Here is a 47147-nt window from a genome sequence, read left to right as displayed (position 1 = left end):
ATACATCAACGGCTTCTACAATCCGCGACGGCGGCATTCAGCATTGGGCTGGAAAAGCCCGGTCGCCTTCGAAAGGAAAGTGGCTTAAACGAGCACTTGGAGCGGCACGAAAACGGGACAGGTCCAAATGGCCTTCAAGCAAAGTTCAACTTTGTTCAGCAAAACAAGGGGGTTCCCACTCTCGTGTCACCATCAACAAAGTTGAACATGCGCCAACTCTACACCTACTCAGTTGCCCACTATTGCCTACTTTTTGACTCGGCAGTGAATGTACTGAGGTCCTTAGGGGGTGTTAAGGTAATCAGGATCAGAGTTAGCATTTAGGCTATGGATGTGATCAAAGAAGAGTTCGTGAACTACAACAGACTGTCTGGTCGTACCCGTGACTATGCTGAGAGCATCGGTGTACTTTGGTTCATGAACTATAAGATACGGATCATGAAGATCGTAGTACGGATGCTTCGTGAACGTCCTTTCTCTGCGTTGATTTATGCTGGGGGGATTGGACCGATGGCCGATATTGACTCCGTGGTCAGCGGTTCAGGTCTGGGAGCTTGGATTGATGGTCGCTTAGGATATGCGATCGGGCCTGAGATGGGTGTAAATGGGTTGTTTATGAATCCTTGGATGAGCCTCAATCCATGAGGCTCATCTGAGTTTATGCTGCTACCATCTTGGGTCGGTAGATTTCGTTGAGCTTATTCAGATCGGGACCCCATCTTAATCTACATCAGCAATCAGAGCTTTCCAGGTACGGTGGATCACAGCTTCGTCTACCCGACAGACAGATCGTCTACTACACCCACCAGCGGCATCAGGAAATCTCCACCAACAGGGCTGAGTGCATCCTCATAATGGCTTTCGATCGCAGCGAGAGCCTCGTCGATACTACTTTGACTTCCATCGAAAAGCACCATTACCTGGGCTGCATCGTTCAGATCGGACATGCCTTTTGTGATGGCGAAATAGGCCCCGATGTCAGTCTTGTCAGTCAGGTATTGCTTGTCTCTGGCGAGATTGGCGATGTAGCTATCCGTGGCATCAGGTCTTGGATCAACTTTGGCACCGCCCAACACATCGAGGATGAGCGTATCACGACCCAGCCTCCCGGTATTTAGATGATCCCACCAAAACGCGAAGCCTTCTGCGTCAGGACCCCGGCCCAACACATTGTTGTAGATCGTTATGACGAACTCTGCATTGCTCATCGTATCGGGATAAGTCGCACGGGTCTCATTCTGATCGTAGAACATGGCGGCCATTTGCTGCATGCTCACCCCTTCGGCAAAGGCATTGCCCCAAAAGGCCAGGCCCACCGCGTCCGGTGCGCGGTTAAAGTAGGCGATGTAGAGTTCAATGATAGGGGCGAAGTCCTCTGCAGAAAGTTCAACGGCCTCAGAGAGAATGTCGAGGTCAAAGGTGCCATCAACAAACTGCAGCACCTCGATATCCACCAGCGTATCAGTTCCATCTGTCCCGCGCCGATCCGTTAACATGGGACTCTGCGCGCTCAGCATCAGCGTGTAGCTGCTCTGGTTGCCAGAATAAATCCCGGTGTCCTGACCAGCCCCTCCATTGATCGTGTCATTGCCGACAGCGCCGGTAACCATGTCATTCCCCGCACCACCGGTGAGCGTATTGGCCAACGTATTACCCGTTAGCGTATCGTTACCCATTCCGCCTAGCCCGTTTTCGATTTCGACGCCGAATGCAATGGTATATCCACCATTAGCCACCGTGCCGCCCTCGCGCTCGATAAAGGACAGATAACCGCCACCACCCGGGTCCAACGCCAATGTCGCGGGGCGTAGATCGATCACCGCATTGGTCGTTGCAGCAGAAAAATCAATCGTATCGTTGCCGCCGTTATCCCAGATCGTGATCAGTGCTGTTTGATCGCCATAAACCGTATCCCCTAGGCCTGTCTCCGTATTCGCCCCGTAAAGAAGCTGCAGCGCAGCTATGTCGAGTGCTCCATAGGCCGAGGCCTCTCCGGTGATATGAAGTCTGGGATAATCCAGAGATGCACCTGGCGTATAAGACATCCGCGTCGCCAGCTCGGTGTTGAGTTTGAACATTCCTTGATCTTGAGAACTTGTAACACCAGGCAGGGTTGCGGGCCCGTCGAAGGGATGGCTTAGGGCGAGCGAATGCCCGATCTCGTGGATCAGGGTCACATCATCCAGGTCGGCGTACTCGGTCGGAACCACAATCCGAGAAATACCCGGTGCGGATGGAATGGAGAGGCCAACGGTATTGTCCGAAAACGTCTCAATCTGGGCGAACTCGATGTTAGGCGTGCCCGCGGCGGTCACCTCCTCAAAAGTAAGGTTCACTAGCGTCGAGATATAGGTGAAAAGATCGCGGACGATATTCTGCTGCGCAGTGGTCCAGCCGACGGAAGTGCGTGGAACACCGTCAACATCGCCCGCATCAAAGGTGACCCCGGCCTCCATGAAACTGAAGGTAACATTGGGTGTTGTCAGTACATCCGACTGCTCATAGGGACCAATAGCGGCAAGAAGTGGTGAATCGGTAGGGATCATGGATGCTACCTTGAAATCGCTTTCCGGCAACCGTGCTCCAATCAGATGTTACCTTAAACCTTAATTCTATCGTGCTGTGTGATGTGGGCTCAAGAAATTTCAAGTTCCCGAGAACCAATGAAATCTTGGGCAACATGCCAAGCCGAAAGGGCGTAAGGCACAACGCCTTACCCCATCAGTTTACAGCACACATCCCAAAACTCATACCGCAAAGGGGTCGTCCATCACACCAACAATCGGCATCAGGAAGTCACCGGAGCTTGCATCCAGGGCGTCTGTGTAATGACCTTCAATCGCCTCAACAGCGTCCTGAACACTGCCTTGACTGCCATCGAAAAGCGCCATGGCCTGGGCCGCATCGGCGGCATTGGACATACCTTTATGCACCGCAAAATAGGCACCAATATCGATCTTGGTCTCCAGGTAGGCTCTGTCAGCTTGCTGCTGGTCGACGAAGTCCTGAGACGCCCCAGCAGGTGGGTTGGCCGTCGCACCTTCCAAGACCGCGAGGATAAATTGGTCACGGGTAACAGTGCCCGCATCCAGTGTGCCGACCCAGAAGTCAAATCCTTCCTGATCGGCAGCCCGTCCTAGCACATTGTTGTAAACGGCTGTGGCGAAGTCAGTATTGCTCAGCGTTTCTGGATAGGCCGCTGCAGTTTCATCTTGTACCGCAAAAAGGGACGCTATCTCTTCAAGGGAGGCTCCATTGGCGAATTCTGTGCCCCAGAATGACAAACCAATCGCGTCAGGCGCGCGATTGAAATAGGCGATATACACCCCGATGAGGTCTTCGAATGCCTCGGCATCGAGGCCTGTGTGGCCACCGAATTGTTCGAGATCCATCGGGCCGCCGAAGATTGGAAGGTTGAAATCGAAATCGATCAGTTCCACGTGATCCAGCGCGATCGTGCCGAGCCCACCCTCAGTACGATCGGTCACAGTCACACCATCTACGCTGAAACTGACGGTGTAGTGCGTTTGATCTCCGGCGAAGACGGCCGTATCTGCGCCATCACCACCATCAATCTGCTGGAGACCTGCAACTGCTGTCAGAATGTCCGCAGCGGGTGTTCCTTCCAGAATGCCGTCTTCGACAGCCGGGTTAGGCACTTCTGGTTTGGGGTTACTTGTCAGTGACTTCGCGGTGCCGAGCAGATCGAGATAGGAATACTCAACGCTGATTTCTGCGCCAATGTCTGCTTCGGTAACGTCGTATCTTTGAGAGGTGGCTCCAGGAATGGGGTCACCATCGCGCAGCCATTGAAACGTAGCTGAACTATAATCGATCCCATTCTCGTCCGTAACGGCGTTTGGCCGTGCAAGGATGTAATCGCCTACAGTTGCATCGCCAAGTATGACCAACGGGCTATAAGCGCTCGCAGCTCTAATGATCTGCGTGTCTTCAGCAGGCACCGGTGGTTCGGGGTCACTGGTCACAACTTCTCGGGTACCGCCCAGATCGGTGTAGCTGTACCGAACACTGATCTGAGTATCGAAGTCGTCTGAAGTGACGGTATATTTTTGATCTGTTGCGCCAGCGATAGGCTCGCCATCGCGCAACCATTGCAGGCTGACCGTATCGTAGTCGATCCCATCAGCATCGCCGACGCCGTTTGGCCGCGCTATCAGGGTTTCGCCGATATACGCATCTCCGAGGATCGTAACTGGGCCTTTGGGGGCGTTATTATCGCTACTTACTGTGGTCACGTCCATGTCTTCCGCCATAATTTTTTGCTTCGAGAGACTGTTCAGGTTTCTTCGCGAGGGTTTATGACCGCTTCCATTTCGGTTGACGCCGGACTAGCGAACTTCGGGAAACTGAAGATGCATTTCATAATGCAAATCAATAACTTAATCCATTTTTAATGGATGCTTGCCCGCGCTAGAAGCCGCAGCTTTGTCCCCCTGAAAGGGTATCGTTTCTGCACTTACCTGATATCTGCTCGTTGATCTCTAAAGGATTGTCATCACCATCGATAACATTGTTGGCTCCACTAACACTATAGATATCATCTGCAAGTAGTCGGAAGTTGCCATCAGCAATAAATTGCCGAATGTTGTTTTGAGATCAAAGCTCAGGAGCCATGGCATGGCGTCTGCACATACACTTGCAGCGGCTTTCTTCCCTAGCTTTGAACAAGTAGGGCGGCATGCACACTTTGGAGTGTTCCGGGGGGATGTCGCGCTTATCCGATCAATGGGTTATCCAGCACGCCAATGAGTGGCATCAGGAAATCCCCGCCATCAGGGCTGACAGCGTCTTCATAGTCACCTTCAATCGCTGCGAGGGCATTGCTGATGCTGCTCTCACTGCCATCGAAAAGCGCCATCACCTGGGCCGCATCCGCTACATCGGACATGCCCTTATGCACTGCAAAATAAGCACCGATATCGATTTTGGTCTCCAGGTAGGCTCTGTCAGCTTGCTGCTGGTCGATGAAATCCTGAGACGCCCCAGCAGGTGGGTTGGCCTTCGCGCCCTCCAAGACTGCCAGAATGAACTGATCGCGGGTAATAGCTCCGGCATCCAGCGTGTTAACCCAGAAATCAAAGCCTTCCTGATCGGGGATACGGCCAAGTACGTTATTGTAGACTATGGTGGCGAAGTAAGCGTTGCTTGAGGTTTCTGGATATGCAGCCTCAGTTTCATCTTGGTCTGCAAAGAGAGACGATATCTGTTCAAGAGACATCCCATTGGCAAATTCGGTTGCCCAGAAGGACAAGCCGATCGCGTCCGGTGCACGGTTGAAATAGGCGATATACACCCCGATGAGCTCTTCGAAGGCTTCTGCATCGAGGCCTGTATGACCACCGAATTGTCCGAGACCCATTGGGCCGCCAAAGACTTCAAGGTCGGTGTCGAAGTCAATCAGTTCCACATGATCCAGCGCGATCGTGCCGAGCCCACCCTCCGTACGATCGGTCACAGTTACACCGTCTGCACTGAAACTGACAGTGTAATGGGTCTGAGCTCCGGCAAAGACGACCGTATCTACACCATCACCACCATTAATCTGCTGGAGACCTGCAACTGCCGTTAGTATTTCCGCAGCAGGTGTTCCTTCGAGAACGACCTCTCCAACTGTCTCAGACGCATCCCCCGGGCCACCCAGCGCAAAACGTGCAGGGGCTTCACCATCCGGGTCAGGTACTTCTGGTTTCGGGTCACTGCTCAACGACTTACTTATGCCGAGGAGATCTCGGTACACATACAGAACACTGATCTCGGCACCAATGTCCGCTTCGGTAATTTCGTATAACTGCGACGTTGCCCCAGGAATGAGAGCACCATCCCGCAACCATTGGAATGAGGCCGAACCCTTGTCGATACCATTCTTGTCCGTGATATCAGTTGACCTCGCAAAGAGATATTCGCCAACAAGCGCGTCGCCAAAAATGGTCAGCTGGCTAGAATTTTCCTCTGTATCAGATACGTCCCCAGTGCCGCCCTCGTCTGTTGTGACATTGGGGACGCGCATAACACCATCGGGCGCAGGAACTTCTGATGTCGGGTTGCTTGTCAGGGACTTAGTCGTTCCACGCAGATCACGGTAGGAATACTGAACACTGATCTCGGCACCAATGTCAGTTTCAGTCACTGTGTACTTTTGAGACGTTGCCCCGGAAATAGCTTTACCGTCGCGCAGCCATTGGTACGAGACATAAGCAGAATTGATACCGTTCGGATCAGTAACACCGCTTACTCCGGCGATGAGATATTTCCCAACAATCGCATCGCCAATAATAACCAGCGCGTTACTATCGTTATCTGCCACAGGCACGTCCCCGGTGCTGCCATCATCCGTCGGGACATCAGAGACAGGCACGTCCCCAGTTCCGCCATCATCCGTCGGGACAGTAGGGGCAGGCGCGAGCCCATCCGGGTTAGGCACCTCTGGCTTGGGATTGCTTGTCACTGATTTGCTCTTCCCGAGCAGATCACGATAGAAATATTGCACGCTGATTTCGGCGCCAATATCTGCATCGGTGACATCGTATCTCTCAGACGTTGCCCCAGGAATGGCCTTACCGTCGCGCAACCATTGGAACGAGGTAGAAGCGTAGTCGATGCCGTTTTCGTCGGTAATCGCATTTGGCCGCGCAAGGAGATACTCACCAACAACGGCATCCCCAAGGATGATCAGAGGACTATAGGAAGCCTCACTGTCGGGTATCGGCGTGCCTGCGGGAGGCACCGCCGGCTCCGGATCGCTGGTCACAACTTCTCGGGTGCCACCGTAATCGGTATAGCTGTAGCGAACACTGATCTGTGTCCCCTCGTCAGCCAAAGTAACGGTGTATTCTTGTGATGTGGCCCCGAGGATCTCTTTTCCATCCCGTAACCACTGAAGACGGACAGTATCGTAGTTGATCCCATCAGCGTCTGCGACACCGTTTGGCCGTGCTAACACCGTTTCACCGACGTACGCATACCCCAGGATGGTTACCGGGCCTTTGGGTGCATTGTTAGTCACGTTCTTAACCTCTATCCAAAAAATGGGTTATCCAGCACGCCCAACAGCGGCATGAGGAAATCCCCGCTATCAGCGCTGAGCGCGGCATCGTAGTGTCCCTCGATCGCGTTTAAGGCGTTCTCGATGCTGCTTTCACTACCGTCAAAAAGTGTCATTATTTGGACTGCTTCCGTGACATCTGACATGCCCTTGTGCACCGCGAAATATGCGCCGATGTCGGCCTTGTCCGACAAGTACTGCCGGTCCTCCAGCATCTGCGCGATGAACGCGGCCGAGGCGCCGGGCGGAAACGCGGCCTTGGCCCCATCGAGCACGGACAGGATGAAGGTATCGCGCCCGACCGCCCCGTCGTCCAGTACGCCCACCCAGAAGTCAAAGCCCTCCGCGTCCGGGATACGTCCCAGCACGTTGTTGTAGACGGCGGTCGCGAAGGCCGCGTTGCTCATTGCGCTTGGATAGGCGTCACGGGTTTCATCCTGATCGATGAAAAGTGCTGCCATTTCCTCCATGCTGAGGCCATCGGCAAAGGCATTTCCCCAGAAGGCCAGGCCAACCGCATCCGGTGCGCGGTTGAAATAGGCGATGTAAAGCTCAACGATCTGGGCAAAGTCATCCGGGTCCAGCGTGGCGATGCCATCGAAAGTGTCGATCTCAAAAAGGGTATTCCCCAAGGTCGACGCCCCAGATTGGAAATCCAGCCGTTCGATGCTGATCAGGGTATCGGTGCCATCGCGGCCCGTGCGGTCGGTCAGGATGATGTTGCCCGCAGACAAGGTCAGCGTGTATTGCGACTGCTCTCCGGTCAGGCTGAGCGTGTCGATGCCACCCATGCCGTCGATCACATCATTGCCTGCCCGCGCCATGAACGTATCCGCCCCGCGCGTGGGCGCATAGGTGATCACGGGCGGCGTGGGGTCCGGTGTCGGCTGAGACGACGGGCTGCTGTCGGCCGGGCCGTAAAAGGCCTGCGCCCCTTCGATGTCCCCGGCGGTTAATCCTTGTAAATCACTGATATCGCTCACATACATGATCGTATCAGGGTCATTGGTATGATCCAGGCCGATGGCATGACCGATCTCGTGCAGAGCAACCTGGTACAGGCCCACCTCGTTACGGGCCACATCGCGGTCGGTGGCCCAGTTCTCGGCGATATCGAAACGGATCTCGGCCTCTGTAAAGCTGAACAGGGTCGAGGTGGTCTTCGATCCGCGGCTGGCGGCCTCGCCCACGACGCTGAAAGGACCGTCGATCACGTCCCAGCCAAGACGAATATCGGTCAGGCTGCCATCTGAAGTTTCGACAAAATCAATATCCGCCACGTCTTCCCACGCCTGGAAGGCATCGCGAATGACATTGCGATAGACGGGGTCGGTAATATAGTCCGAAAACCCGAAGCCTGTGCCCGGTGTGGTCGCAAAGCTCCAGTAAACGGTTCCACCGGGGGTGCCGAACTCACCTTCCCCCCATTTTGCCTCACTGAGGTGATAGTCGCCCATATTCATTCGCCCGCTTTATCTGCTCGGACTTGTTTTATTCTGCTGTTATAAGGATATTTTGCGGCAGGACTATGGTGGAAACAGTTTGTGTCCAAATCGGAAAAATTCCGCCAAATTCGTGAAGACCCGGTGGCGAAACCAAGTCGATGGCGCAGGCTTCACCCCGCCTGCACTGATTTCTTTTTCACCACCATGGGGTCATGCTGCTGCAAACTACGATTGCGCAGAGCTGCGGCCGCATCGGCCTCGAAACGCCGGGCTACATTTGCCACACCTCTAGCATAACGCGCGGGCGTATGGGCTGCTTCGAGCCGCGCGCGGCCTGCAGCAGCCACATCGCGGCCCGCAGCGGGATCGGCGACCAACTGGCGGATGAGCCGTTGCAGCGCGGGAACTTCTTCTGACGGATCAATCTTGAAGACCGTGCCATCGGGCAAATTAGCGTACCAGCCCAGATCGGTGACAACAGACGGGGCCGCGGCATTCCAGATGCGCATCTGGCTGCCCGAGGCCTCACCCATGGTGGGGTTGCGCAGGTTGAAAACCAGATGAGCGGCGTTCAGTTTCTCGTCGAGTTCGTATTCCTCTACGAAACCGTGCAGAGTAACATTGTGCACGAGGCCCAGTTCGCGGATGCGCGCGGTGATGTAGCCCGGATCCCAGAGCTTACCCATGACGTCGAGGTGGAAGTCGACCTCGCCCTTGAGCTCTGCCAGCGCCTCCAGCACATTCTGCAGCCGTCGGTTAGGCCCGGTATAACCGAATTGCACCAGTCGCATCGGACCAATACCGGATCGGATCACCGCCGGTGTTTGGGCCGAGAATCGGAAGGGTAGATCGAGCAGATAGGTAGGTACTGTACCGGTGGCATCGACCGCGTCGCGGGCCACCGGCGTATGGGTCAGGACCGAGACGGCGCGGGTGAGCGCCAGCTCGAAGCCGGGATACCGGTGAGACAGGTCGCCGGGGGTCATCTCCCCCTTCCAAGTTGCATGTACCGCGTCGCGTCCCTTTTGTCCGTGCCAGCGCGCCATCAAGGTCTCGTAAAGGCCACGGGGCAGCAGGTCGCGATCCATAGCGTCGTGGCACATCTCCTGTATGGCCATGTCATGTAGCACGATGACCGCAGGGATACGCTGCACCATCCGCAAATATCCCGCGTGGAAGGGCCAGGCATTGCCGATGTTGACGAATACCGCCTCCGGACCCTGCCCCGGTTTACCGTCTGGCCGTCCGGCCAGAGCAAAGTCGCGCGGCATCACCCGGTCGGGATCGAGGCGGCGGACGGGGGCGAAGTCGTGCAATTCCCGGTCCCAGTGGTTCGCGTCAGTCCAGAGAACGAGGTCGGTCTCAGCCGCCAGCTCGGGCAAGATGCGGCGGGTGTAATGAGCGATGTCGGTCTGCGCGTGCGGCAGTGGCGAGACCCAGTGGACACGCGGCTTCAGGACTGTCATGGCGCGCCCTGCGGCAGGGGGGTCACCTCCACCAACTTCAAAAATGCGACCTCGGAACAGGGTAGCGTGAGCGGTGTCGCCCGGCCACGCCCGGTAAAAACGCCAACGCCCTGCTGGTAAAGATGTAGGCGCAGGGAGCCAGACTCCCCCTGCCCCTTCGCATCCAGCGTTAGGCGCATCTCGCCGATTTCTCCGGGGGCGAGCGGGGTAGAGAGCGGCTGCATAATGTGTTGGTGGCGGAGGTACCCTACCCCGTCGACCCATTCGGCCAGCACGCAGGTGGCGCGGTCCCCGGCGGTAGGCCAGGTGGCGGCACTCTTGTTTTTAACCGCAATACGCGTAAGACCCGTCGCGGCCTCGCAATCCGTCACCGACATCTCGCCCATCATCCGCGTGGGATCACCATGGTAAAGATTCTCGGGGTAACCTTGGGGTACACCAGTCTTACGTGCAAAGTACTGGATGTTTTCGCCGCGTAAGGAAAGATCATCGCCCCGCGCAACCAGCATCTGCGCAATCTCTGGCTCGATATGCCGGTCGTAGACGTCGAAGGTCTGGAGCCGCACGGTTTTGAGCCCCGCCGCCTCGCCGATCATGGAAAGCTCGCGCGGCGCATATTCGCGGTTGTGCCGCCCGTAGACCCCGCCCGAGGGCACGAAGATCCCGAAGGAATAGGGTGCCACGTTGTTCAGCGCCTTCCAGACGCCTCGGTGACTGTTCACGTTGGGGGTGGTGATCAGCAGATGCCCGCCGGGTTTCAGCACCCGCACGGCTTCGGTGTAGAAAAAGTAAGGATCAAGAGCGAGGTGTTCGAGGATCTCCATCCCCGTGACCAGGTCGAAGGTATTGTCATCGTAGGGCCAAGGGTCACGCTCGCCATTGGCCACTTCGAGGGTGATGTCGAAGGAGGGGTGATCGCCCCGCGCCTTCACCGATTGCTTGTAGGGATCGGGACCCTCCCAGAGCCCGTGCATTTCAATCCCCGGAAACTGGTTGGCCAAGAGCGCCTGGAACACGAGCGGCGGGAAGACACCCACGTCGAGGGTCTTTTGCACCTCCAGTCCCTCAAGCTGCGCCAGAGTCGATCCGAACCGCGTCCAATGGGTGCCGAGATAGCCCGCCAATCCGGCGTCGATGGGAGGCTCCGGTCGGCCCATGGCGGCGGGGAGCTCATCGAAGGCGTAGGCTTCGAGCACTTGCGTGATGTTGGCGAACGGCAGGCTGCCCGGCGCCTCCGGCGGGGCCACGGCGGAGGCGAGCTTCGCGGTGGCATCGGGAGCCGAGGGCGGCGCTTCGGGCGCGGGCTCCAGAGGCGCGACGATATCGGGGGCGACGGGGGCATGGGCCTGCCCCGTCAGCGTCTCGACCACGTGATCCCAGGAGATGTTTTGCGCCTTGTACCGCGCCAGACCCACCTGCCCCATCCGCTCGGCAGCGCTCGTATCCTCCATCAGCCGGTCAAAGGCCGCGCCAAGCGCCGCAGGCTCTGGCGCCGTGATCAGCCCCTCCTGCCCGTCGGCAATGAACTCCAGCGGCCCGCCTGCGTCGGTGACCGAGACAACAGGTTTGCCCGAGAGCATGGCCTCCAGCGTGATATATCCATAATCCTCGTCGCGCGGGACAAAGACCACCCCGCGACATTCAGCGTAATGCCGGATCAGTGTCGCGTCATCCACGGCTCCCAGCCAGGTCACCCGCCCCGCGATGCCCAGATCCTCGGCCATCTTCACCAGATGGTTCTGGTAGGCCGGGTTCTCCGCCACGCCCGCCACCACCAGCCGCGCCTTGGAGTGCGCCACAGCCTGCAGCGTCAATTCCAACCGTTTCGAAGCATTGAGACGTCCGGGCGCGAAGAGATAATCACCAAAGCCCCCCTGCCGCAGCACATCCGCATTTGGCGGCGGGTGATAAAGCGGGATCGATTGCACGCCGAGATAGCGCTCCAGCCGCCCCGCCACGTTGCCGGAATTAGCGTAGACCGGATGAGGGCTTTCGCCAAAAGCCGTGCGGTCCTCTTCGTGGATCAGCGCACGCAGGGCCTCGCCCTGTGGATCGTCCAGCAGATCAGAATTGCCCGCCTCCCACATGTCATAGGCCTGCCGATGCTGGTGGATCACCCAGAAGACCTTGTTCAGATGCCGCGCGAGCCAGGCGGGGAACTTCAACCCGATGGCAAGATCCACCGGCACCGCCTCCACTTCCGAGATATCGATCAGTTTCGCAGCATGGATGTGATCGGCCAGGGTCTGGCCCGGATACCACTTGAAGGGCAGCGTGATCTCGACAGCCTCGTGCCCGCGCTGGTTCAGCGCCGCCACCAGGTTGGCCGCGTGCCGCTCCGCCCCGCCGGTAACGAAGGGAACTTGCGTGCGAAGAACTCCGATTCGCATCAGGCGTCCACGGGCTTCGTGCCGAGGATCGCCAGATCCTGCGGCCCGAACATCAGATGCGCCAGCTCATCGTTGAAGTCAGGCATGTCGAGGAATTTACCCAGCCGCTCATGCGGGTTGATGTGGCGGATATTGACAGGATCGAAGCCCGCGGTCTCCAGGAGTACGCCCATGACCTGTTCGGGCATGGGTTTGAGATGTGTGGGATCGGTGTGGAAGGTGGTGGCCCCCACCAGCACGTTGCGGGTATTGGGGGTCTCAAACAGCAGAATACCACCGGGAGCCAGCACGCGGCCCGTCTCGCGGACAATCCAGGCCACCGCATCAAAGGGCAGGTGTTCGATGAGGTGATGGGCGGAGATCACCGAAAGACTGGCGTCAGATTGATCGGCCAGCGCCTGCAACGCATCGCTCGCTCGCACATCGAGACCCGCCTCTTGCGCTTCCTCGATCTGCACCGCGTTAGTGTCCACGCCGAAGCCTTCGATGCCGTGATCCCGCAGGAGCCCCAGCCATTCACCGCGCCCGCAGCCCAGATCCATCACCGGCTTTTTGTCGGTTCGGAGCCAGGCGGCTTCGACGTCCGGGATATAGACCTTGAGCCGCCGTGCAATCTCCTCGGGCGCACCGCGCCAACGGTTCTCCAACCGGTGATAGAAACTGTCCTTGAAAAGATCGAAGCCCTCAGTGGAAGGTAGCTTAACCTTCGAGGACTCTTTTGCGGGCGCCCCCCCTGCCTCGCCGTCAAGACGACGGGAGATGTCGGTAAACATGCGTGCCAGAAGTGCACTGTCGGACTGGCCCACGCGCCGTAGGATTGCGGCTTCGCGGTGGTAATCGGCAATGAGTTCGTCGGCCAGCGCCTCGTACCGACGTGTCCATTCGAACAGCCGGTGCATGCGACCGTCGGCATCTTCCAGGTGGGACTGCCGCGCATCGAGGCTCTCCTGCATCGCGCGCAGGTCCGCGTCCACGCCATCGGCGCGGTCTTCCAGGTGATCGACGCGTGGGGTCAAATTAGTCAGGGTACGATGCGCAGCCTTGGCCTGCCCCTTGGTGCGGCCCAGGGTAAAGAAAGCCGACAGGTAACGCTCAAGCCGCTTGAGGGGCTTCATAGCTCAGATCTCCTTTCCAGAAGTAACGCTACCCTCTGATCCGGGCCGCTTAGGTATCTGTTGTTTCTGTTGATCTGGCTATGGTCAAGATCGGCAGCCGAAACCATTACCCAGCCAGATAGACTAAAAGCCAATCATAAACTAACAATCAATCCGGGACGATTGGATCAAGTTCAAAATCATACTATCGACCTGGCGAAACATTAACTGAGTGAGTAGTGTACTAATGTCCCAATGGTCCTCAGGGTATAATACAGAAATTCCATATACTTATGGTTATTATCGTGAACTTTCTCCTAATTGGCTGGACTATGTCGCTACAGTCCAGAGCATAAGGGCTCCTTCAGATAATGCGCGCTATCTGGAGTTGGGTTGCGGCTTTGGCTTTGGCCTGGCCCTGATGGCGGCACTGTCTCCCGAGCACGAGTTTCTAGGCGTCGATATCAACCCAGTTCACATCGCTCATGGAAGGAAATTAGTTGCCGATGCTGGCCTGACAAATATTCGCTTCGAGGAGGCCGATTTTATCGATCTGGCGAGAGACTGGCCTGCCGATTGGGGAACATTCAACTACGTGTCAGCCCATGGACTGTTTACATGGCTGAGCGAGCCCGTTCGAAACGCCATGATACAAACCATGAAGCATTCTGCAGCGCCAGGAGCACTCGTCTATTTATCTTACAATACACTGCCGGGCTGTAACACGACCCTTCCCCTACAGCACCTGCTACGCCTATGGCAAAAATTCGACAGAACACAGAGCTATAAGGCAATTTCAGACGGTATCAGCCGCATGGGCGCGCTGATAAGTGCCAACTCTAAGATGACCGAAGCTCTACCCGAAATAAGAGAGCTTCTAGAGCACATAGCAAAGCAGAACCGTTCATATCTCGCGCATGAGTACCTCCACGATTCCTGGCACCCAGTATGGTTCGACCAATTAATCAATGAGGTTAGTGCGGCGAAGCTGTCATACGTTAGCTCAGCGCGCGTGGGTGATTTCCACCGAGAGATCACGCTTTCCCAACAACAGAAAGAAATTCTTGAACAGTACGATGACCAAATTATCCGTGAGGTGATGACAGACGTACTTGTGAACGAGAATTTTCGCCAAGACGTATTCGCACGCGGAAAGGCACCTCTATGGCCAGGAGAACAGAAGGCAACACTGCTGAATACGGCCTTTGTCCAGATCAGTCGGCCCGAAGGCAATGAACTGGAATTCAAACTAGCTGGGAGCAGCGTTTTGGGTAAAGCGGAAGTCTACCAGCCTCTTCTGGAAGCTTTTGAAACCGGCTCCAAAAAGGTGCGTGAGCTTATTTCAGTGCCTGGCACCAAACCGCGGACTTTGGGTGATACCATCAGAGCGATGAACATTATGCTACACGCCGGAGTCATTGTTCTACATAGACCCTCGGCCAACGCAGCCCCTGCAAAGACTCTCAACAGGGTAATTGCCGAAAGCGTCGCACAAGGGAGCCCCTATAACTACCTTGCTGCACCGCAGCTTGGAAACGTCGTGAAAGTAAGTGACAAAGAACTCATCATGTTTCGCGAGTTTTTGAGGGAACCCGCTGCCAAGGACCCTGAGAAACTAGCACGCAAGCTGGTAGCCCGTCTTGCCGATCTGGGGAAACCTCTTGCACCGAAAGAACCACCCGTTCCCCAAGGTCAACAATCCATCTCACCGTATGCAGTCAAACTGGCCGACAAATTCCTTCAGATCACTATCGAAAAATGGAAAGCTTGGGAAGTTTTTTAAAAACGATGTGCGTTACTAATGACTGAATCCTTCGGTTGAGGGCAGCGCGACCCTTGCCGCCTCTTGCATAGGCAAGTTCCCTGCCCACCGTGGAGGCGATAGGAGATGTCGGTAAACATTATTACCAAAAGCGCACTGTCGAATTGACCCACACAGCACATGGCCTGTGACCTGCCCCCCGAGGCTCCCTCATTCATAACGAGAGTCTGCGGGTCTGGTTTTCATATTCGTCGTCGTTGGTTTGGGCAAGCGCGCCAGGCGCGGAGCCTCATTTAGCTCAAGCGTCCGGCGCGCTTCTGCGGGTGTTTGATTTCCGAGCGACGAGTGCGGCCTGACGTGGTTGTAGTCGTATCGCCAGAGCGCCAGCTTGCGCCTTGCATCGTCCAGACTGTCGAACATTTCCTCGTTCAGGAGTTCATCGCGCAGGCTACCGTTGAAGCTTTCGATGAAGGCGTTCTGCTGCGGCTTGCCGGGGTCGATGTAGTGCCAATCAACATCGTTCTCGTTGGCCCATTTCAGGATCGCCCGGCTGGTGAACTCTGTCCCGTAGCACCTCGGGAGGACGGGCTGCTTTGAGGTTATGGCCACCTCCGCCGTCGGCAGCCCGGCTTCCTGTTCTTTGATCATCCCAATGATCTGGGATTCCGTGAAACGGCTCTTTCGCATTCGTTTGCTCCTTCAAAAGGTTGAGAAAACTCTACATCAGAACGAGGGAAGTTTCGGGGGCAGGTCACCTGAACCCCTACTTCCCTCTTGCTTTCGGCAGGAGGCGCGGGGCGCGGGTAGTTCAGCCCTGCCCCCCGCGCGCGCGTACGAAGCCCAGGAAAGCCCCGTCAACCGAGCGCAGGCGTGGTCGGCCGGAGGCCGCCCAGAAAGCGCGCCAATCGGCCTCAAGCGCGTAGACATCCACCCCTGGCATTAGCCCCCGCGCAGTCTCGATTGCGGCAGGCGAGACCGGCGGGGCCTCGTCCACCAGCACCGCGCGGGGGATGACGCGGATGATGTCGCCCGGTTCTTCCTCCAGCGTGTAATCGGGCAGGTGGTTAGTGCGGATCATCTCGCGCAGCATCGCGCGAAACACCCGGCGCGGGGAGGCAGAGCCGGATTTCTTCAAAAGCACCTCCACCGAGACCCGCCAGGCTGGCTGGCGGCCGCAATGCTTGCGCGCCAGTTCATAGATGCGCCGCTCCAGCGGTTTGCGCAGGCGGAAATAATCGCGGCTGAGCGTTAGCACCGATTTCGAGATCACCGCGCGGTAAAGCCATTCCGAGAGTGTCACCGAGACGGAGATCATCCGGCCTCCCCTGCTGCGGCGCACGATCTCCCAGCTCTCGATGAGGCCAAAGCCGGTGGTCACCTCCCGACCCCCCGTTTCGATATTGGTGGTGATCCGCGTGCCCGCCAGCCGCTCGAAGGCCTCGCGCAGGCGACGGTAGGCGTCACCGGAAGTTTCGCGATTGGTGGCGATCAGCAGGTCATGGGCGCGCAGGGTCAGGGTGCGGCTGATCTCGCGCCCGGCGTTCAGCGCCGCCATCAGCTGGCTGATGCAGAAGATCAGGATGTCCTTGTCGTGGATCGTGGCCAGCCCCCGGACCGAGGGCACCACGGTGATCTCGGTGCCGTTGTGAGCGTAATTTAGGATCCGCCGGTCAGGACGAGTGGAGAGCGTAAAGACCGGATGCTCCATCGAGGCGAGGTCATCCTTGGGCACCGCATCGAAGATGTCACAGACGAAAAAATCCGATGTCGAGTGCCTGTCCGGCAGCAATCCGGGGATGGTCATAACCTTATGCGCTCCCTGCTCGGCCCCCGTTTTTGGGTGTGCCTGACCCCCAGAGGTATCCTGCTGGGAATCGTGGTTTCATTGACACTGACGCTAAGTCCTATGGATAAGTCCTGTCCAGAGGCGCATCGGGGGATCAGAATCGCTTTATCGGGGGTTCGGAGTCGGACAAGCGTGGTTTCAGAGTCGGACTCATCCTTCTCAATCCGATTATCCCCTTTGATCTTAATGGGATAGTTGGCAAGGCAAGAAGCGTAACTAAAATAATAACACAAATTAACACGTTGATTTTTTCGCTCTCCAACCGGAGACTTGAACCAGAGAAGGCCAAATTTCTGAGAAAAGCCACGCAATGTAATGATTTTTATTACATGTGACGTGTTTTTTGGTACATTGTAAGAAACATAGCATATCGAGTGGATCAAACGTGGCAGAGCTTCCTCCCTATTTCAACATCAACCCCGATCAAGCGCTGGCCGATCTGGGAACTCCAAATTCCACCGCCAGGTTTCGCGACCTAGCGGCAGCCTGTGCGCGGGGTCGCGATGACCTAGCCGCACGGGGCATGGACGAGACAGGGGAGAAAAACTTGCGGCTCTTCTCGACATGGGAAATCACCAAGTATCTGATCCCCGTTGCACCTGCCCATTTCCGCCGAGTGCTTAAGGCCAACCCCGAGCTACCCCAAGGCCGCACTAAAACCGAGAGTGGGGCCAAATGGTTCAGCCTCGACGAGGTACTGCGCCTGCGCGTCCATTTCAGCGAGGAGGGGTCGAAGGCTAAGGAATATCGCCCCTACCGCCCCAAGGGCCAGCCCGCCAAGATCGTGGCAGTCGCAAATTTCAAAGGCGGCGTGGGCAAAACCTCTACGGCGGCACATCTGGCGATGTCGGCAGCGCTCGATGGCTACCGGGTGTTGGTGATCGACCTCGACAGCCAGGGCTCCATGACCTCGATCTTCGGCGGCAAGGTCGAGGACGAATGGCAGACAGTCTTTCCCTTGCTCGCCCGCCACTATGCGGAAGCCGCGCAGGAGGAGAACCACGCACGTTTGTCGCGCGGCGAAACAACCATTCCCATCGACGACACGCTGGCCGAGGCGCTCAAAGTGCGCGCACCGGACCTCATCCAGAAAACCCATTGGCCCAACATCGATCTGATCGGTGCGCAGCTGAACCTCTACTGGGCGGAGTTCCAGATCCCCGTCTGGCGCATGGCCGCACGGCGCTGGAAACTCTGGGACGCGCTCTCCGACCGGCTCGAGGCGGACGGCGTGCTCGAGGCCTACGATGTGATCTTTGTCGATACGCCCCCTGCCCTTGGGTATCTCACGATCAACGGGCTATCTGCGTCCGACATCCTGTTGGTGCCGCTCGGCGCGTCTTTCCTCGAATTCGATTCCACGGGGCGTTTCTTCGACATGCTGCACGCCACCTTCGGTTCCATCGAGGAGAGCGAGAACATGGCCGCCCGTGCCCTAGGGCGCGAGGGTATGGCTTTTGAATGGGACGCCGTGCGCGCGGTCATTACCCGCTACGACGGCGCGCAACAAGCCGAGATGGCGGCCCTCATGCAGGCCTACCTTGGCCCAACCCTGCTGCCGCACCGACAGGATTTCACAGCACTCATCGGGCAGGCGGGCGAGAGCGTGAACGGCATCTACGAGGCCGATTACCGTGACTTTAACCGCGAGACTTACGCCCGGGGTCGGCAGACGTTTGATGCCACCTATGCCGCCTTCAAACGCTTGCTGATCGGGGCCTGGCGGCGCGACCAGCGCGAGACGGAGGCGGCCTGAGTAGTAACGCGGTACGGCGCCGGGGTGACGAAAGGCTTATCTCCGGTCCATAACGTAACGGGTAAAAGGAGAGACAGATGGCCAAACGCAAACGCCTCACCCCGCCCACCGCTGAGGATCTGGCTCGCACGCCGGAGGTGAAGGGCATGTTCAGCGAAGCTGCTGTGGGGGCGGGGCCTGTTCAGGTGCGAAACCGTCTTGCTCCCGGTGCTGCGCCTATCGCGGATATGGCCGGGGCGGCGGCGGCACAGGCCGCCCTTGAAGAGGTCAGCGCCGAGCTGGCCTCGGCCCGGGGCGAGGGGCGGCTCATCCAGAAACTGCCACTTTCCCGCATCGACCCTGCGCATCTGATGCGTGACCGGGTGCTGATGGACGAGGATGATCTGCAGACCCTGATGACCTCGATCCGGGCCCGCGGCCAGCAGACCCCCATCGAGGTGATCGAAACTTCTCCGGGCCGCTATGGCCTGATCTCGGGCTCGCGGCGGCTGGCAGCACTCAAGCGGCTCCATGCGGAAACCGGGGAGGAGCGCTTCGACCGGGTGCAGGCGCTGGTGCGCCGCCCTCCCAGCGCCCAAGACGCTTATGTCGCCATGGTCGAGGAGAACGAGGTTCGCGTTGGGTTGAGCTATTACGAGCGCGCCCAGATCGTCGCCCGCACGGTCGAGGCTGGGGTTTATCCCAGCTCCAAGAAGGCGCTGCAGGTGCTCTTTGCCGCGGCGAGCCGTGCGAAACGCTCCAAGATCAAATCCTTCCTGCCCATCGTCGAAGAGCTGGGTGCGGTACTCCAGCATCCGGCGGCCATCGGCGAACGCCTTGGGCTGGATCTGGCGCAGCGGCTGGAGGATACGGCGCTGGCCGAAGCACTTCGGGAGGCGCTCGGCGAGGATGCGCCGCGCACTGCGGAGGACGAACAGGCGATCCTTGCCGGGGCGCTGGAAGGGAAGCCGGAGGCGGCGGCGGAACCTAAGACCAACCCCGCGAAGTCGCAGACGGTCCCGGGCGAGGAATTCGCCCCCGGCCTGCACATGACCCGCAACGGTTCAAAGCTCACGCTCAGCGGTCCGGGTGTCACCGATGCCCTTGTCGACCGCCTGCGCGCGGTTCTCTCTGGAGGCTAAATTCCGCCCCACCATTTGCGCCTCGCGCCAGACCCCATTTGTTTCGCGCGCGAAACATTTGAGGGTGATAAGGGCTCAGCCCTTGCCGTCGCGCTGCGCCTTGTAGAGTGCCCAGGCTTCCTCGATCAGTACTCCCTGTTGCACGCCTCGCAAGACCGCCTCTCGGCTGATTTCTTTCGCGACGTTCGGCAGTACTTTCGCATGGACCTGACCCGTGCGCGGGCTGGGCCTGCGTCCACGGCGTTTGCGGGGCGGATGTACTTCGGCTGCGGCTTGTGGATTCTCAGGAGGCTCCGGTTTCTTTCGATTGCTCATCTACACTCCTTTTTGATTGGGCAGGCGGGTTCACCATCTTGTTTGCGCAACTTTTGCTGAAGCTCCGGCGCACCACGTCCGTCACTTAGATTAGACAAATTATCTGATTTTACAAATTACCAGATTATTAAAATAACCCGGTTAAAAATTTAACCCGTTTATTTGTGTGCTAACCTTTGTGGGTAGCCGTGAGGCGCTTCCAGCCACCCAAGAGCCAGAAAAAACTCCATTGTGGGGGAGGTGATCTGTTGCGAATACGTCACGCCAGATTGCTAGCAAGAAATGTAAAACACTTTAAATCAATGACTTAACTTGTTGAGCGCTGGGAGTATATAAATCACTGTACACGGGTATATGTTTCGCTATACGTTTCTCCTTGTTGAATAGGAATCTTCCCTTTAGAAGCCTATTCTAGTTGACCCCTGCCGGTGCGTGTTGCGCAACAAAGACCTGTCAAAGGTTGGGTTGAGTGGTAGGGGCATCAGCAACGTTGACGGGGCCATTTCATCGGGCACCAAAAAGTAAATTATCAGAGGAAGAAGAGCCATGGCTATCGACCTAAGCGCGCTGAGCACCCGCGAAGCGCTTTCAGCCGTCTACATCGGTTACTACGATCGTGCCGCAGATGTTGCGGGCATGCAGTTCTGGGAGCAGGTTGTTGCAAACACCAGCCTGGACCTGGTTGCGATCACATCTGACTTCGCAAGTCAGTCAGAAACACAAGAGGTCCACCCCTTCTTTGCGGACCCCGCGACGTCTTCCCCGGCGACGTTCATCACGTCGCTGTACCAGAACTTGTTCAACCGCGACCCCGATGCCGCTGGTCTGACGTTCTGGAGCGACGCGCTGCAGGACGCGATCGACGGTGTTCCCGGCGCGATCACCGTTGGTGAGATCATCATCGCGATCATCCAGGGTGCTGTGGACGTTGAAGGCGGCACACAGGACCGCACAACCATCCTGAACAAGATCGAAGTTGCTACTGCCTGGACAGATGCTGCTGAGGCAGCGGGTGACGAGTACGGTGCTCTTTCCCAGGCGAGCGCGAAGTCGATCATCGAAGGTGTGACCGACGATCCGGCGACTGTGACGGCAGCCAAGGCCACCGTCGATGACTTCTTTGCCGACGACAATGGCGATAACGGCGGCACTCCGGGTGAGAAGATGTTCCTGACGTCCGGCACGGATGTCATGACCGGCACCGAGGACGACGACCAGTTCCTGGGCTACATCCAGCAGAACCCGTTTGCTGGCGGTGTTTCCAACTCCGTGTCCTCCGCTGACCGTCTTGACGGCGGCGCAGGTGATGACCGTCTCTATGCCGAACTGACCTATGAGTTCGTCGGCGTTAATGCCATTGGCGTGACAGACGTTCAGCCGCGCACCAACAACATCGAAGACATCGATATCGAAGCACGCGATGTCAGCGACTTCGGCTTTGGGATGGGGATCGATCTTGCCCAAGTATCCAGCCCTGAAGAATGGGTTCCGGATATTGTTGTCGATGCGAAGTACATGGTGGATGTCGAAGAGATCGGCTCGCACTACTCCGATGGCGACCTGAAGATCGAGAACCTGACCACGCTGACCAGCAATGGCTCGGCTCGGAATACTTCCGAGATGACCATCACCATGGATCACACGGACAACTTCAACACAGATGAAGATGCATCCGACCTGGTTGTGCTGTTTGACAACGACTACCTGCTGTCTGGCCAGGAGTCCCAGGGTGAGATTTACTACTGGATCCTGGACGAAGATGCAGAACTGGCGGGTAACCCCAACCGTCTGAACAACATCGACGTTGACGGTCTCCGCTTCAACATCACCAATGCAGATGGTACCGTTACTGCAGTAAACCTCGAAGCGATCGAGGCGAACTTGGCAGGTACGCACCAGGGCTTCGTGAATGCTCTGCAGCCCGCTCTGCAGGCACTGATCGCAGCCGGCACGCTGCCCGAGGGCACCACGCTGACGCTTGATCCGACGATCACCGACACGACCTTCCTCGACGATGGTACGGAGTCGGATACGATCCCTGCGATCGTGCTGACGTCCGGCGACGGTTCTGAAGTTGTGGCAACGGGCTTCTCGCGGATCCAGGAAGAGATTGGTGAGTACGACGTTTACGGTCGTTTCGACTCGTTCAATGAAGTTCAGGATGAGCCGATCTCCATCAACATCGACCTGCACAAGGTTGGTCGCGGTGGTGACGGTGGTGACCTGATCATCGGTGGCAAGTCCTACGAGACGCAAGACGGCATTGCCGACGGTATCGAAGTGTTCCACATCAACGTTCTGGGCGCCGGCAACGACGATCCGAACGGTGGCATGGCGAAGCCCAGCAGCCTGGGTACGGTATCGTCCACGGGTGAAGAACTGCGTGAAGTCTACATCAAGACCGATGCGGAATACGCCCAGGGCGACACCTTCGCCAGCCTCGAAATCCGTAACGGCTTTAACCAGCCTTGGGATGGTGGAGGCGAGTCTGGTGACCTTCAGCTGGTCAATGCCGACGCCTTCCTCGGCGATCTGGCACTGGGTACATGGGATCCGATCATCAACCTCGATACGCTGACTGCGCAGGGCGGCGGTGACGTGACCTTCTATGCCCGACTCAACGGCAGTGAAGAAGGGCAGGCCTACAGCTACACCACTGGTAGCGGCGATGACGTGATCGACCTCGACCTCGATGGAGATGCTTTTGACTTTGCAGGTTCCTCGCTGAACGTCATGACTGGCGCTGGCGACGACTTAGTTAAAGTTGACAGCGATTTTACCGACGGTTCCAGTCAGTTCGATCCCGACAATGAGCGTTTGAACCAGGCGATCCTCGATAATATCGAGATCGATACCGGGGCTGGCAACGACACAATCATCATGGAAGCGTCCAGCATGGGCAACTTCAACATTGATGGCGGTGCTGACGCTGACTTCATCGATACATCGGGTGGTGAGACGGCGGCATGGGCGTTTAACTACGACGATGCCCGCTCCGGCGCGCAGTTCAACGATCTGCCTGGTGTTCCGACCACGCTGGCCTATGTCGGTGGCGCAACTGTCACAGTCACCCTGTCCGGTGCCGGCATCAGCAATGCTGTCGATGGTGGCGGTGTCATGGCCTATGGCGGTGCCCTGCCTACGACACCTGGTGGAGCGTTCAACACCGAAAACGGTTATGAAGCGTCCGCGACTGTCAACGTTGCAGGCCCCAACCAGTACTTTGGGACGCAGGTTGATGTGAACAATGCAGTGATTGCAGCGATCACAAACGATCCGGTTCTCAGCAAGCTGATCGAGCTTGAGCTGACCGAGAACAACACCTGGATCGCGCGTACGACCGTGGGCGGTGACTTCCACCCGACTGATCTCAAGGTGGAAATCAAGCAGAATAACCCGACGTCGAATCCGGCGGCTCATTGGGCTGCTGTTGAAGACGAGGCGCAGTCTGTCTTCAGCAACTCTGCGATCGATATCAGTAACCTTGCCGACGCCAATGGCGATGGTACGGGTGTTGGGTTCCTGCAGGATCTTTCCGATAATACGGAAGTGAGGGATTGGTATACAGGTCTGAGCGTAGGGTCGACTGACTCTACTGTTAACACTGTAAACAACTCCCGCCAGATCACCGATGGTGACAACAGTGTCATTGAGCAAGACAATGTTATCAACGGCGGCAGCAACGATGCCGCAGATGACCTGATTGTTCTGTCGACCGATGAGTATAACGGCCAGGTGCTTCCGACGACCTGGATCCCCGGGAACACTCTGCAGAACCTGGCATCCAACGAAACCATCGTCATGGAAGGGAATTTTGGTGATGACACCATTATGAACTTCACTGTGATGGAAAATGGGTGGCAAATGCCGACAGCAGGACGTGTCAATGCTGCATCTCGCGATGGCTTGGACTTCCTGGACTTCACTTCGTACCTGACGAGCCAAGAGGACATCTCTGACAACTCGTCACCTGCGGACAGCTCTGACTCCAACAACCCGATCCCGGTGACGTTGGATACGGATGCGACAGACGTTGAAGCTAACGAAGTCTCTGTTGTTCAGTTCGACAACACGGACGAGTCCAGTGAGACGTTTGCAAGTCTGTCGGCGTCTGTCATTGAAACGCTGTTCAACAATGGTGGTAGTTATGACGGCTTTGCCGGCGATGACGCGACCTTTGGTAACCTGGATGCAGGTGTCTTCTCGGCGAACGACGAGTACCAGACCGATGATCAGGAAGAACTCATTGGCGATGCCAAGTCGATCCTGATGGTCGAAAATGCCGATAACCTGGGTGAGTACAAAGTCTTTGAACTCACTTGGAACGGTAGCGAGGATGCCGACGTGGATGGCCTTTCAGATGGTGTCGTCTCTGCCGTCGAGATCGGTAGCCTCGACTTCGGTACGTCGCTGAACGGTGAATTCAATCAGCTGCATGAAATCAACCTGGTCGGCTCGGATGACTATGCCTACCTGATCGACAATGGTTTCGTGAACTGATCACAAATAGAAAATCTGGGCGGGCTCTGAAGCTCGCCCAGATATGAATTGGAAAGCCCCCGACAATGTCGGGGGCTTTTCTTTTGGTGGTTCAGTTCAGATCTTTGTCGCGGGATTTGATTTTCCATCTATTGGAGATAAACCACCGGCTTCCAGCCGGTCCGCTTCAGCGTCTCCGTTGATGATCTCTCCTCCTGAATGTTGAAACCCGCGGAGGCGGTATGGTTTCAACATTCAGGAGGAGAGATCATGCGCTACTCGTCATCCGCGCACACGCGATTTTACCACAGGTTTCACGTCGTTTGGGTCACGAAATATCGGTACGCCGTGCTACAGGGTCCGATGCGTGAACGGCTCAGGCAGATCATCCGGCAGACCTGTGACGAATTGGGCGTTCACATCGTGCGTGGCGTACTGGCCCGGGATCACGTCCATATGTTCCTGTCGATCCCGCCAAAGCCGTCGCTTTCGGATGTCATGCAGCGGATCAAGGGGCGGTCGTCGCGTCGCATCCAGATGGAGTACCCCGAATTGCGCAAGCGCTACTGGGGCAGGCGGTTCTGGGCGCGTGGGTACTTCTCGACCACCTCGGGCAATGTGACCGACGACATCATCATGCAGTACCTGGAATTACATTCCGCCAAATGATGCCACCGGCCTCAGCCGGTGTGTCATTCACTTTGAAGGTTTCAGGGTATGATACCCTTTCATCTCTATTGCAACTTTTGCCGGTGTTGCTGTTTTGGTACGCAGTAATATCTTGGCGCCATAAAAGTTAATAAAAACAGATCGCTAATTATTCCAGTTGAGAAATATGGGGATCACTATATCACAGTATATGTTTTGCTGTACCTTTTCCCTTGTTCAATGGGCTTTGGCCTTTTAGAAACTCAAACTAGTGAACATCTTGTCCTTTTTTAGCAGGGGCATCAGCAACGTTGACGGGGCCATTTCATCGGGCACCAAAAAGTAAATTATCAGAGGAAGAAGAGCCATGGCTATCGACTTAAGCGCGCTGAGCACCCGCGAAGCGCTTTCAGCCGTCTACATCGGTTACTACGATCGTGCCGCAGATGTTGCGGGCATGCAGTTCTGGGAGCAGGTTGTTGCAAACACCAGCCTGGACCTGGTTGCGATCACATCTGACTTCGCAAGTCAGTCAGAAACACAAGAGGTCCACCCCTTCTTTGCGGACCCCGCGACGTCTTCCCCGGCGACGTTCATCACGTCGCTGTACCAGAACCTGTTCAACCGCGACCCCGATGCCGCTGGTCTGACGTTCTGGAGCGACGCGCTGCAGGATGCGATCGACGGTGTTCCCGGCGCGATCACCGTTGGTGAGATCATCATCGCGATCATCCAGGGTGCTGTGGACGTTGAAGGCGGCACACAGGACCGCACAACCATCCTGAACAAGATCGAAGTTGCTACTGACTGGACAGATGCTGCTGAGGCAGCGGGTGACGAGTACGGTGCTCTTTCCCAGGCGAGCGCGAAGTCGATCATCGAAGGTGTGACCGACGATCCGGCGACTGTGACGGCAGCCAAGGCCACCGTCGATGACTTCTTTGCCGACGACAATGGCGATAACGGCGGCACTCCGGGTGAGAAGATGTTCCTGACGTCCGGCACGGATGTCATGACCGGCACCGAGGACGACGACCAGTTCCTGGGCTACATCCAGCAGAACCCGTTTGCTGGCGGTATTTCCAACTCCCTGTCCTCCGCTGACCGTCTTGACGGCGGCGCAGGCGATGACCGCCTCTATGCCGAACTGACCTATGAGTTCGTCGGCGTTAATGCCCTTGGCGTGACAGACGTTCAGCCGCGCACCAACAACATCGAAGACATCGATATCGAAGCACGCGATGTCAGCGACTACGGTGTTATCAGTAATGGTGCTTCTCCGACGCAACTAGACAGCATTTACGAATGGGTTCCGGATATTGTTGTCGATGCGAAGTACATGGTGGATGTCGAAGAGATCGGCTCGCACTACTCCGATGGCGACCTGAAGATCGAGAACCTGACCACGCTGACCAGTAATGGCTCGGCTCGGAATACTTCCGAGATGACCATTACCATGGATCACACGGACAACTTCAACACAGATAAAGATGCATCCGACCTGGTTGTGCTGTTTGACAACGACTACCTGCTGTCTGGCCAGGAGTCCCAGGGTGAGATTTACTACTGGATCCTGGACGAAGATGCAGAACTGGCGGGTAACCCCAACCGTCTGAACAACATCGACGTTGACGGTCTCCGCTTCAACATCACCAATGCAGACGGTACCGTTACTGCAGTAAACCTCGAAGCGATCGAGGCGAACACGGCAGGTACGCACCAGGGCTTCGTGAATGCTCTGCAGCCCGCTCTGCAGGCACTGATCGCAGCCGGCACGCTGCCCGAGGGCACCACGCTGACGCTTGATCCGACGATCACCGACACGACCTTCCTCGACGATGGTACGGAGTCGGATACGATCCCTGCGATCGTGCTGACGTCCGGCGACGGTTCTGAAGTTGTGGCAACGGGCTTCTCGCGGATCCAGGAAGAGATTGGTGAGTACGACGTCTACGGTCGTTTCGACTCGTTCAATGAAGTTCAGGATGAGCCGATCTCCATCAACATCGACCTGCACAAGGTTGGTCGCGGTGGTGACGGTGGTGACCTGATCATCGGTGGCAAGTCCTACGAGACGCAAGATGGCATTGCTCCTGGTATCGAGGTGTTCCACATCAACGTTCTGGGCGCCGGCAACGACGATCCGAACGGTGGCATGGCGAAGCCCAGCAGCCTGGGGACGGTGACGTCCACGGGTGAACAGTTGCGTGAAATCTACATCAAGACCGATGCGGAATACGCCCAGGGCGACACCTTCGCCAGCCTCGAAATCCGTAACGGCTTCAGCCAGTATAAGGAGAGCGAGAGTGGTGACCTTCAACTGGTGAACGCAGACGCTTTCCTCGGCGATCTGACGCTGGGTACAAATGCTCAGAACACCATCGTCAACCTTGATACGTTGACTGCTCAAGGCGGCGGTGACGTCTACTTCGCAGGCCGCCTCGACGGCACTGAAGAAGGGCAGGCCTACAGCTATACCACCGGCAGCGGCGACGACTACGTCGGCGTTGTTGTTGATGGAGATGCGTTGGATTTTGCCGGCTCGTCGCTCAACATTGCGACCAATGATGGAGATGATGAAGTTATCGTTCAGAGCCGTTTCTTCGATGGCGGAAAAATCAAGTTCGGTGACCAAAACGAAGAACTGAACCAAGTCATCCTGGATAACATTAATATTGAGACCGGTGCCGGGGATGACTTTATCAAGTCTGCTATCCAAAGCCGTGGAGACCTCAACATTGATGCGGGCGCTGGTGCGGACTTCATCGATACCTCCGGTGGCGATGCGGGCATGGGTGCCGCATGGACGTTCAACTACGATGATGCGCGCTGGACCGGGACGCCGAGCACGTCTGATGTTCCGGGTGTGCCGACCTCGCTGGCTTATGTCGGTGGCGCAACTGTCACAGTCACACTGTCGGGTGCAGGAACTGGTAGCCTAACTAACGGTGGAGGCGTCATGGCCCTTCCGACCGCTGGTGCAGTTGCTGGTACCGACGGTTATGAAGCGTCCGCGACTGTCAACGTTGCAGGCCCCAACCAGTACTTTGGGACGCAGGTTGATGTGAACAATGCAGTGATTGCAGCGGTCACAAACGACCCGGTTCTCAGCAAGCTGATCACGCTTGAGCTTTCCGAGAACAACACCTGGGTTGCTTATATGAACACCCGTGGTGGTTTCCAGGAAATCGATCTGCGGGTTGATATCAAGCAGAATGACCCGACGTCGAATGCGCCGGCTCATTGGGCTGCTGTTGAAGATGAGGCACAATCTGTCTTCAGCGACTCCATCCTGTCGGTAACAGATGTTGGGGACGCAAATGACGCAACTCCAAATGATCTAACAACCAGTGCTGGTGCTAATGACTGGTACACGGGTCTGAGTGTTGCAGGCGATACGAATAGTGCCGAACAGGCCAATAGCCAGGCTCCTGCCAATCGCGAAACGGACAACGTCATCAATGGCGGTAGCAATGACGCCGCAGATGATCTGATCGTTTTGTCGACAAATGCGGTTGGTGGTGTCAACTCTTATACACCGATCCCAGGCAACACGCTTATAAACGGTGCTAGCAATGAGACCATCGTCATGGAAGGTGACTTCGGTGATGATACGATCATGAACTTCACGACTGCGAATTCAGGAACTCTGTATGGGAATTTCCCGCAAGGAGGGGAGTTTGAACAAACGACCTTCGAGTTTTCGTTGGATCCCGACCTTGCCGGACAGCTTGCATCTAACCCAAACATTGCGACGGTGACGGTCAACTTCAATTACCTTCAGGAGCCAACCACCCTTAATCCAGAAGGGATTTTCACGGCTACGATCCCAACCCCACTGCCAACTACGAATGACGGTTGGGCTTCGGCTTTGGAAAGCGCGATTAACAGCAATGGGGCCTCGCTCTATACCGCAGTAGCAACGGGATCAACACTGCTACTGACTGCAGACATACCCGGTGACCTTCCAGATGTGGTCATTCCGGCCGGTAGCATCAATCTGGTTGGTTTTTTCGTAATCGGTAATGATGATATCTTTGGGTTCGATCCAGGAGATGCGGGATCGACTGTTAACGGCAGTTTCCTGGCTCAGGGCCTGGACTTCCTGGACTTCACTTCGTACCTGACGAGCCAAGAGGACATCTCTGACAACTCGGCACCTGCGGACAGCTCTGACTCCAACAACCCGATCCCGGTGACGTTGGATACGGATGCGACAGACGTTGAAGCTAACGAAGTCTCTGTTGTTCAGTTCGACAACACGGACGAGTCCAGTGAGACGTTTGCAAGTCTGTCGGCGTCTGTCATTGAAGCGCTGTTCAACAATGGTGGTAGTTATGACGGCTTTGCCGGCGATGACGCGACCTTTGGTAACCTGAATGCAGGTGTCTTCTCGGCAAACGACGAGTACCAGACCGATGATCAGGAAGACCTCATTGGCGATGCCAAGTCGATCCTGATGGTCGAAAATGCCGATAACCTGGGTGAGTACAAAGTCTTTGAACTCACTTGGAACGGTAGCGAGGATGCCGACGGTGATGGTACCCCAGATGGTGTCGTCTCTGCCGCCGAGATCGGTAGCCTCGACTTTGGTACGTCGCTTGATGGTCTGCAGGAAGTAAACCTCGTTGGCTCCGAAGAGTATGCCGATTTGATCCAAAACGGCTTCGGCGCGTAAGTCTTAGATATCCAAAACCCTACGGGTATTTGGACCACACATTTGAGAGCCCCCGGCCTTGTCGGGGGCTTTCTAATACAAAAATCTCTGAACAATCATGGGCAAGTGATCGCCATCATGTCGTTTCTATGTGCTCTTAGCTTTCTAAAATCATGTATGTTAAGAGATAGTTAACGCTTGGTTCAACTGCAGCCGAGAGATAGCCTGCCAAGCAGGAAGAAAAGTTCAGAAAGGCCGCATATATCAGGCGGTTGATCTTGTCGTATTGAGCGACTGTGTGAAACACATCCAGAAGGCTTATTGCAGACGGCCAAGTATTAGGGTAGGGCACCGCCACCGGGCGTAGGCGGCCCTCTTTTTTGTTAAGCGGGGGGTTCTATTTGCATGTGCCGAGCCTGTTAGATATTCAGCCGTGAACATCCCTACGAGACCAGAAAAGGACAATAATACATGGCTAAAGTCACCATTGATGGCAAAGAATACGATACCGACACGTTGCCGGATGAAGCAAAGGCTAATATTCAGAACGTGCAGTTTTGTGAACAAAAAATTGCGGAGCTGAGACGGGAGATGGCGATCGCGCAGACCGCACGGAATGCCTATGCTCAAGCACTCAAGGGCGCTTTGCCAAAAGACGCCTGATTTACCAAGCATGGTGGCCCTAATACTAAGGGCCGCCGTTCGGCCTCCCAGGACCTCGGTAATTGCATCAAACCCCTGTTTGGTGTATGAATTTTCAAAATAATTCGGTGTCAGAGCAGGTCGTAGAGACACCGTTCCGCTGACTCGCAAAAGGATATTTGCTCATGACAGCCAAGACCCCTCTGGCGGCAGCTTACGGACGATTCCGGTCAGTCTTGGCCGCCACCGTATTGTTCAGCTTTTTCAGCAATATACTGATGTTCGTCGGTCCCTTGTACATGCTGCAAGTTTATGACCGTGTTCTGGCCAGCCGGAACGAAATGACGTTGATCATGATCTCAGCGATCGCGGTGGCGTTGTTGGTTACCTATGGTCTGTTGGAATACATCCGCTCCAAGCTTTTGGTCAGGGCCGGTCTGCAGTTCGACGACATGCTGGCCAACCCGGCATTTAATCGTGTGATCCGGCATCAACTTACCAACCCGAATGGCAGTGCGCAGTTGACGTTGCAGGACGTGGACCGCGTACGGGAATTCATAACGGGGCAGGGGATCCTAGCGTTTTTCGACGCCCCTTGGGTACCTTTGTTCCTAGCGCTGTGCTATGCCTTCCACCCGTGGTTAGGCATGGTTGCGACGGCTGGCGCACTCATCATTTTCACTTTGGCGCTGACCAATGAATTTGCCACCCGCAAGCTTTTGCAGGAAGCCGGGTCCGCTAATCAGGGCGCGGCGCATTTCGTTAACACCACCATGCAGAACGCTGAAGTGATCCGCGCACTGGGGATGGAAAAGCAGCTAACTCGCCGCTGGCTGAAGCAGCACGACGATGTGCTCGACAAGCAGGCAAAGGCAAGCGGTCGGGCAGGGGCCATCATGGCGTCATCCAAGTTTGTTCGTATGAGCTTGCAGATCGCTATCCTGGGTACCGGTGCTTATCTTGCCATCCTGCAGGAAATATCTCCGGGCATTATGATTGCTGCGTCCATTGTGATGGGCCGCGCTTTGGCTCCCGTGGAACAGGCTGTGAGCCAATGGAAGCAATTCGTGGGCGCGCGCCAGGCGCACAAGCGCCTGACTACCATTTTCGACACGCTCGGGGATGAAGAAGAGCGCATCCAACTGCCCACGCCGAAAGGCAACATCACCGTGCAATCGCTCATTGCCACCGCCCCTGGTGCCAAACCCGGCGCGTCGGGCTCCAAGGCGGCGTTGTTGAAGGGCATATCCTTTTCCATCAACCAAGGCGAAGTGCTGGCCGTGATTGGACCGTCTGGCTCGGGTAAATCAACGTTGGTGCGGCACCTCGTGGGCGCCGCGGAGCCTGCGGGCGGGTCTGTCCGTCTCGACGGGGCAGAGTTGCAGCACTACGACCCCGAGCAACTGGGCCGGCACATGGGCTACATGCCGCAGGACGTAAAGCTGTTCCGCGGTTCGGTGGCTGAGAATATATCGCGTTTCGTGGAAAGTCCCGGGGATCAAGAGATCGTGGCAGCCGCTCAGCTTTCGGGGGCTCATGAAATGATTCAGACATTGGGCGAAGGGTATGACACTGATGTGGGCGACGGAGGACAATCCGTCTCCGGCGGTCAGCGCCAGCGCGTGGGATTGGCGCGTGCGGTATTCCGTGACCCAAATATCATTGTGCTGGACGAGCCTAACTCGAACCTTGATGCTCATGGCGAACAAGCCCTTGCCGCCTGTATTCAAGAGATGAAGAAGCGCGGGAAGACCGTGATTCTGGTTACACACAAGGCAAATCTGCTGGCGCTGTCAGACAAGACGCTGATGCTGGTGAATGGTCAGGTCGAAAAGTTTGGACCCACCCGCGAGATGTTTGCCCAGCAAGCGGCCCAGCAGCAGGAAGCCAAGGCAAGGCAGGAACAGCAAAAAAAGCAGGAAGCTCCTGCTGTTGTCAGTATGACGGATAAGCCGCGCGTCTGATCCGGTCCTGTATTTTTATGTTTGAACGCTCTTTGAGGAGCTACACTGCCCATGGCAAAGACCAATAAACCAAGCCCTAAACCCGTAGCCCTGATGGGGTATGTGTTGATCTTTATCACTTTCGGAGTCTTCGGGGGCTGGGCCGCTGTGGCCAAGCTTGACAGCGCGGTAGTGGCCCCGGGTACGATCTCGCTTGAAGGTAACCGCCGCGTGGTGCAGCACTTCGAAGGCGGTATCGTTGATGAAATCCTTGTTCAGGAAGCAATTTCTGTGAATGAGGGCGACATTTTGCTGCGCCTCAACAGTATTGAGGCGCGGTCCAATCTCGAGGTTTTTTCAACTCGTCTGGATGTTGCGCACATGGTCGAGGCCCGTCTTTTGGCCGAGCGCGCCCTCTCTGAGGAGGTGACTTTCCCCACTGATAAACTGTCGGATAATAGGCAGGTGATCTCAGCTGTGCTGGCTGACCAGCAGGACCTTTTCAATGATAGGCGCCTGATCCTGAAAAGTCAGCAAGACATCCTGTCCGCGCGGGTAGAGCAGATCAATGTGCAGATTGAAGGTCTGGAATTGCAAAAATCCGCCTTCCAGCGCCGGATCGAGAATTACACCGAAATGTTGGTTCGCATGCGGGACGGTGAAAGCAAGGGCCTCATTCAGGGCAACCAGCTGTCCCAGCGGGAAGATGAGCTGATCGAGATTGAGGCGAACCTCGGTCAGGTGATTTCGGACATCGCACAGGCGCGCGCCAGCATCGGGGAGACGGAGTTGCAGGCGCTGCAGCTCAAGCAGGAGTATCGCGAGCGTGCCAGCACCGAGCTGGAGCAGATCCGCGCCGAGATTAATGAACTCAGCGAACGCCGCAAGGTGGCCGCCGATGTCTTGGATCGGACCGAGATCCGTGCGCCGGGGTCCGGTACCATCCAGAACCTCAAGGTGCATACCGTGGGGTCGGTTGTACGCCCCGGTGACGTGTTGATGGAACTGGTGCCTGAGGACGAGGAACTGATCATCAACGCCCGCGTCTCGCCCATCGACGTGGATAACGTGGCGCCAGGTCTGGCGACCGAGGTGCGGTTCACCGCCTTCAAGACCAAGCTCATCCCGATCATGCTGGGCATGGTCGAGACGGTTTCTGGGGACGTGATCACGCCTGATAATTCCAATGAGGTACCTTACTACCTCGCCCGTATTACCGTGAATGAAGAGGATATTCCCGAAGATATCAAGGACCGTCTGACGGCAGGTATGCCGGCGGATGTGGTGATTACCACTGGTGAGAGGACCGTGATCAACTTCATCGCCTCACCGCTGATGGATGCGGTGCGGAAAAGCTTGATCGAAGAATAAAGACATCTTGATCGTTCAACACAAAAAGGCCGGTGCTTTTAAGCCGGCCTTTTTTCATGTCTTCTGGTCTGCTGGCTTTGCCCGGTATCAGGCGATCAGGTCAAATTCCTGGAATTCTGAACGCAGGCCAATCATCGAAATAATCTGGCCGTCATTGGTTTCCCAACTGAAGGTATAGGTCTCGGCCCCGTTATGCTGGAAGGCGTCGCGGTCGATCATGATGATCTCATTGCCGATGGTGACAATACCAACCTCGGTTTCCTTGGCCTGAATGAAGTCAATGAAGGATTGCGCGCGGTCATCAAACTCGCGGTGATCCGTTATGCGTTGGCTCACGAACAGGTACTCTGAGAGCGAGAACGCGTCCGATTTCGTCACATCGAAGCTGGCCATGATCGTGGTCTGGCCCAGCTGGAATTCTTCCATGTGATGCTGATCGCCCAGCAGATCGGACATGGTAAGCGTTTCCGCGTCTTGCTCGGCCACAGCCATGACGATCAGGGCCTCCTGCGCGCCGGGGTCTAGATTGGAGACCTCTACAGGGGCTTCGGAGACGTCAGTGTCATCGCCATTCTTGCGGACAACCGTCTGTATGGCTTTCGGTGCCACCAGAGCCGCTTCACCCGCACCATCGATCAGATGTTGCATGTCCTGATCAAGCAGGGCTGTGGCGCTCTTTCCAGTGGGCGCCTCGGCGATCTCGGTGTTCAGTGACAGATCAAGGCCAAGGAACTCGGCCAGCATTTCCAGAAGGGTATCGCCACTTTCGCCTGCGATCTCGGTTAGTTCGGGACCGGCGTCGGCATCTGCGGCGTATTGGGTAAAGCCGATGTTCTTGAGGCCTTCGAGCACCTTGCGCTGATTGTCGAGCAACACTGCCTCGGACATGAAGCCCATGGCAATTGCGATGGTGGAAAGCCCCATGGCATAGGCGTTCTGATGCATGGCGAGGCCTTGCTGAGCTATGACTTCGCGCATTTGCATATGTGCCTCAGACGCGCCGTGGGCCGTATCCTCGTGGATTGCCTTCATTGCATCCGGAACGCCAAGGCTGTCGAGATCGGCGGTTTCCATCTCCATCACTTGATGATCAAGGTCCGCAGCAATGACATCGGTGAAATCCAGTAGATCGTCATCGGCCAGTGCCTGTTCCTCAGGGGCCAGCATCACCAGCTCTTCTGAGGCCAGGAACAGCGTCCAGATCAGAGCAGCGAGCATGGCGGAAGGGTGCAAGCGGATCTTGCCACCACGCTCTAGCTTGATTACGCGGCGCTCGGTCGCGCCGTCCTCGTTGCCGGCTGTGGTGTAGGAGGGCAGGGCATCGGAGGTAAAATCAGCGATTAATTCGTTGAAGTTCCGCCCACGCAGCGGACGATGGACATTGGGACTGTCGAGGACATAGATGCCGTCAATCCGCGCCATGTGGATAAACACATCGCCATTCAGATGGCAGTAGACGAACCATGGATCACCTTCATCGGTGACGCCGCGCAGGGTTTCAACGGGAACGCCTGCGCCGCCTAAAAGCTGGCGCACGCGGAAAAGATCTGCGAGTTCCTGGTTGGCCCAGTCTTTTTTTGGATCTGGCAAGGAGGTGGGAAGGCTGGTGTGTGGTACATCACCCAAGCTGACGGCGCCATCCTCAGCGGTGCGGAAGAACAGTGTTTCGTTCTCATCCGTCAGGAAATCCTGATCAGTTGATCCACCGTCTTTATTCCGGAATGAGAGGATTTTCGCCATGAAGGACTCGTCCCTGATCAGTCGTTTTATACATCAGATTGGTACGACAACGATTCTAACCTGTCTCCTCCTCGCAATCTAGCAAAGATGCGAGAAACCTCCGGTTTTATCCGGCGTCTGCGTCGTCAAATAGGATCTGATAGGTTAGCGGCTCGTAATATTTCAGAAGGGTCTTCACAAAGTTCTTCGGCTCCTGACCCAGAGCGATGGCCCATTCCGCATAGCGGTGCGCGGGGATCTTGCCACGGCCATTCTCTAGTTGAGAGATGAACGTGTAGTAATCCAGCGACAGACGGTCCGCCAGTTCGCGCTGCGACAGCCCTTCGGCTTCGCGCAGGACTTTCAACCACTGACCAAAGATCGCACGGTGCTCCCGAGCTTCCTCTGGTGTTGATTTATGTAGCTCTGCAAGCATAATCTTGCCCTCAAATGGCAGTTCAGGGGATCAGTCCCATCCATCAAGATGGGGTGTTCAGTAGTTCACTATATAGCAGAATTTTGCCGATGGCAAATCAAGTTAGCCGATTTGTTGCCAATGCCGGCTAAAATGCGGGTCACAATTTTGGTATGTTGCCAAACCGTAGACAACAGGTGCGGACATGCCACAACTTCTAGTGTTTCGATGTGGGAATTCGACGCGAAATCGCCTGGTGGTGCTGCCTATTGACTTAGCAGATCGACAAAATCGTTCGTAACATCATCCCACGTGCGCAGGGTTGTGGCGGCGATTTTCGCCTCCAGTGTGGCGCGGTGCTCCGGATTGGCGATCAGCTTGCGGCAGGCGGCATGGATGCTGTCAAGCGAATGGGCATCACAGTATTCCACCATATCGCCGCCCACCTCGGGCATGGAGGAGTTTTCAGCCACTACGGCGGTCTTGCCAAAGGACAGGCTTTCTCCGATGGGCAGACCCCAGCCTTCGTAAAAGCTGACCATCGCGGTAAAGACACAAGTTTCATAGAGATAGGCCAGTTCGGTATCCGTGGGCCGGTCGGCGAATTGTACCCAGCCGCCAAGGTTCCCGGTGGCGTGCATCAGTTGGTTGAAATCATCATTGTACCAGCCGGGCTTGCCCGCGAACACCAGCTTGGGTACGTCCAACCCTTCCTCGCGTGACAAGCGCTGCCAGGCCTGTGCCAGCCGCCAGATGTTCTTGCGCGATTCCATCGTGCCGACCACCAGCGCGAAAGGCACCTTGCTCAGGTTCAAAATCTCGCGGCGCACGGTCGTGCTGCGCTCAATCCGCGCCTTGAAAGCGCCTTCCGGCCCCTTAATCTTGCGCGGGTTCTTTGGCTCGACAAGGGTAAAGGCCTGCGCCAGCGGCACGGTCCGGATGGGGCGGGTGATACCGATTTCTTCCATGAAGGCGGCAAGGTCACGTGCCGTATTGCCGGAGTTGGCAAAGAAGCTGTTGCAATAGCCCGTCGCGGTTTTCAGCCAGCGGTAGAATTCCTGGGCGAAATCCCCGGCGATATGTTCCGGCGTGACGATCGGGATGAGATCATGCACCAGCTGGTAGATCTCTACACCGTGCTGGTCCTTGAGCCCCTGAAAGGCCGCGTCGATACCGTCGACGGCCCAAGTCGCGCCCAGAACGATAAGGTGATCGCCCGGCTGTGCGATCTGTGTGACCAGTGTGCGCGGCAGGTCGATCAGTTTGCTGTCAGCCGCGGCGACGTCGCCGGCATTCCAGCTGCGCCATTCGGCGATGGAGGTGTTGTGCTTTTCGAAATGCGCCTCGTTTCCGCGCACGGCATGCAGGGTGCTGCGCAGGTGGTGAAAGCGGTATTTCATCGGCTTGTTGCGGTAGCGCTCCAGCGTCGGCGCGGTCTCGGCCTTGGACCGGGCCTTGGAACCGAAAAAGACGGTGCTGAGGATGTCGGGATCGAATTCATCCAGCTCGGCGATAAAGCCGGAGGGGATCGAAACATAGTTCCGGTGCGCGCGGTCCCAATAGCTGAGCTTGACCGCCTCCGCCCCGTGGCGTTCGACCATGCGCTTAATGACCTCGAAAGAGACCCGCTGAATGCCTGAGACGGACGTTTCTTTTTCCACGTAAAGCACGATGTCGGTGACATCAAAAAAATGCGTCTTCATAAAAACTATCTCAATCAGGGTTGGCCACTGCCCGCGCTCTTTGACGGTAATTGAGTTGTTTCTCAACCCCTGTGGCCGGCAAGGCCAGAACAACTGCCGGGACGTGGCTATTGGGTCTGTGCAGGTGTGCGCCTTGCCAGTCCTTCCCCGCCGGAATGGCGGTCCGAGATCACCCCGCACGCGGAAGAACCGCATCAGACGTACCGGCACAGGCGCTGAGAGGTTCCACCGGCGGTCTTCATGCTCTAAGAGGCGCTTATGGGTGTGCTTTATTACGACCTTTCCGAGCAATTTCTCGCATCGGGCCTCAAGTTTAAATACTACGGTATTTCCCGCACTGTGATGGAGGTGGGCTTTGAACTTGCGCGCGCGGATGCGGACGTGCGTTTCGTGATCTTCTCACCCGCCCATGAGCGGTTTTTCGAAGTGACCCCGCGCATTGGAGCTGACAGCCCGACGGGTGTTCTTGACCCCGGCCTGCCGCCCGAGGCCACGCCCATCCGGATGCGCTATACCTTTCCAAAACCTAATAAATTACGCGATTTTCTCTACCCTATCGCCCTGTGGGGCGCACGCATGATCAACAGGCGGCGCTGGCGGTCTGTGCCAGCGGATGCGGTCAGGGAGGTCAATCTGGATGGTCAGACGCTGGTGTCTCTGGGTCGCCCGAAGATCATGGCCGATTACCTGACGGCACTGGCCCGCGATGGGGTACAGGTCAAGCTCAATCCGCTGTTGCATGACATGATCCCGATCTACGAATTTGCGCATTCGTCGTCGAAACTGTTTTCCAACAATTTCACCCACGACAATCACCTCGTGATCAAAGGATCGGAACGATTGTTGTCGAATTCCGCCTTTACCAAGGCCGAGATTGAGCGGTTTTCAGCCTCAGGCCATCTGCCGCCCCTGCCCGAAGTGGTCGCCGTGCCGCTGTGTCATGAACTGCGCCCCACCAATGAGCCCGTGAACCAGACGGGGCCGGATGAGCCTTACGTGCTGTGTGTGGGCATCCTGACCGGCCGCAAGAACCTTGAATGCGTGATGGAAGCGATGTTGCACTTGCATGACACAGGGCGTCCTGTGCCGCTGCTGGTGCTGGCAGGTGCGCAGCGCAAGCGCACCGACACCTACCTTGAGCAGGTGCGATTTGATCCCATACGCGACCGTTTGCATATCATCACCAACCCCAATCAGGCCGAGCTGCGCCGCCTTTATGAAGGCGCGCTGGCGCTGGCCATTCCGTCCCGTATGGAAGGCTGGGGCCTGCCTCTGGGCGAGGCGCTCTGGTTGGGCACGCCTGGGCTGGCGTCCAATGCCGCAGAGGCGCTGCGGGAAGTGGGCGGGGATCTGGCGCAGTATTTCGACCCCGAAGACCCCAAGGCGCTGGCTGGACTGATCGACAATCTGCAATCCGATCCCGAAGCCTATGCCGCGCTGAAAGAACGGATCGCAGCCGCCAAGGGCAGCTTGCGGACCTGGAAAGACGTGGCGCAGGACATCCTTGCCGCGACCGGGACCATTTGAGAGGCGCCCCATGAAACTCTGGCCCTTCTCCAAGCGCGGTGACCGACGCCCCCTGTTCTCGGATCAGGACAGGGACAACCTGAGATGGTTCTGGCGCGGATACCTCAAGGCCAAGACGCCGTGGCTGTTCCTCGTCCTTGGCATGGTGATGGTGCAGGGGCTGGTCTATCAGCAGTTCATCAGCCTGACGGAAACCGGTCTGCGGGTGATTTTCGAAAATGGGGATATCGGCGGGCTGGTCCGCGTGTGTTTCATGGTGATGGGGATTTTCACCATGCGGGCGCTCATGTCCTTTCTGGTGCCGCGCGTGTCGGTCTGGCTGGCCTCTGATGCGGTGCTGCGGATGCGGCAGGATCTGATCAACCATATGATGATTCTCGATCTGGCCTATTTCGAGCGGACGTCTTCGGGGGACATCATCCTGCGGCTGGTCAATCAGGCCCATGACTTGAGCGATTTCGTGGGCCAGACCACGGTATCGGCGGTGCGCGACGTGGCGACGGTGGTGATCGTCTCGGGCTACCTGATCTACAAGTCCCCCTTCCTGTTTCTTGCCGCGGTGGCCGTGATGCCCTTCGTGCCGTTGATGGTCCGGTTCGTGTCCAACAAGATCAAGCACATCCAGCAATCGGCGGAAAACGCCATGGGAGCCTATATGACCGGCATCGAGGAGATGTCGAACGGCATGCGGACCGTGAAGATCTCCAACCAGGAACCGGTGGAGCGGGACCGCCTGTTCAAGGCCACGGCAGAGATCAAGGATCTGTCGATCCGCCTGCAATCGGCCCAGGCGCTGATGATGCCCACGGTCGATATCCTGTCAGCATTGGTCTTTGTGCTGATCATCGGCGGCGGCGGCTACATGGCGCTGTCAGGCACTTCGGGGATGGACGGGGCCTCCATCGTGGCCTTCATGATCGGCATGGCGCTGATCTTTGATCCCGCACGGCGCGTGGCGCATTTCTTTGTCAAACTGCAGGCCAGCCTTGTGATCCTTGACGGGGTGCGCAGCCTGTTCCGCGAAGTGCCCAACATCACCAACGCCCCCGATGCGGTGGGCGCGTTCGACGTCCACGGTGACATCGTCTTTGACAAGGTAGATTTCGCCTATGCGGGCAAGCCACCGCTTTTCCAGGATCTCGATCTGACGTTTGAGGCGAACAAGGTGACCGCCATCGTGGGCGCGACCGGGTCAGGCAAGACCACGATCCTGAGCCTGATGGCGCGTCTTTACGATGCGGATGGAGGCGAGGTGCGCATCGGCGGCACGCCCGTCAACAAGCTGCAGATCCCGGTGCTACGGCAGAGTTTTTCGGTCGTGGCGCAGGACATCGTGATCTTCAATTCCTCGATCTGGGAGAACATCCGCTACGTGAAGCCGGAGGCCACGGAAGAGGAGATATGGGCCGCGGCCACCCATGTGGGGATCGACGATTTGATCCGCGAACGGGGCGATGTGCCCTTGGGACCCAAGGGCGCGCAATTGTCAGGTGGGCAGAAACAACGCGTAGCGATCGCCCGCGCGTTCCTACGCTCCGCCCCGATTCTGCTGCTGGACGAGGCGACATCGGCCCTCGACCAACGCACCGAGGACAAAGTCAAACGCGCACTTCATGATCTGTCGGAGGGCAAGACCACGGTGATCGTGGCGCACAGGCTTTCTGCTGTCACCCATGCCGACCGTATCTACGTGCTCGACGAAGGCGCGGTGGTGGAGGAAGGCACCCATGCGGAGCTGATGGAAATGGGCGGGCTTTACGCTGGCATGTACGGGGCGCAGCGGCAGAGCTACGGGTAGAGGGTACGGCGGCGGCCTAGCAACTGGAAAGGGAATGGAATGAAGATTGAGTTTCGCGCTATCGAAGGCTACGCCTACGGCGCTATCCAACCCAGCGTGATCCTGCGCTTTCCCAAGGGCGATGCTGGTCTTGCTGTACGGGTCGCAAGCCTGGCCCGTCTGCTTGATTTTTTCCCGGCTGAGCTCGACCCCGATCCTTTCGGTGCAGAGGCGGAGGCGCAGCAGGACATAGACCATCCCCCGGCGCTTTTACTGCGTGTCCTTGCGGCGCTGAACCTTGTCTGCGGCGACCGCCGCTTCAGCAACATTACGACTTTTGAGGAGGAAGCTCGCGAGGTATTTGCCTTGCCAACTCTGTCGACCGACTTGAGTTGGCACAACCTAACGGCGCTCTCAGCCTTCCTGCGTGACACTGGAGGGCAGGTTACGGCAGAGAAGGCGGCGGCCCTTTTTGAAAAAATGAAGGCCTTCAACCGCAAGTTCTTGCCGGGGGGTACCAATCCAATGAATTTCGTCGAGGCTGCCGCCGCGCGCAAGGTACCCTTCAAAGTCTTCCGGCAGGATTATCTAATCTTCGGCTACGGCAGCGGTACAAGCCTGTTCAAAAGCTCCATTACCGATCGTGAGACCTCGGTCGGTGTTTCACTGGCCCACAACAAGGTGGACACCAACAGGCTGTTGCGGCTCTCTGGCCTGCCGGTACCCGATCAGGCGCGTATCCAGACGCTCAACCAAGCCGTCCATTTCGCTGAGGACTTCGGCTATCCGGTAGTGCTGAAGCCCGAAAACGAATCCCGCGGGCGGGGCATCTATGCTGATATACGCGATCGTAAGGAGCTTGAGCGCTGCTTTGACAGGCTGGCCAAAGATTACAGTATTCTGCTGCTTGAGAAACATGTCCCGGGCGATCACTATCGGATCAATTTGATGGGCGACCAGCTGATCAAGGCGACGCTCCGACGGCCGCCCTCGATCGACGGTGATGGGACCTCCACAGTCCGGCAGTTGGTCGATGAGCTGAACAGCGATCCCGAACGGCACGACCCCTATTCGGCTAAGCAAATCGTGGTGGTTGATGAGGACCTGCACCGCTGTCTGCGGAAGCAGGGCCTTTCGCTAGAGGATGTACCCATGGTTGGACGGCGCGTCCAACTTAAGTCAATCTCGAACATCAGCCGCGGCGGCGAGCAGGTACATGTGGAGGATGCAGTCCACCCAGAGAATTACGCATTGTGTCGGACTATCGCCCGGATCATGCGACTCGACGTGCTCGGTGTGGACCTACTTTCACCGGATTTGTCGCAGCCTTGGTACAGCAACAATACGACGATCTGCGAGGTGAACGCTCAGCCACAACTGGGGGCCGTCCGTAAGCTGCCTATCTATTGGGACTTCCTCAAGCGCTATTTGCGACCACGCGCCCGGATCGAAGTGACGGTCTCTAACCGGGTAGGAGCGCGGCAGCCTGTGCTTTTCGACCCGTCAATCTCGCCCCTGCGGGTATCCCTGTCAGTTGAGGCTGTCCTCACACAGGGTTGCCCGGTGCAATACTTTGATGCGCTCGAAATCGCGGACGACGTGACCGCAGCAGACCGACGGAAGCTGGAACGGATGTTAATTAGCGTAACTCCGCTTGTGAGCGATACGTGAACCGCGACTCCTATTGACGTTGAGGGTAGGGTGATCGGCCCATCTCTTCCATCATCTTTTCGCGGAAGACTTCGGCAGGGGTCTTCCATCCAAGGCATTTGCGGGGTGTGTCGTTAAGGCGGTCACTGATCATTTTCATATCATGATCCGTGAGTATCGTGATGTCGCGCTTGTGCGGCCATCCCGAAGTATCCAGCGTACTTCTTGGGGAAAGCATCATCCGCCCAGAAGTTGCGTTTGATCTCTCGGAAGATCGTGGATTTGTGGCGCTTCAAGACACGCGCCATCTCTGCGACCGGGACCTTGGCGTGCCACCAGTCTTCTATTCTACGGCGTTCCTGATACGAAAGTTGCGTGTAAACCGCTCTCATGCAATATTCCTCCTATTAGATAACTCATTGTTTTCTAATAGGAGTCGCACTTCAAAGTAGCGCGCACCCGGCTACATAATTCACTCCGGTAATACGGATTATGTAAATAATAGAGTGAATAAAACCGTTGCCATAGCGACCCATACCACCTTTTCATCTGCATCTTCTGATCAGTTGAAGCAGAACCGCCACCCGCTCCTTCCCCCCGCATGCAGAGGAAGGTCCGTCAAAGTATTTTCGCCGTATCCACGCGATGCCTGATAACGGAGGCTACAACGAGCGCTTCACCGGAACCCTGCGCCGGGAGGTCCTGAATGCGGAGTGGTTTGCCACAGCACGGCAGGCACAAATTGTCATCAACTGCTTGCTAAGGCAGTACAATTTCACCCGCCCGCACCAAGCCTTCAACATGTGCCCGCCAGTAACCGAGAAGCTAAGAAAAGTGATTCAGTCGCTGGGGGCTAGACAGGGATGCACTTTGTCCTTATGGGCGGCTCTCACCCCATAATTCGCGTCCTGATAGTAGGTGTTGTCCAGCTTGAAACGAAGTTCTGATGATTAACCTTCTGATATATATGGATAATCGTGAATCTCTTTGAAGAGCGTATAATCAGATTTGAAGGGTAGTTCCTTGATGCTAGGCTGAACCAGCTTCAGGGAGGGAATCTGAAATGGCAACTGCTTCAGAAATCAACGAAATCATCAAACTTTACGTGGGTTACTATAATCGTGCGCCTGACGCTCTCGGTCTGAACTTTTGGATTAACGCGTTTGACGGCGGTTTTTCTCTTGCAGATATGGCTGTTGATTTTTCGACCCAACCAGAGACAAGAGCGAATTACCCTTTTTTCGATCCGGCGCAAAAGCCAAACCCGACCCTGGAAGACTTGGGCGTCTTTATCGATACAGTTTATCAAAACCTGTTTAATCGATCTCCAGATGAGGCAGGGAAAGACTTTTGGGCAGGAAAAATCAACTCAGGTGAGTTCACAGTCGGACAGGCAATCAGCCTGATTATCGAGGGCGCAGCGGCTCCTCCACCTGCCGGGGCTTCCCAGGACTTCATTAACCAGCAGCAAGCTGACAAAGCTGTAGTTGATAACAAGGTAGCAGCAGGCTTGGATTTCTATACGGATCTGAATGCGGCTCCAGGTGGCTCGACCTATGTGTTTACTCCTGCAGACGTCACAGCGGCTACGGATATTCAGAAGAACGTCACTGCTGATCCCGCTTCTCTTGCATCAGCAGCAGCAGCGACAGACGCCTACATTGCAAATTCTTTCGGTGGTACGGCAACGGGCGTCAACATTAATCTTACAACGTCTACGGATCAACCTGGCGGTGGCGGTGGTGGCGTCGACACGCAAGGCACGTCAGCAGATGACACGTATTCGGCGACCGTTGAGAGCAACAACGGTGGCAGCCTGCAAAGCGCCGACAATATCGCAGCCGGTGAGGGCACAGATACGCTCACAGTACGCGTGATTTCTTTGACAGGCACACAGACTGTCGCGCCTGTTGCGTCAGGTCTTGAGAATATTGTTATCAACAACCAAGCGGCCTCGGGCGATTTCCGGCTGAACTTTGTTGACATTAGCGGAGAAACAGAAGTTACCGCCGCTCGGAATAATGTGTCCACAACTACTCGATTTATTAATCTTGATACGGGCACAAAGGTCAGAGTCGTAGACAACGATGGCATTGCAACGGCCCACTTTAAGGGGGATCGCAGTGGGTCTACCAATGACAAAGTAGAACTATATGTTGAAAATTCGGGGACCTCGGACACTTCGGTAAACTTTGCTACATTAAACGAAAATTCTTCTGCAATTGATGAGAGTTTTGAAATTGCAGAGATTGAGACAGGCGGCACAACCGAGTCATTTTTCAACGCTCCTGGGATGACGCTCGATTCCATTTTGGTCACCGGCAACCAACGGCTTAACCTTGAAGACACCACAAATAACTTCGAAACGCTGGAATCAATAGATGCAAGCGGGATGACAGCAGGTGGCCTCAACTTAAATGCGGAAGACAATACCGTGTCGTCCTTCTCGTTCATGGGCAGCGGGCAGGCCGACATGGTTGAGCTGAACAGAACCCTCTTTAACAATGCGAATACCCTTTCTCTTGATGGAGGAGATGGCATCGATACGCTGATTGTTGAAGGGTTTAACAACCTTAACGCGAGCTCTGTCAATCAAGCGGATAACTTCGAAATTCTTCAATCCTCGGGTGCTACATCAAGCCTCGATGCAAGCGAATTCTCAAAGATCGATACCTTTGTCTTCGATGGTCAGACCTCAAACGGCAACCGACTGAACATTACAAATCTGTCTGGCGACGATAGGTTTGTCTTTACATCCGATCAGGGACAGGGTGATGAGACGGTACGTTTCGCAGCCGAAAATGCGGGCACCAAACTCACGTTTGAGCTACGGGCCAGCAGCGAAACTGATGGGGAAATCCGGATTGTTACAGATACCAACTCAGGCAATGATAACGCTGCCATTGGGTTTGGGAACTCCAACGTAAATTTTGTTGAGATCATCTCAAGTGGAAGCAATACGAATGCCAACGTCATACGTGCTGTGGATAACGGCTTTAACCACTATGCCTTTGACAATCAAAATGGGCCAAGCTCCTTTGAGATATCTGGCTCCCAAGCGCTGATCATAACGGCTGAAGTAGGCGTAAATCTTAACGCCAGCTCAGATGAGCGTGGTTTTCATAGTGCCGTAAATCTTAATGGTTCCAATGCAACAGGAGATCTGCGCATTGCAGGCTCCGGGTCAGCGGATGTCATTCAGGGGGGGTCAGGAAATGATATCCTTTACGGCATGGGCGGAGATAACGTTCTGACGGGCAACGATGGTGCCGATCAGTTCCGGTTCTCCAACTTTAATGGCACGTCCGACATCACCGACTTCAATACTGCGGAAGATCGGGTTGGCTTGCAGAGAATTGACTTTGGCAACACCAATGAAAACAGCGCGGGAGCTGTGCTCGACACGGACGATTACATTGAGAATGTCCAGTCGATAGGGGCACTATCCAGTGGTGAAGATAATACAGTTGTAGAGTTACAAACTGGAGCATCGACATCCCAGATCACTTCCTCAACAGGTAATGCAAGTAATGCATATCTCTTGGTGTTTAATACAACCACTGGAAAAGGTGAGCTTTGGTTTGACAGCGACTGGTCTAATACAACAAGCCGGACGCAAACAGCTGAATTCACAAACATCACTGAGCTCGCTGACCTGATAGGGCTCTCCAACACCAACTTTGTTGAGTACGTGTTCTAGTGATCTTCTGCTGAGGGGTATTCGTAAAACCCACAAGCATTATTCAGCCGAGGAGAAGGTCCGTGTTGTTCTGGCCGGGGCTGCTGCAAGGCGATGAAAGGATCGCCTCGCTGTGCCGCCAAGAAGGCACCTCAGAGAGCTTGTATTACAGCTGGTCCAAGAGTTCCTTGAAGCAGGGAAACGCCGATTGGCGGGGGTGATACCGCCCGTCAGGCTATGTCGCCTGAGGTGAAGGAACTGCCTCAGAAATGCCAGCTGGGACAACAGGTGAAGACCCAGCATAAACTTGGCATAGGTCTGCATGTAGAGCAAAAGGGAAGAGCGGCGCGCAACATCAGAGACCCATTTGGCAACATCGTGGGGAGACATGGGAGATACCCGTTAGTTGTTAGATAGCTTTAGTCGAAGTCGAGATATGAGGTCTTTAGGTTTGTCTGGTGAAGTTGAATTGGTTCCGAACTCCATCGGGATGCCAACAACTCTCTATCCATAGGGATCTGGAGTGAGCATCTCGGCCTTGGGAGGCTCGAATTGGACCTGTCACGGTTTGATGCCGCTCCTTTGATAGCATTTATTGCAGCAAAGGAGACGAACTATGGGAACGAAACGGACGGACGAATTCCGCGCTGATGCGGTGCGGATCGCGCTGACGAGCGGG

The 47147-nt window shown here is 56.3% G+C and carries 27 protein-coding genes and 4 pseudogenes; 16 read left to right on the top strand and 15 right to left on the bottom strand.

Features of this window, described 5'->3' with window-relative positions; genetic code table 11:
- The first annotated feature begins 327 nt into the window (after positions 1-327).
- Positions 328-645 carry a hypothetical protein gene (locus GV827_RS20745; RefSeq protein WP_164355769.1) on the top strand — a complete coding sequence of 106 codons (318 nt, stop codon included), beginning with the start codon at positions 328-330 and terminating at the stop codon, positions 643-645.
- A gap of 128 nt (positions 646-773) precedes the next feature.
- Here GV827_RS20745 and GV827_RS20740 read toward each other — a convergent pair whose 3' ends face one another.
- The 7 genes from GV827_RS20740 to GV827_RS20710 form a co-directional block, all read right to left on the bottom strand.
- Positions 774-2546, bottom strand: a complete 1773-nt coding sequence (locus GV827_RS20740) for a DUF4214 domain-containing protein (protein ID WP_164355767.1) — start codon at positions 2544-2546, stop codon at positions 774-776.
- 201 nt (positions 2547-2747) lie between these two features.
- Positions 2748-4274 (bottom strand): DUF4214 domain-containing protein, encoded by a 1527-nt coding sequence (locus tag GV827_RS20735; protein WP_164355766.1) that lies wholly within the window; start codon positions 4272-4274, stop codon positions 2748-2750.
- Between the two features lie 461 nt (positions 4275-4735).
- Positions 4736-7024 carry a DUF4214 domain-containing protein gene (locus tag GV827_RS24050; protein ID WP_164355764.1) on the bottom strand — a complete coding sequence of 763 codons (2289 nt, stop codon included), beginning with the start codon at positions 7022-7024 and terminating at the stop codon, positions 4736-4738.
- 11 nt (positions 7025-7035) lie between these two features.
- Positions 7036-8520: a matrixin family metalloprotease gene (locus GV827_RS20725; protein ID WP_164355762.1), complete on the bottom strand. Its 1485-nt coding sequence runs from the start codon at positions 8518-8520 to the stop codon at positions 7036-7038.
- A gap of 158 nt (positions 8521-8678) precedes the next feature.
- Positions 8679-9974 carry a glycosyltransferase family protein gene (locus tag GV827_RS20720; protein WP_204326014.1) on the bottom strand — a complete coding sequence of 432 codons (1296 nt, stop codon included), beginning with the start codon at positions 9972-9974 and terminating at the stop codon, positions 8679-8681.
- The gene (locus GV827_RS20715) at positions 9971-12364 is read right to left on the bottom strand and encodes a glycosyltransferase (RefSeq protein ID WP_164355760.1); all 2394 of its coding nucleotides are present in this window, start codon (positions 12362-12364) and stop codon (positions 9971-9973) included. The genes GV827_RS20720 and GV827_RS20715 overlap by 4 nt, the downstream gene beginning before the upstream one ends.
- A complete protein-coding gene (locus tag GV827_RS20710; protein ID WP_164355758.1) occupies positions 12364-13479 on the bottom strand; it encodes a class I SAM-dependent methyltransferase in 1116 nt (371 codons plus the stop codon). Before GV827_RS20710 ends, GV827_RS20715 begins: the two co-directional genes overlap by 1 nt.
- Before the next feature lie 226 nt (positions 13480-13705).
- Here GV827_RS20710 and GV827_RS20705 point away from each other — a divergent pair, with 226 nt between their 5' ends.
- Entirely contained in the window at positions 13706-15241 is a 1536-nt protein-coding gene (locus GV827_RS20705; protein ID WP_164355756.1) for a class I SAM-dependent methyltransferase, read from the top strand.
- Between the two features lie 193 nt (positions 15242-15434).
- Here GV827_RS20705 and GV827_RS20700 read toward each other — a convergent pair.
- Together GV827_RS20700 and GV827_RS20695 are read right to left on the bottom strand one after the other, a co-directional pair.
- A pseudogene (locus GV827_RS20700) lies at positions 15435-15787 on the bottom strand (integrase core domain-containing protein); the annotation flags it as partial.
- 241 nt (positions 15788-16028) lie between these two features.
- Positions 16029-17024: a replication initiator protein A gene (locus tag GV827_RS20695; RefSeq protein WP_164355754.1), complete on the bottom strand. Its 996-nt coding sequence runs from the start codon at positions 17022-17024 to the stop codon at positions 16029-16031.
- Between the two features lie 427 nt (positions 17025-17451).
- Between GV827_RS20695 and GV827_RS20690 the strand changes: the two genes are divergently transcribed.
- On the top strand, positions 17452-18822 hold the full coding sequence (locus GV827_RS20690; protein ID WP_328823194.1) for an AAA family ATPase: 1371 nt from the start codon (positions 17452-17454) through the stop codon (positions 18820-18822).
- Positions 18823-18899: 77 nt separating this feature from the next.
- Entirely contained in the window at positions 18900-19943 is a 1044-nt protein-coding gene (locus GV827_RS20685) for a ParB/RepB/Spo0J family partition protein (protein WP_164355750.1), read from the top strand.
- Between the two features lie 75 nt (positions 19944-20018).
- Here the strand turns inward: GV827_RS20685 and GV827_RS20680 are convergent, their stop codons facing one another.
- The gene (locus GV827_RS20680) at positions 20019-20258 is read right to left on the bottom strand and encodes a hypothetical protein (RefSeq protein WP_204326013.1); all 240 of its coding nucleotides are present in this window, start codon (positions 20256-20258) and stop codon (positions 20019-20021) included.
- A 546-nt stretch (positions 20259-20804) separates the two neighbouring features.
- On the opposite strand from GV827_RS20680, the gene GV827_RS20675 reads away from it, so the two are divergent.
- From GV827_RS20675 to GV827_RS20650, 6 genes are all read left to right on the top strand, one after another.
- A complete protein-coding gene (locus tag GV827_RS20675; RefSeq protein ID WP_164355748.1) occupies positions 20805-24758 on the top strand; it encodes a DUF4214 domain-containing protein in 3954 nt (1317 codons plus the stop codon).
- Between the two features lie 249 nt (positions 24759-25007).
- Positions 25008-25406: an IS200/IS605 family transposase gene (gene tnpA / locus GV827_RS20670; protein ID WP_164355746.1), complete on the top strand. Its 399-nt coding sequence runs from the start codon at positions 25008-25010 to the stop codon at positions 25404-25406.
- A gap of 346 nt (positions 25407-25752) precedes the next feature.
- Positions 25753-30063 (top strand): DUF4214 domain-containing protein, encoded by a 4311-nt coding sequence (locus GV827_RS20665; protein ID WP_164355743.1) that lies wholly within the window; start codon positions 25753-25755, stop codon positions 30061-30063.
- A gap of 450 nt (positions 30064-30513) precedes the next feature.
- A complete protein-coding gene (locus GV827_RS20660) occupies positions 30514-30705 on the top strand; it encodes a DUF6447 family protein (protein WP_164355741.1) in 192 nt (63 codons plus the stop codon).
- A gap of 164 nt (positions 30706-30869) precedes the next feature.
- Positions 30870-32648 carry a type I secretion system permease/ATPase gene (locus GV827_RS20655; protein ID WP_164355739.1) on the top strand — a complete coding sequence of 593 codons (1779 nt, stop codon included), beginning with the start codon at positions 30870-30872 and terminating at the stop codon, positions 32646-32648.
- A 51-nt stretch (positions 32649-32699) separates the two neighbouring features.
- Positions 32700-33998: an HlyD family type I secretion periplasmic adaptor subunit gene (locus GV827_RS20650; RefSeq protein WP_164355737.1), complete on the top strand. Its 1299-nt coding sequence runs from the start codon at positions 32700-32702 to the stop codon at positions 33996-33998.
- An 87-nt stretch (positions 33999-34085) separates the two neighbouring features.
- Here GV827_RS20650 and GV827_RS20645 read toward each other — a convergent pair whose 3' ends face one another.
- The 3 genes from GV827_RS20645 to GV827_RS20635 form a co-directional block, all read right to left on the bottom strand.
- Positions 34086-35738, bottom strand: coding sequence for a hypothetical protein (locus GV827_RS20645; RefSeq protein WP_164355735.1), 1653 nt, complete (start codon positions 35736-35738; stop codon positions 34086-34088).
- A gap of 106 nt (positions 35739-35844) precedes the next feature.
- A complete protein-coding gene (locus tag GV827_RS20640; protein ID WP_164355733.1) occupies positions 35845-36153 on the bottom strand; it encodes a helix-turn-helix domain-containing protein in 309 nt (102 codons plus the stop codon).
- Between the two features lie 245 nt (positions 36154-36398).
- Positions 36399-37835 (bottom strand): glycosyltransferase family 4 protein, encoded by a 1437-nt coding sequence (locus tag GV827_RS20635; RefSeq protein ID WP_164355731.1) that lies wholly within the window; start codon positions 37833-37835, stop codon positions 36399-36401.
- 258 nt (positions 37836-38093) lie between these two features.
- Between GV827_RS20635 and GV827_RS20630 the strand changes: the two genes are divergently transcribed.
- Genes GV827_RS20630 through GV827_RS20620 form a run of 3 tightly spaced genes read left to right on the top strand, consistent with a single transcriptional unit; the run spans position 38094 to position 42810 of the window.
- Entirely contained in the window at positions 38094-39362 is a 1269-nt protein-coding gene (locus tag GV827_RS20630; RefSeq protein WP_164355729.1) for a glycosyltransferase family 4 protein, read from the top strand.
- A gap of 10 nt (positions 39363-39372) precedes the next feature.
- Complete coding sequence (locus GV827_RS20625) at positions 39373-41160, top strand: ABC transporter ATP-binding protein (RefSeq protein ID WP_164355727.1); 1788 nt, start codon at positions 39373-39375, stop codon at positions 41158-41160.
- A gap of 39 nt (positions 41161-41199) precedes the next feature.
- Positions 41200-42810, top strand: coding sequence for a hypothetical protein (locus GV827_RS20620; RefSeq protein ID WP_164355725.1), 1611 nt, complete (start codon positions 41200-41202; stop codon positions 42808-42810).
- 10 nt (positions 42811-42820) lie between these two features.
- Here the strand turns inward: GV827_RS20620 and GV827_RS20615 are convergent.
- A pseudogene (locus GV827_RS20615) lies at positions 42821-42982 on the bottom strand (IS30 family transposase); the annotation flags it as partial.
- Positions 42975-43181: pseudogene (locus tag GV827_RS20610) on the bottom strand (helix-turn-helix domain-containing protein); the annotation flags it as partial. The pseudogenes GV827_RS20610 and GV827_RS20615, both read right to left, overlap by 8 nt.
- Before the next feature lie 253 nt (positions 43182-43434).
- Here GV827_RS20610 and GV827_RS24140 point away from each other — a divergent pair.
- From GV827_RS24140 to GV827_RS23735, 3 genes and pseudogenes are all read left to right on the top strand, one after another.
- The gene (locus tag GV827_RS24140) at positions 43435-43689 is read left to right on the top strand and encodes an integrase core domain-containing protein (protein ID WP_164355719.1); all 255 of its coding nucleotides are present in this window, start codon (positions 43435-43437) and stop codon (positions 43687-43689) included.
- 163 nt (positions 43690-43852) lie between these two features.
- Positions 43853-46489, top strand: a complete 2637-nt coding sequence (locus tag GV827_RS20600; RefSeq protein WP_164355717.1) for a DUF4214 domain-containing protein — start codon at positions 43853-43855, stop codon at positions 46487-46489.
- 37 nt (positions 46490-46526) lie between these two features.
- Positions 46527-46729 (top strand): annotated as a pseudogene (locus GV827_RS23735) (transposase); the annotation flags it as partial.
- Positions 46730-47147 lie beyond the last annotated feature (418 nt).

The sequence above is a fragment of the Sulfitobacter sediminilitoris genome (genome assembly GCF_010667575.1).
Classification (GTDB): Bacteria; Pseudomonadota; Alphaproteobacteria; order Rhodobacterales; family Rhodobacteraceae; genus Sulfitobacter; species Sulfitobacter sediminilitoris.
Note: the sequence above shows the minus strand (reverse complement) of the source record. Positions and strands in the feature narration are given on the sequence as shown.

Excerpts from the sequence above, each read along its gene's own strand:
- GV827_RS20745 (WP_164355769.1), top strand. The coding sequence starts at position 328 with ATGGATGTGATCAAAGAAGAGTTCGTGAACTACAACAGACTGTCTGGT.
- GV827_RS20740 (WP_164355767.1), bottom strand. The coding sequence starts at position 2,546 with ATGATCCCTACCGATTCACCACTTCTTGCCGCTATTGGTCCCTATGAG.
- GV827_RS20735 (WP_164355766.1), bottom strand. The coding sequence starts at position 4,274 with ATGGCGGAAGACATGGACGTGACCACAGTAAGTAGCGATAATAACGCC.
- GV827_RS20725 (WP_164355762.1), bottom strand. The coding sequence starts at position 8,520 with ATGGGCGACTATCACCTCAGTGAGGCAAAATGGGGGGAAGGTGAGTTC.
- GV827_RS20720 (WP_204326014.1), bottom strand. The coding sequence starts at position 9,974 with ATGACAGTCCTGAAGCCGCGTGTCCACTGGGTCTCGCCACTGCCGCAC.
- GV827_RS20715 (WP_164355760.1), bottom strand. The coding sequence starts at position 12,364 with ATGCGAATCGGAGTTCTTCGCACGCAAGTTCCCTTCGTTACCGGCGGG.
- GV827_RS20710 (WP_164355758.1), bottom strand. The coding sequence starts at position 13,479 with ATGAAGCCCCTCAAGCGGCTTGAGCGTTACCTGTCGGCTTTCTTTACC.
- GV827_RS20705 (WP_164355756.1), top strand. The coding sequence starts at position 13,706 with ATGTCCCAATGGTCCTCAGGGTATAATACAGAAATTCCATATACTTAT.
- GV827_RS20695 (WP_164355754.1), bottom strand. The coding sequence starts at position 17,024 with ATGACCATCCCCGGATTGCTGCCGGACAGGCACTCGACATCGGATTTT.
- GV827_RS20685 (WP_164355750.1), top strand. The coding sequence starts at position 18,900 with ATGGCCAAACGCAAACGCCTCACCCCGCCCACCGCTGAGGATCTGGCT.
- GV827_RS20680 (WP_204326013.1), bottom strand. The coding sequence starts at position 20,258 with ATGAGCAATCGAAAGAAACCGGAGCCTCCTGAGAATCCACAAGCCGCA.
- GV827_RS20675 (WP_164355748.1), top strand. The coding sequence starts at position 20,805 with ATGGCTATCGACCTAAGCGCGCTGAGCACCCGCGAAGCGCTTTCAGCC.
- tnpA (WP_164355746.1), top strand. The coding sequence starts at position 25,008 with ATGCGCTACTCGTCATCCGCGCACACGCGATTTTACCACAGGTTTCAC.
- GV827_RS20665 (WP_164355743.1), top strand. The coding sequence starts at position 25,753 with ATGGCTATCGACTTAAGCGCGCTGAGCACCCGCGAAGCGCTTTCAGCC.
- GV827_RS20660 (WP_164355741.1), top strand. The coding sequence starts at position 30,514 with ATGGCTAAAGTCACCATTGATGGCAAAGAATACGATACCGACACGTTG.
- GV827_RS20655 (WP_164355739.1), top strand. The coding sequence starts at position 30,870 with ATGACAGCCAAGACCCCTCTGGCGGCAGCTTACGGACGATTCCGGTCA.
- GV827_RS20650 (WP_164355737.1), top strand. The coding sequence starts at position 32,700 with ATGGCAAAGACCAATAAACCAAGCCCTAAACCCGTAGCCCTGATGGGG.
- GV827_RS20645 (WP_164355735.1), bottom strand. The coding sequence starts at position 35,738 with ATGGCGAAAATCCTCTCATTCCGGAATAAAGACGGTGGATCAACTGAT.
- GV827_RS20640 (WP_164355733.1), bottom strand. The coding sequence starts at position 36,153 with ATGCTTGCAGAGCTACATAAATCAACACCAGAGGAAGCTCGGGAGCAC.
- GV827_RS20635 (WP_164355731.1), bottom strand. The coding sequence starts at position 37,835 with ATGAAGACGCATTTTTTTGATGTCACCGACATCGTGCTTTACGTGGAA.
- GV827_RS20630 (WP_164355729.1), top strand. The coding sequence starts at position 38,094 with ATGGGTGTGCTTTATTACGACCTTTCCGAGCAATTTCTCGCATCGGGC.
- GV827_RS20625 (WP_164355727.1), top strand. The coding sequence starts at position 39,373 with ATGAAACTCTGGCCCTTCTCCAAGCGCGGTGACCGACGCCCCCTGTTC.
- GV827_RS20620 (WP_164355725.1), top strand. The coding sequence starts at position 41,200 with ATGAAGATTGAGTTTCGCGCTATCGAAGGCTACGCCTACGGCGCTATC.
- GV827_RS24140 (WP_164355719.1), top strand. The coding sequence starts at position 43,435 with ATGCCTGATAACGGAGGCTACAACGAGCGCTTCACCGGAACCCTGCGC.
- GV827_RS20600 (WP_164355717.1), top strand. The coding sequence starts at position 43,853 with ATGGCAACTGCTTCAGAAATCAACGAAATCATCAAACTTTACGTGGGT.